This window comes from Phycisphaerae bacterium (assembly GCA_017999985.1).
In the GTDB taxonomy this organism is placed as follows: domain Bacteria; phylum Planctomycetota; class Phycisphaerae; order UBA1845; family Fen-1342; genus JAGNKU01.
Genome location: JAGNKU010000013.1, coordinates 1 through 57671, shown reverse-complemented (window position 1 = coordinate 57671; position 57671 = coordinate 1). Strand labels below are relative to the sequence as shown.

Genomic DNA, 57671 nt, shown 5'->3' with positions numbered 1-57671 from the left:
GCCGCTGGTGGCGGAAATGACCGACTACGTCGACGCCGTCGTGCCCGACCTGTGCCTGATGGGCATCGCGCTGGCGTACCGGGCGGCCGCGGGACAGCCGTGAATCCGGCGCCGGCGGCGCTGGCGGGGGAGTACCAGATACTGACCAGTGCGGGTCCGGCGGGGATCTCAGTGGTGCGCGTCCGCGGTACGCGCGCCGCGCGTTTCATCAAACGCCACGTGCGCGGCGGCGCCGCGCACACCGCCTGGCGCGCGGGGGATGTGTGGCGGGCGGCGCTCGTGGACGAAGCCGGCGCGCCGGTGGACGACATCCTCGTGTCGGCGCACGCGAACGCCCCGGCGTGGGACGTGCGTCTCCACTTGCATGGCAACCCGTGGCTGGTGCGCGCGTGCGCGGCGTGGCTGGTGGCGTGCGGGTTGACGGAGGCGGCCGAGCAACAGACGACGCTGTGGCCGGTTGACGATGCGCTGGAGGCGGAGGCTCTGGCCTTGCTGCCGCGCGTCCTGACACTGCGCGGCGCGCGCTGGGTTCTGTCGCAAGTCGAACGGCTCCGCGTCGTGGTCCAGGCCGTGATGGATGTGCAGGACGTGGACGAAGTCCGCCGCGTGTGTCGTGAAGTCGCGGATCGCAGCGGTGTCATCGACTGGTTTACCCGGCCGATTCGCGTCGTGCTGGCCGGACCGCCGAACGTCGGCAAGAGCACGCTCGCGAACGCGCTGGCCGATCGCGCCGTGAGCCTGGTTTCGCCGGTGCCGGGCACGACGCGGGACTGGGTCGAGGTGCCCGGCGAGGCGGACGGGTTTCCGGTTGTGTGGCTTGACACCGCTGGACTGCGTGCGGCCGACGATGCGTTGGAGGCGGCGGGGATCGCACACACGGGCCGCCTGATTACGCAGGCGGATGCGGTGGTGGTGGTGCTGGACGCCGGCAAGGTGTCGAGCGAGTTCGTGGAAACGTACGGCGGTCTGCGGCCGGCATGTGTAGTGCTCAACAAGGTGGACCTGGCGGGCGGCACGCAGGCGGCGCGGCAAGCCCTGCCATCCGCGTGGCAGCCGCGGGCTGTGCCGGCTTGCGCGCCGGATGGAAGGGGACTGGACGCGCTGGTCGCGACGTTGATGGACAGCCTGGGGCGTGGAGGCGATGTTTTGAATCTCCCGGCGCCCTTTACGCCACGCCAAGCCGATCTGCTGCGGGCTGTGGCCGCGAAGCGTGACCGTAACCGGATGCGCGATTGCCTGCAGCAGCTTGTCGGGCGAACGGGCTGAGCGGGTTGCCAGCCGGCCGGTCACCACGCTAGCATAGGCGCGAATCGGCCCCGGGGGCTGACGGCAGGTGCGCCCCGAGGGCGGTCGACCGGTAGCGAGGCGACGCGTTGACAATTGTCGTGGGGCTGGTCCTGCTCGGACTGACCCTGTACATATCCACCCTCGCGTATGCGCTTCCTGTTCATTCGCGCGCGCGGCTGTCGGAACTGCTCCCGGACAAAAGCTCTGATGCCTGGCTCAATTGGATCGATCGCTGCGAGTGGCAGCTCCACACGCTGTCGAGCCTGCTGCGCCTGGCGCTGAGTATCGGTGTCTTTGTCGTCGTCTGGTTCTGGCATGTCAACGATCTCGGCCGGCCGCCCGACATCGTGGCCGGCGTGGCGGCGGCGCTCATTAGCCTGATTCTGCTGTCGGTGTTCGCGATCGCGATCCCGCACGCGCTGGCGGTACATGCGGGCGAGACGATCCTGGCGCGCAGCCTCGGCGTGCTGGTCGTGCTGCGGCTGGGTTTCTGGCCGATCGTGCGGTGCTTCGACGCCATCGAGTTCGTTGTACGCCGCCTGCTCGGCAAGGACGAGGTCACGGAGGAGGCGGAGACCGAGCGCGCGGAGCAGGAGATTCTCGACGCCGTCTCCGAAGGCGAAGCCTACGGCGCCGTGGACGAAGAGAAGAAGGAGATGATCGAGTCCGTCTTCGAGCTGGACGAGACGGCGGTCAACGCGATCATGACGCCGCGGACGGACATCAACGCCGTGCCGGCGGATGCGACCTACCATGATGTCCGGCAGACGATCCTGAGTACCGGGCATTCGCGCATCCCGGTGTACGACGGGTCGATCGACCACATCATCGGCGTCGTGTACGCGAAGGACCTGCTGCGGCTGAACCCGGATGAGCCCTTCGACGCCCGGCGGATCATGCGTGCTGCGCCCTACGTGCCGGAGACGAAGACGCTCGACGAGCTGCTCAACGAGTTCCGCGCGACGAAGGTGCAGATCGCGATCGTGCTCGACGAGTACGGCGGGACGGCGGGGCTCGCGACGCTCGAGGACATTCTCGAAGAGCTGGTCGGTGAGATCGACGATGAGTACGACCAGCGGCCGCCGCCGGCAATGAACCGCGTGGATGAGGACACGCTCGAGGTTGACGCGCGCGTGCACATCAGCGAGATCAACGCGGAGCTGGAGATCGAGCTGCCGGAGGAGGAGGATTACGAGACGATCGGGGGGTTTGTGTTCGCGACGCTGGGGAAGATTCCAGCGGCCGGGGAGGAGTTCCAGCACGAGAACATCCGCGTGCAGATCGTGGACGCGGAAGCCCGACGGATCAAGCGGCTGCGGATTCACGTGCTGCGCGAGAAGCCGGCGCCGGCGTGACGACGTGACCAGGTAACAGCGCGAGCCACTGGGGGGGGTGATCAGGTGATAAAGTGAGCAGGGGCAGCGCGCTGCGCTCCGCGACCTGGCGGGCGAGCTACACCGCGCCCGCCAGCTCGATCGCGGATCGGACGAGCGCGGTGCAGACCGTGTGGTGCGTGTCGCGGGCCTTGGCTTGCTGGACGCCCTCCGGCGTGCCGAGGTCGCAGCCGAGCAGGTCGCGGCAGATGATGCTGCCGTGGCGGGCCTTGAAGCGGGCGACGAAATCACGAACGCGTTCGTACAGGGCGGTCTTGGTCTCTGGATCGCGCGCGGCGGCGGCGCCATAGCGCAGGCCGATGGCCATGATAGCCCCGGTCACAGCGCCGCACGTCTCGCCCAGGCGGCCGATCCCGCCGCCGAACGGGGCGGCGATGCGCAGGCAGTCGTGTTCGGTAAGACCCTCAGCCGGGCCAAGCGCGGCGAGCACGGCCTGCGCGCAGTTGAACTGGCGGCTGAACAAGTCGAGAGCGCGTTCGGTGTCGGTCATGGGGCCTCCAGCCGCTGCTGGCGTAATCGTACACCGTGCGGCCCGAGAAGACACGGTCGCCGGCAACGTCTGCGCGCGGCTCAACGGGCGTGGACTGATGGCGCCGCGTGGCCGGGCAAGCTGGTTTGTGGCGGCCGTGCCACGCAGGACGTGCCATGTCAGGCGCTTATTGCTTCTTCTCGATCTTCGCCCAGGTGTCTTTCAGCGTCACGGTGCGGTTGAAAACGAGCTTCCGCTGGCCAGCCGCGCTGTCGGGGTCGACGCAGAAATAACCGTGGCGCTCGAACTGGTACCGCGCGCCCGGCGCGGCGTCGCGCACGCTCGGTTCCACGTACGCCGGCGCGATGATCTCGAGCGAATGCGGGTTGAGGTTGCTCTTCCAGTCGCCGGTTGCCTGGGCCTCGGCGGGCGCGGCAGCATCACCGGCGGCGCGGAGCGCATCGTCGCTCACGTCGTCCGGGTCCGGTTTCGTGAACAGGTGGTCATACAGCCGCACCTCGATCGGCAACGCCTGCTCCGCCGCCACCCAGTGCAGCGTGCTTTTCACCTTGCGGCCGTCGGGCGCGTCGCCGCCGCGCGTCGCCGGATCGTACGTCGCGTGGACTTCGACGACGTTGCCGGCGGCATCCTTCACGCAGCCGGTGCATTTGACGAAGTATGCGTAGCGCAGCCGGACCTCGTTGCCGGGGTACAGCCGCCAATACTTCGGCGGCGGCGTCTCGCGGAAATCGTCCTGCTCGATGTACAGCACCTTGCCGAACGGCACTTGGCGCGTGCCGGCGGACGGATCCTCCGGGTTGTTGATCGCCTCCATCGGCTCGACCTGGCCGGCCGGGTAGTTGTCGATCACGAGCTTCAGCGGTCGCAGCACGCCCATGACGCGCGGCGCGACCTTGTTCAGGAACTCGCGGACGCAGTGTTCCAGCAGCGCGATGTCCACGACGCTCTCCGTCTTGGACACGCCGATCCGCCGGCAAAACTCGCGGATGGCCTCGGCCGGCACGCCACGGCGGCGCAGGCCGGCGATGGTGGGCATGCGCGGGTCGTCCCAGCCGCGGACGGCGCCGGTCTTCACGAGCTCGAGCAGGCGGCGCTTGCTCATCACGGTGTAGGTGAGGTTCAGGCGCGCGAACTCGATCTGCTGGGGGTGATAGACCTTGACCTGGTCGAGGAACCAGTCATACAGCGGGCGGTGGTTCTCGAATTCGAGCGTGCAGATGGAATGGGTGATGCCCTCGATGGAGTCCTCGAACCCGTGCGCCCAGTCGTACATCGGGTAGATGCACCACTGGTTGCCCTGGCGGTGATGCTCGGCATGCAGGATGCGGTACATGACCGGATCGCGCATGTTCAGGTTCGGGTGGGCCATGTCGATCTTGGCCCGCAGCGTCTTCGTGCCGTCGGGGAATTCGCCCTGGCGCATGCGCTCGAACAGGTCGAGGTTCTCTTCGACCGAGCGATTACGGAACGGGCTGTCTTGTCCGGGGCTCGTCAGCGTCCCGCGCATCCGGCTCACCTGGTCGGGGGGCAGGTCGCAGACATAGGCCTTGCCGGCCTTGATCAGCTCGACCGCCCACGCGTGCATCTGGCCGAAATAGTCCGAGCCGTAAAGCAGGCGGTCTTCCCAGTCGGCGCCGAGCCAGCGGACATCGGCGATGATGGAATCGACGTACTCCTGCTCCTCCTTCTCCGGGTTGGTGTCGTCGAAGCGCAGGTTGAACTTGCCGCCATACTCGACCGCCAGCCCGTAGTTCAGGCAGATCGACTTCGCGTGGCCGATGTGCAGATAGCCGTTCGGCTCGGGTGGGAAGCGCGTGTGGACGCGCCCGCCGAACCGGCCGCTGCGGTTGTCGGCATCGATGATCTCGCGAATGAAGTCGCGCGGCCCCGTGGGCTCGGGTCCCTTGGCCGGTTGCTCACGAGATGTGGCCATAGCATCGCACCTCGGACCAATGAGGTCGTTCCTGCGTCTGATCGGCGGGAACCGCCGGAAAAGGCGAATCCTACTCGCGTGCCGGAACGTCGTCGAGAGTGGGATCGCGGGCGGTCATTCCAGGCGGGCACGGTACGCGTCGGCCTGGGCGGTCCGGCCCCAGGCTTCATACAGCGCGACGAGGCACTGGAGCGTCTTGCGCGTGTGCTGGTGGCGGGCACCCAGCCGGCGGACGAGGGCTTCGTAACTGGGGATGAGCAGCGTTTCAGCCTCGTCGTAGCGGCCCAGCGCGGTCAGGCATTCGCCATGGTTGCGTGCGAAGATGTGCAGCGTGAAATGGTCCGGCGGCAGCGCCCGCTGCGCGCTGGCGCGCAACTCGACGTACAGCGGCTCCGCTTCCGCCGCCCGGTCCAGGCGCACCAGCAGCGACGCGAGGTTGTTCATGGAGATCAGCGTGCTCTCACTCTCCGCGCCGGCGGTTGCGCGCATGCCGGCCACGGCCTCGCGGGCCAGCGGCTCGGCCTCGGCCAGGCGGCCCTGGTCGTCGAGGGCCCGCGCGAGATTGCTGATCGCCGTGTAGAGCGCGGGATGCTCGCCGAGCGTGCGGCGGCGGATGTTCACAATGCGTCGAAGCAGGGCCTCCGCCTCGGCGTGCTGCTCGAGCGCCTTGAGCGTCATCGCCAGGTTACTGAGCGCGGAGAGCGTCTGGGGGTGTTCCTCGCCATAGGCCACCACGTCGATCTCGAGGGCTTCGCGCAGCAGGGGCTCGGCGGCAGCGGGGCGGTTGAGTTGTTTGAGCAGTTGCCCGAGGTTGTTGAGCACGGTGGCGAGCTGCGGGTCTTTCGCCGGCAGCACGCGGCGCTGCGCAGCGAGCGTGTCGCGCCACAGTTGCTCGGCCTCGGCGACGCGGCCGCGGCGCTGGAACGCGTTGGCCAGGTTGCTCATGGCGTCGAGCGTCTGGGGATGCTCGGGGCCGAGCAGGCGCTGGCGGGTCTCCAGGACCTGGCGCAGGTGGGCCTCGCCCTCGGCCAGATCGCCGGTCTCCAGCAGCACGACGCCCAGGTTGGTCAGCGCGGCCAGCGTGTCGGCATGCTCCAGGCCGAGAACTGCCGCGCGGGTGGCGAGGGCGGCGCGCAACTGCGGCTCGGCGTCGCGGGCCTCGCCAAGCCCGAAGTACGTCACGCCGATGGTGTTGCGCAGCGCGGCCTCGATCTCAGGCTGGTCACCGAGCTTCGCCTCGAGCTCGTCCACCGCCCGCTTCAGCACGTCCACCACGCGCACCTCGCGGCCCACGCGCCCCGGATCCGCCGAGGCAAGCATCGAATTGATGAACTCGTTGATCGTCTGCACCTTCAGCGCGGCGGTCTCGGCGGCCGCGCGGCGCTGTTCGGCGAGCCGTTCCGCCTCGACGGCCCGGTTGCGCTCCGTCTCGGCCGCGGCCCGCTGGGCGTTGGCGCGGACCAGCCCGTACGACGTGCCGGCGATGCCGCCGCACAGCGCCAGCACCGCTGCCGCCACGCCGCCGACCAGGGCGCGGTTGCGGCGGGCGAACTTGCGGAACTGGTAGAGCGCGGTGGGGGGGCGGGCCGTGATCGGCTGGTCCGCGAGATAGCGACGGAGGTCGCTGGCGAGGTCCGACGCCGACTGGTAGCGGCGTGTCTTGTCCTTCTCGAGCGCCTTGGCGATGATCGTCTCGAGGTCGCCGCGCAGCGCGCGGTTGAGCGCCCGCAGCGGGGGTGGTTCCTGCTCGGTGATGGCGCGCGCGACGTCGGGCAGGCTCTTCCCGGCGACGTCGATGGGGGTTTGGCCGGTGAGCAGTTCGTAGGCCACGACGCCGAGCGCGTACACGTCGGAGCGCGTATCGACCTCGCGCGGGTCGCCGGCCACCTGTTCCGGGCTCATGTAGGCGATCGTGCCGATCAGACGCCCGAGATCGGTGCGCACCGTCGTCAGGCGCAGGTCGGCGTCGGTGGCACGCGCGACCCCGAAATCGACGATCTTGGGCTGGCCGGTGTCGTCCACGAGAATGTTGCCCGGCTTGAGGTCGCGGTGGATCACGCCCTTCTGGTGCGCGTGGTGCACGGCATCACACAGCCGGGCGAGCAGCTCCAGCCGCTGTCGGATGCCGGGGCGGGCCCGCTCGGCGTAGTCGCTGAGCGAGCGGCCCTGGATGTACTCCATCGCGAAGAACGGCCGGGTGCCCGTGTCGATGTCCACGGTCCCGGTCTCAAAGACCTGCGCGATGCCCGGGTGCTGCAGCCACGCCAGGACCTGTCCCTCGTGCTCGAACCGCCGGAGCGTTTCGCGTGACTCGACCCCCGGACGGATGACCTTGAGTGCGACGATGCGGCGCGGATGCTCCTGCTCGGCGCGGTAAACGACGCCCATCCCGCCTTCGCCCAGAACCCCGAGCACGCGGTACGGACCGATGCGCTCCGGGCAGGGCGCGGGGCCGCGCGCGTCCGGCGGACAGGCGGCTGCCAGTTCCTCCGGCGTGCCGAGGGCGAAGCCCGTCCCGAGCACCGGCGTCTTCAGGAATGTGTCGGCGCGGGCGTCATTGGCCAGCAGCGATTCGACCTCGGCGCGCGCCGCCGCGTCCGCACATGCAGCGCGCAGGAACGCGGTTCGCCGGGCCGGCTCTTGTGCGCGGGCGGCGAGGAACAACTCGCGCACACGTTCGTACTGCTCGGGAGTCATGCGATCATCACTGTCCGCGCGGGTTTGGCGGCGGTCACGCTGGTTCTCCGTCATTCACGTCGCCGGGGCCATGCGGCTTCACTCCGTCGGCTGGCTGGTCGGCAGCTTTGCGCGCCATTGATTTGCCAGGTCGGCGCGGCCGGCAGCTTCGTGCACGCCGATCAGCAACTCCAGGGCCTTCCGCGTGTCGTCGTGCTCGGGGCCGCGGGCGGTCGTCACGCGCTCGTAGTGCTCGACTGCCAACGGCACGGCCTCGTCGTACCGGCGCATCAGCACATACAACTCGGCCAGGTTGCGCAGCGAACTCACGATCAACGGGTGATCATCGCCCAAGACACGCCGGCGTGCCGCCAACGTCTGCACGAAATAGGGCTCCGCTTCGGCGTGACGGCCGGCGGTGGCATACAGTGCGCCCAGGTTGTTCAGCGACACCAGCGTGGCTGGATTGTCCGGACCCAGCACGCGGCGCTTGATTTCCAGCGTTTCCAGGTACAACGCCTCCGCCGCGTCGAACCGCCCCTGCCGCTTGTACACCACGGCCAGGGCATTCATGGACGCGAGCGTCTTCGGGTGCTCGTCGCCGAGCGCGCGACGACGACCCTCCAGGGTGGCCAGGCACAGGGGCTCGGCCTCGGCCAGGCGGCCCTGGTCGGAGTATAACGTGGACAGACTGCCCATGCAGTTGAGCGTCGCCGGATGTGCGTCGCCCCGCACGCGCCGCGCGACTTCCAGCGCGCGCACCAGCAAAGGCTCGGCTTCCGCGTAGCGCTGCTGCCGCCTGTACAGATCCCCCAGGTTCACCAGCGCCGTCTGCAGCGTCTCGTCCTCCGGTTTCAGGTGCGCCTCGGCCAGCGACAGGGTTTTCTGCAACAACGCCTCCTCGTCCGCCGGGCGGCCCTGACGCTCGTACAGCAAGGCCAGGTGGTTCATCGCCGCGAGTGTCGCGCCGTCGCTTTCGCCGTATAGGCGGCGGCGCCCTTCGACGCCGCGCAGGAGCAGGTCCTCCGCCTCGACGTAACGTCCCAGCACGGCGTAGGTCAGCCCCAGCCAGTTCATCGCGTGCAGCGTGCGGAGATGGTCTTCGCCCAACTGCGCGCGGTACAACGCGACGGCGCGTTCGAGCAACTCGACGCCCGCTGCATCCGCCCCCAGGCGGTGATAGGTCTCGCCCAGCGTGGCGCGTACCGCGGCCTCGACCAGGGGCTCATCGGCGAAGCGCCCCTCGATGGCTTGTGCGGCGCGGTCGAGTACGGCCCGCACGGTGACGTCGCGGCCCTGCTGTTCCGGGTCGGCCGCCGCCAGGAGATCGTCATTAAGAAACTCGTTCACGGCCTGGGCGATAGCGGCCTGGCGCTGGGCCTCGGCGCGCTGCATCTCGGCTTCCGCCAGGCGCTGCTCCGCGAGCAGCTCGGCCGCGCGGGCGCGATCGCGCGCCCGCGTGGCACGCACTGCTTGTGCCGTGGTGCCCGCGATGCCGATCACCAGCGCGGCCAACGCTACGCACACGCCTGCAACCACCGGCTTGTTGCGCGCGGCGAACTTGCGCAACTGGTAGAACGTCGTCGCCGGCCGTGCCAGGATCGGCTGGTTGGCCAGGTAACGCCGCAGGTCTTCAGCGAACTCCGACGCGGACTGGTAGCGCCGGTTCTTGTCCTTCTCCAGGGCCTTGGCGATGATCGTGGCCAGGTCGCCGCGGAACGCCCGGTTAATGGTGCCGAGCGCCGGAGGCTCCTCTTCGACGATCGCGCGGGCGGCCTGCGGGATTGTCTTGGTTGAGACATCAAACGGTACGTGGCCGGTCAGCAGCTCGTAGCCGATGATGCCCAGCGCGTAGACGTCCGAGCGCGTGTCAAGCTCCCGCGGATCGCCCGAGATCTGCTCCGGGCTCATGTAGGCCAGGGTGCCGATGAGCTGGCCCGGCAGCGTTTCGGGTGTTGTCGCGCGGAGATCCGCATCGGTGGCGCGGGCCACGCCGAAATCAAGGATCTTCGGTTGCCCACTCTGGTCCACCAGGATGTTGGCGGGCTTCAGGTCCCGGTGGATCACGCCTTTCTGGTGGGCGTGCTGGACGGCGTCGCAGATCTTCGCGAGCAGTTCCAGCCGCGCGCGCACGTCGAGCCGGTGGGTCTCCGCGAACTCCTTGAGCGGAGCACCGAAGATGAGTTCCATTGCGAAGAACGGCTGCGGCCCGCAACCCGCGTCCGCCATCCCGGCCTCGAAGACTTGCGCGATGCCCGGGTGCTGGAGCAGGCCCAACACCTGTCCTTCATGCGCGAACCGCTTCAGCAGGTCGCGGGATTGCAGGCCGGGGCGGATGACCTTCAGCGCGACGGTCCGGCGCGGGTTCAACTGCTCGGCGCGATAGACCACGCCCATGCCGCCCTGGCCGATGACGTCCAGCACGCGATACTGGCCGAGCTGGGCCGGATGTTGTGCGGGTGGAGCGCCGGTGGCCCGCGCGGCCGTCGTGCCGTCGGCGCCCGTGGCGACGAGCGACTCCGGTCCACGGGCGGCGAACGCGCTGCCTAGCGCCGGCGTCTGCAGAAAGGTGTCGGCCAGCGTGTCGTTGGCCAGCAGGGACGCGACCTCCGCCTGCAAAGCGCCATCGCCCCCCGACGCCTGTTGCAGGAACGTGTCCCGCTGCTCCCGTGGCAGCACGCGGGCCGCGAGGAACAGCTCCCGCACACGCTCGTAGCGTGCGGGCGTCATGGCGCCGCATCTTCCCGCAGCTCGCGCCGCAGCCACGCGCGCGCCATCGCCCAGTCGCCGTCCACGGTGCGCGGCGACACGTGCAGATACTCCGCCACTTCCGTCAGACTCAGTCCGCCAAAGAAGCGCAGCTCCACGATCTGAGCCTGCCGCGGCTGCAATCGGGCCAGCTTCTCGAGCGCTTCGTCCAGCGCGACCAGATCGAGATCACGCTCCGCCGCCACGGCCACGCCCTCATCGAGCCGGACACGCTCGCGTCCGCCGCCACGTTTTTCGCGGGCGTGATGGCGGGCGTGATCGACCAGGATGCGGCGAATGGCCTGCGCCGCCAGCGCGAGGAAGTGCGCCCGGCCTTGCCACTGCACGCGTTCCTGCTGGATCAGGCGGAAGTATGCCTCATGCACCAGGGCGGTGGCCTGGAGCGTGAGATCGGGTCGCTCATGGCGAAGGTAGCTTTGGGCGAGGGCGCGCAACTCGTCATACACCATAGGAATAAGGCGATTGACGGCGCTGGTGTCGCCGGCACTCGCCTGGTTGAGGAGGGTCGTTATGTCGGTGCGCTTGCCCATGCTGATTTCTCGTCGCGCGCGCCGCGTCATTACACAAATATTGCGAGGATCCGCACTCATTGTCGCGATTGGTGATAGCGGGCACAAGGTACCCGTAAAAGCGCAATCCAGGCGTGCCCCTGCCTGGCGGAAAAGCAGATGTGGGAGAAACACAATGTCCGGTAACTCACCTCGCAACCTGCTCCTGGCGCTGGCGGCGCTGCTGGTCGTCGCCGTCGCGGCCGCACAAAGCCCCGTCGGAACGGCCTTCACCTACCAGGGTCAGTTGAAATCCAACGGCACGGCGGTCGACGCACCGAACGCGCGTGTTGTGTTTCGTCTGTGGGATGCCGCGACGGGTGGCACACAAGTCGCGTCCGAATACGTCGCTTACCCGGTGCCCGTGACCGGTGGCCTGCTGAACGTGCCGGTGGACTTCGGCGCGGCGCCCTTCAACGGGCAGGCCCGCTGGATCGAGATCGGCGTCGATACGACCGGCGGGACGAGCTACACCTGGCTCGCGCCGCGCCAGCTGTTGACCCCCACGCCGCAGGCGCAGTTCGCCCTCAACGCCGCGGACCTCGCGTGGCCGTTCGAGGCGGTCTATGCCGGCGGTTCCGGCGTCAACAACATGTTGAAGCTGGACTACGCGGGTGATGGGATTGCGCTGGAGGTGAACGCGACGGGGCCGGATACGAACGCGATCCGCGGCACGACCACGGAGTTCGACACGACCGCGGTCGTCGGCCAGGCGGCTGGCCAGGTCTCCGCGGGTGTGGGTGGCTACGCCACGGCGACGGGCGCGGACGCGGCCAACGTGGGTGGGGCGTTCGTGGCGAATGGCGACAAGGGCATGGGTGTTTACGGCAACGCCCAAGCATCGGCGGGGAAGAACTACGGCGTCTACGGTCGCACGAACTCCACGCACGGGTACGCCGGCTACTTCTACGGCCGGGGCTATTTCAGCGGCAACGTTGGCATCGGTATCGAGGAACCGACGCAGAAGCTTGACGTGGCGGGCACGGTCAAGGCAACCGGCTTGCAGCTCGCGACGTCGCCGGTGGCCGGTTACGTGCTCACCAGCGACGCGGCCGGCGTGGGCACCTGGCAGCCGGCCGGCGTGGCGAGCTGCCTCTGGCAAGCGAGCGGCAGTGACATCTACTACACCGCGGGTCACGTCGCGATCGGCGCGACGGATGACAATGGCTTCGCGCTGCGCGTCGTCAACAACAGTGGGACTGCGATTGCCGGCGAGTGCCCTGGGGAGGGCAACTACGGCTACCTGGGTGACGAGTACGCGGGTGTGCGCGGTCAGGGCTACATCGGTGTCCAGGGCACGACCAACAACGCTGTCGGTTACGGTGTCAAGGGCGAGAACAGCGCGACGACGGGCGCGGCCTGCGGAGTGTACGGCAAGTCCACGAGCACATCCGGACGCGCCATTTATGGCGAAGCGACCGCGACGACCGGGGGTACGTACGCGGTGTACGGCCGCGCGACGAGCCCGTCGGGCCGCGGCGTCTTCGGCGAAGCCATCGCCAGCACGGGGACGCCGATCGGTGTCGATGCCTACGCGGGTTGTCCCAACGGCTACGCCGTGTCCGCCTTCAACGAAGGTGAATCGGGCAACGCCGTCGCGGTGCGCGCCAGCTCGGCCAGCCCCGACGGAATTGCCGTCTGGGCCAGTGCTGACTCTGACAGCCCAACCGGATCTTCCGTCGGTGTGCGCGGCGAGACCTACGGCGCCGGCGCGGGTGTCTACGGCAAGGCCCGGCACGCCTCCGCGGTAAGCTACGGCGTAAAGGGCGAGGCTGGTTCTGCCAACGGATATGCCGGGTATTTCGTCGGTCGCGGCTACTTCTCCAGCCCGGTTGGCATCGGTGTTACCAACCCGGCTCAGATGCTCGACGTGGCCGGGACAATCCAGGCGAGCGGCTTCAAGCTCACGGCCTCGCCGACCGCCGGTTATGTACTCACCTGCGATGCGAATGGCGTGGGCTCCTGGCAGCCCGCCGCGGGGGAGTCCCTCTGGCAGCTCGGGGTCGGCGGCAACATCTATTACAACGCCGGCAACATCGGCGTCGGCACCGCCTACCCCGCCACGAAGCTCGACGTCCTCGGCACCGTCAAGATGAGCGGTCTCAAACTCGTGACGAACCCGACGGCCGGGTATGTGCTCACTGCCGACGCCAGCGGCAACGCCACGTGGCAGGCGCCTGCTGGCGGTGGGGAATCGCTCTGGCAGTCTGGTACGGGCGGCGTGATTTACTACAGCGGCGGCGACGTGGGCATTGGCACCAACGCGCCGGATGCTGACCTGCACGTGGCGACCAGCAGCGCGGTGCGCGGCATCCACGTCACCGGGGCCGTCAACGGCGTCGTCGCCGAAGGCTCACAGACCGGCGTCCGCGGCGAAGGTGGCAACTACGGTGTGTACGGTGTAGGCACGAGCTATGGCGTGCGCGGCTACTGCGCGGGCGCTGGTCGTGGCGTCGAGGCCGAGAGTGTCAGCGGGGTGGGCGCCCGCGTCACGGGTGGCGGCCCAGGAACTGCCTTTCCGGCACTCCATGTGCTCGCCAACAACGCCGCCGGCATCGGCATTTTTTCCGTCTCAACGAGCACGGACGCCAACGCAGTCTTCGTGAACAAAGGTACCGGCGACATCATCAAGGGGTTCAGCGGCGCGACCGGCGGCGACCTCGTGTTCCGCGTAGAGAATGATGGCAAGACCTCCGTCAGCGTGCTGCAGATCACCGGCGGCAGCGACTTGTCGGAGCAGTTCGACGTCGGCGCGACGGGGACCGACACGCAGCCGGGCATGGTGGTCTGCATCGATCCGGAGAATCCGGGCAAGCTCATCGTCAGCACGAAGGCCTATGACCGCACGGTCGCCGGCATCATCAGCGGCGCCGGCGGCGTCAAGCCGGGCATGCTGATGGGCCAGCGGGACACGGTGGCGGATGGCCAGCAGCCCGTGGCGCTGACCGGTCGCGTGTACGCGTGGGCGGATGCGTCGAACGGCACCATTCAGCCGGGCGATCTGCTGACCACGGCGGACGTGGCGGGCCACTTGATGAGGGTCACGGACGCCAGCCGGGCGCAGGGCGCCGTGATCGGCAAAGCCATGTCGCGCCTGGAGAGCGGTCGCGGCCTCGTGTTGGTCTTGGTCTCGCTGCAATAGAGGCTGGACTCGTCGCACGCGAGGAGCGTGAGCATGCGATGCGTGTTGAACATGTTGATGGTCGCCGCGGTCTGCGGGCTGGCGCGTGAAGCGGTCGCGCAACTGACGCCGGCCGACATTGAGGCCCTGCGCGAGCGCGGTCAGCGTGAAGGCTGGACCTTCACGGTGGGTGAGACGGAAGCGTCGCAGTACCCGGACCACCAAGCTTTCGGACTGAAGGTGCCGGCCGATTGGCGCCGCGGGGCCCGCTTCGACCCGTGCACGCCGTCGCGCGACCTGCCGGCCGCGTTCGATTGGCGCGACGCCGGCGGCTGCACGCCGGTCAAGAACCAGCTCGGTTGCGGGGCGTGCTGGGCGTTCGGGCTCAACGGGGCGTTCGAGTCGCAGATTTTGCTGCAGGATGGTGTCACGGCGAGCCTCTCGGAGCAATGGCTCATCAGTTGCTGCGGGCTGGGGGGCTGCGGCGGCGAATGGCCGGGCACGGCGGCGAATTTCTACCTGGTGTACGGCACGTCGTTCGACCAGTGCGGTCACCACGGCACGGTGCCGACGGCCGAGTTCCCATACGTGGCGTGGGACGCACCCTGCGGCTGTCCTTACACGCACGAGTATTTCCTCGAGGACTGGGTGTTTGTCGGACCGGAATGGGGCGTCCCCACGGTCGGGCAACTGAAGCAGGCCATCTACGATCACGGTCCGATCGTCGTGTGCGTCTATGCCAACGACGCGATGAAAGCGTACACCGGCGGCATCTTCAATGACTGCGAAGACGTGGCCATCAACCATACGGTCGTGCTGGTCGGCTGGGATGACAACCAGGGCACCGACGGCGTCTGGCTGATGCGGAACTCGTGGGGTGCCGGCTGGGGCGAAGATGGCGGCTACTGCCGGATCGAGTACGGCTGCTCCCGGATCGGCTACAACGCGCTGTACGTCGTGTACGCGGGGCTCGGCAATGTGATCTGGGTCGATTTTGCCTACACCGGCACCGAGAGCGGCACGTTTGTCCAGCCGTATAACACACTGATGGAAGGGGTGAATGCCATCGATGCGGGTGGCACCCTGCGCATCAAGGCCGGCTCATCGGCGGCAACAGCGACGATCGCCAAGGCCATGCGGATCGAGGCCTATGGCGGGAGTGTGACGGTTGGCCAGTGAATACGGGCAAGGCTGAATCATGAGACCTCATACGATGAATACATGTTGCGGGGTTGCCCTGGCGGTGGTGGCGGTGTTGGGAGCCGTCTGGGCGTTCGCCGACGATCCGCAGATGCAGGGACTCGCCGCCGGACAGGATGTGGCGCTGGCGGGCAGGCTGGATTTCGTCTGGGGTGACCCGCTACCGCTCGGCAGTGGCGCGCCGCGGGTCCGCTACGTGCTCACGGACGACGGCGGTGCGACGTGGCTGCTGAACGTGGACCCGGAACGCGTCGACGCCGCCGGCGGAGCGCGGGTGTTCAATCGGCAGCGCGTTGTCGTACAAGGCAAGGTGCTGCGCGACGCGGAACTCGAAGTCGAGTCACTCGCACTGGAACGCGAAACCGACCGCGACGATGGCACGCGCTTCCGCGCCACTGGCTCGCAGCCCTATGTCTGGATCCTGGTCCGGTTTGCCGACGACGCAAGCACGCCGGAGCAGCCGGCCTGGTTCGAGACGCAGGCGCTGGGGCCGCATCCGAGCCTCGACGATTTCTGGCGCGAAGTGTCGTTCGACAACATAAACCTGCTTGGCAGCCAGGTGGTCGGTTGGTACACATTGCCCCACGACCGCTCGTATTACGTCGAGGACATCGATCCGAACGACCCGGGCCTGGAGCTGCATTTCAATCTCGCACTCGACGACGCCGCGGCGCTCGCCGACCCCGAGGTGTACTTCCCGGATTTCGTCGGCATCAACCTGATTTTCAACGGCGAGCTTGACGGCTGGGCTTGGGGCGGCAGCCGGCAGCGCTCGTTCGACGGCGTCACCAAGGTGTACGGCGTCACCTGGATGCCGCCGGGCGGTTGGTATGACCACGGCATCCTGGCCCACGAGATGGGCCACGCGCTGGGTCTGCCCCATTCCTCGGGCCCGTATGACGCAGTCTACGACTCGCGGTGGGACGTGATGAGCGCGTCGCACGGGACCTGCGCCCAAGCGGATCCGGTCTATGGCTGTCTGGCTACGCACACGATCGCCTATCACAAAAACTGGCTGGACTGGATTCCCACCGCGCGTCGGCATGTAGTCGGCACTTCACCCGAGGTCACGACGGTCTACTTGTACGACCTCGCCGTGGCCCCGCCGGCCGGCTACTACCACTATGTGCGTATCCCCGCCGGGACGGACAAGTTCTATACGGTCGAGGCCCGGCGGCTGACGGGCTACGACCAGAACATCCCCGGACCGGCCGTTGTGCTGCACAAGGTGGATTACGCGGTGAATGACCATGCGTACGTCGTCGATCCGGACGGGGATGGGGACTGCAACGACGACGGGGCGCAATGGCAGCCCGGCGAGACGTTCTACGACGGCACGGCGGGGGTGCTGATGACGGTGGATCGGGCGGGCGCGAACTGGTCACAGGTGACGTTCACCAACGTGCCGCGCTCGCCGGTGTACGTCGATCTGGCCAACTCCGGCTACGAAGACGGGACGCTGGCGGACCCGTGGAACACCGTGCGCGAAGGCTATGGGGCGGTGCTCGTGCATGGGACCGTGTACATCAAGCCCGCCGTGTATCCCGAGTCGCTGGTACTCAGCAAGCCCGCGACGCTGCAGCGGCAGGGCACGACCGGAACAGTCACGATCGGGCAGTGAGGCTGCCGGTCGCGTGAGGTGCAGAGCGATGATCGCGTCACAATCAAAGTCGATTGGGTTTCGCCAAGGCCTCCTGCTGGTGCTGTGCGCCGTGTGCCTGGTTGCCAGCGCCGCCGCGGACCTGACCATGGACTGGTGGACCTGCGACAGCGGCGGGGGACTCTGGAGCGCCGCGGGCGGGCTCGAGCTGTCCGGCACCATCGGCCAGCCGGATGCCGGCGTGCTGAGCGGTGGCGGGCTGACGCTGGCGGGCGGGTTCTGGCCCGGTGTCGCGGCCGGCACGGCGCCGCCGGTGTGTCGCGGCGATCTGGACTGCAACGGGCAGGTCGATTTCCAGGACATCAATCCCTTCGTGCTGTACCTCTCGAATCACAGCGTCTGGCTGGCCACGTATTCCTGCAGTGCGGCGAATGGCGATATCAACGGCGACGGCACGTATGGTGCCAGCTCTTTTGGTGACATCAACGCGTTCGTCACGCTGCTGAGCACGAGCTCGCTGCCGATCGTCTGCGCCCCGCCGGCGTGCATCGGCGACCTGGACTGCAACGGGCAGATTGACTTTGCGGACATCAACCCGTTCGTGCTCTACCTCTCGAACCACAGCGTCTGGCAGGCGACCTACACCTGCAATGCCGCGAATGGAGACATCAATGGAGACGGCACGTACGGCGCCGGCTCCTTCGGCGACATCAATCCGTTTGTGACACTGCTCACGACGCATTCGCTGCCGATGTCTTGCCCCTGATTTTCCGCTGCCCGACAGAGGGGACAAGCCCACGGCACGCGCGCATTGGCCTGTCCCCCTTGTCTGCGCTTGGTAATACCCCCGCTCCCTGATACACTGGAACTGTGTATGTGCTGCGGTCAAGATGAGCCACGGCAGGAGGCGCAGTCCGTGTTCGCACGGCGGAAGACATGAGGCGGCCGACGCGCGACCCTGGTCCAGGGTCCGGTCACCACCGTTGCTGTCACTGCCCCCCGCATGTCGCGCGGCGGATAGCACTGCCGCGCGCGCCAAGCGCTTCGCAGTACACCCTCACTCCTGGCATTTCCCCCCGGCGGCTCGTTTACACAAGGAGGCTTTCGCTGTGAAGACCACCCCGGACTTTTTCGCCACTCGCACCGGCATCATCGTGGTCGGCCTGATCATCGGCGGCCTGGCTGCGTCGCTGCAATGGCGCGGTAACCCGCCCAACATGGGCGTCTGCGTCGCTTGTTTCACGCGCGACATCGCCGGCGCGCTGGGCCTGCACCGCGCGGCCCCGGTGCAGTACCTGCGGCCGGAAATCCCCGCTTTCTGCCTGGGTGCGTTCCTCGCGGCGTTGATGTCCCGCGAGTTCCGCCCGCGCACCGGCTCGTCTCCGCTTGTGCGTTTCATCCTTGGTATGTTTGCGATGATCGGCGCCCTCGTCTTTCTCGGCTGCCCCTGGCGGGCCATGTTGCGCTTGGCCGGCGGCGACTGGAACGCCATCCTCGGAATTGCCGGCCTGATTGTCGGCATCGCGGCCGGCGTGCAATTCCTGAAGTTCGGGTTCAACCTCGGTCGCCATTACCCGGCCCGTACGCTGGCCGGCCTCGCGATGCCCTTCATCATGCTCGTCCTGCTCGTCCTGGCGATCGTCTATCCGCACGTCGGCGAGAACGCCGGCCTGTTCCGCAGCGAGAAGGGCCCCGGTGCCGCCGCCGCTCCGGTCGCGGTCTCGATCCTCGTCGGCCTCGTCATCGGCGTCCTGGCCCAGCGCACCCGCTTCTGCACCGTGGGCGGCTTCCGCGATCTGATCCTCATGCGTGATACGCACCTGCTCAGTGGCGTGCTGGCGTTTCTCGTCGCCGCGTTTGCCGTGAACCTGATCCTCCACCAGTTCCACCCGGGCTTCACGCTCGGCACGGGTGCCGACGGTAAGGCGCTCATGCAGCCGGCCGCGCACACGAACGGCTGGCTCAACTTCGGCGGCATGGTCCTCGCCGGCCTGTGCTTCACCCTCGCCGGCGGCTGCCCGGGACGGCAGGTATTCCTCTCCGGCGAAGGCGATGGCGACGCGGGCGTGTTCGTGCTCGGCATGCTGACCGGCGCCGCCGTGGCGCACAATTTCCTCATGACTGGCAACGCGGCCTTCGCGCCGCACATCGTCATCTTCGGCTTGGTTCTGGTCTGCATCATCGGCATCCTGGGCCGCGAGAAGCTGGCCCCTACGAGGTGAACCCATGGCGGAGAAAGTGGACGCACGCGGGCTGTCCTGCCCGCAACCCGTGATGCTCACGCGTCAGGCGCTGCAGAAGGCGGCCGGCGGCCCGGTGGTCGTGCTGCTCGACAGCATGACGCAAGTGCAGAATTGCACCCGCGCGGCGGAGTCGCTCGGCTGGCAGGTGAACTGTGAGCAGAAGGGCCGTGAGTTTGAGCTGACGCTGCGCAAGTAATCGGCTGTGGCGGGACGTACTGTGATCTACCTCGATAACGCTGCCACATCCTGGCCCAAGCCTGATTGCGTGCCGGAGGCCATGCTGCGGTATCTGCGTGACGTCGGTGCCAGTCCGGGACGCAGCGGACACCGGCTGGCGCTCGCGGCAGAACGCATCCGCTTGGATGCGCGGCTCGCGCTGGCCGAGCTGTTCGGCGTGTCCGACCCGCTGCGCATCGTCTTCATGCACAACGCGACGACCGCCCTCAACGTTGTCCTGCACGGCCTGCTCCCGCCCGGGTCGCACGTCATCACGACCGGCATGGAGCACAACGCCGTCATGCGGCCGCTGCAAGCGCTGGCCCAGCGCGGCGTCACGGTCACCGTGGTTGCGTGTCATGCCGACGGCACGCTCGCCCCGACCGTGCTCGACGCGTGCATCCAACCTGCGACGCGCCTGATCGTGGCGACCCACGCGTCCAACGTGTGCGGCACCGTGCTGCCCATTCGCGAGATGAGTGCGATCGCCAAACAGCGCGGTATCCCGCTGCTGGTAGACGCGGCGCAGACCGCCGGCGGCTGGCCGATCGACCTCCGCCGCGACGGCATTGATCTGCTGGCCTTCAGCGGCCACAAGGGGCTGCTTGGTCCGAGCGGGACCGGTGGACTCGCGATCAACGATGCCTTCGACGTCAAGTGCCTGCCGCCGCTGCTGCAAGGCGGCACGGGCAGCCGCTCGGAGCACGAGGAGCATCCCGCGGACTTGCCCGACAGGTACGAGCCCGGCACGCCGAACATGCCCGGCATTGCCGGCCTGGCCGCGGCGGCGCGCTACGTACTGGAGACCGGCGTGGCGCGGATTCGCACGCACGAGCGCATGCTCACACAACGTCTGATCGACGGCCTGCGCGGCATCGTCGGCGTCCGCGTGCACGGCACGCAGGACGCCGGGCAGCAGACGGCGGTCGTCGCGTTCACGCTTGTCGGTCAATCCGTGTCCGACGTGGCGCAGGCGCTGGACGAGCGGTTCGGCGTGCTCTGCCGGCCGGGGCTGCATTGTGCGCCGCGGGCGCATCGCACCTTGGGCACGTTTCCGCACGGTACGCTACGGTTTGCTCCGGGCCTCTTCACGACGCTGCAGGAGGCGGACACGGCGCTGGCGGCGGTCGCGGAGTTGGCAGAGACAACGTCCCGTGGCTGATTACGCGGTGATCCTGGTGCATACGACCAGTCACGCGGTCTTCGCCGAGCGCGTGCTTGCCCAAGCGGGGCTGGCGGTGAAGCTCATCCCGACGCCGCGGCACCTGAGCAGCGATTGCGGGACGGCAGTGCGCATCTTGGCCCCCGATATGGCCGTTGCTGCGGAGAAGCTCGCGGCGTCAGGCGTGCCGGTGGACCGCATCGAGTCCTGGGCGACGTAGGGCTCAACGTGACCTTTGCCCTCCCGAGGAAAACCACTAAGGTGCAAAGTCACCAATATGGTCGCGGGAAGGGACAGGTACCACCATTCAGCAGAAGGTACGCCCCGCCTTAGCCGTTCCCACGTGTTCACGTTCCCCCGTTCCCACGCGCGCGGCTCAGGCGCTTCGTCCTCCCGTTCGACGCCGGGGGGGTTCTGAGCCTAGTTCGGGTGCGGTTATTGGCCGGGTTTGTAGTACCGCCCGCGGAATTGCTCGACGGGGTACTTGGTCGAGTTCTTGGCGAGCTTCGCGGTGACGGCGGCCGTCAGGTCGATTTGCAGGGCGTTGGCCAGGGCGAGCAGGTAGCAGGCCACATCGGCAACCTCGTCGGTGATCTTGTCGCGGGCGCTGGCGTTTTGCAGGAGGTTTGGCAGCTCCTCGTTGCGGACCCACTGGAAATGCTCCATCAGCTCGGCGGCCTCGATCGCGATCGACATGGAGAGGTTCTTCGCGTCGTGGTAGCACTGCCAGTCACGGGCCGCGACAAAGTCCGCCACGATCTTGCGTAATTCGGCCACCGGAGTGGATGCATCGCTCATCGGATTTCTCCTGCCACGCCGGGCAGCTTATGCCGGCGGCGACGGGGGTTCAAATGCGGGGGGCTGTCAGCTTTCAGCGGTCAGCGGTCAGCCGGAGCAGCCGCGCGGCGCGTGTGCCACTGCTCTTGAGCAGTGCGGATGCGTAGGGTGGGCATCGCTCCCGAGCGACTAAACGCTGATCGTGAGCTTGAACCGCGGGCGGTCTGGACGGCACAATGGTCGTCGTGGGACGACAACATGATACGTTGGCACTCTTCTTGGCGGTTTGCGCGCTACTCGCCCTGTTGGTGCCGACGCTGCTGTTGTTGAGCTCCTCGCCCGATGATGACACGCCCTCGCCCGCAGAGGTGGAGAACGCGCAAGCACTGATGGCGAGTTTGCCATGCTGGCTTGCCATCGCGGCGGCGCTATTGGTGATCCTGGCAGTTGTGCGCCTGAGGAAGCACAGAAGGGGCATCTGCGCACGATGCGGTTACGACCTGACCGGCAACGTCAGCGGTCGCTGTCCCGAATGCGGAACCCCGCTACGGCGCGTGGTGGACCAGTGGCCGCGCTAGCCGGTGGGTGGCAACGGGATTGAAGGGCAGCGATCGAGCCGAGGCACTGCTCGAGAGCAGTGGTACGCGGGCCGTGTCATGCGGCGCGTCCTGGGTTGGCGGCGGATGGCCACGGACGAACACGGATTGAGCTGGTGGGCGCCGCCCAGCCTACGCGCTGCTTTGCGGTCGGCGATGCCCACCCTACACGTCTTCGCACTGCTCAAGAGCAATGGCACACGCGCCGCGCGGCTGCTATAACGGCGCGAGGACCAGGGCCGTGCGGGCTGGGATGTAGACCTGGATGCTCTGCGGGCGATCGTCCCACGCGACCCGCTGGTGCGGGTAGACCTGCCCGGAAACGACTTCGCCGTGGCCGCCGAACCACATGTCGTCGGTGTTCAGCACGAGCTTGTAGTCGGTCGCATCCGGTACCCCGACGCGGTAATCCGTGTATGACTTGTGCGGGTGGAAATTGAACGCGATCACCAGCGGTCCACGCCGGCAGAAGAGCAACTTATTGTCTTCATGCACTTGCAGCCGCTCGGTCGGCGTCTGCGCCAGCAGGTTGTAGTCCACGTCGAGCTGGACCATCGCGCGGTCAAACGCCCCCAGTGCGTGGTAGCGCAGCAGCGGATCATCGACGAGCGACCACTGCCGGCGGGCGTATTTGTACGAGAAGCCGTTGCCTTCGCGCGGGAAGTCGATCCACTCGGGGTGCCCGAACTCGTTGCCCATGAAGTTCAAGTACGCCTCGCCGCCGAGCGCGAACGTGATCAGCCGGATCATCTTGTGCAGCGCCACGCCGCGGTCGATGACCAGGTTCTGGCTGCCCTTCACCATGTGGTAGTAGATGTCCGCGTCCATCAGCCACATGGCAATGGTCTTGTCGCCGACCAGCGCCTGATCGTGCGACTCGGCGTACGCGACGTGCCGTTCGCCCGGGCGGCGATTCATCAGCATGCCGCACAGCGCGCCGAGGTTCCAGTCCTCGTCCTTTTGGTGGCGGAGCAGCTTGATCCAGTAGTCGGGCACGCCCATGGCGAGGCGGTAGTCGAACCCGAGCCCACCCTCGGGCAGCGGCCGTGCCAGGCCGATCATGCCGGAGACGTCTTCGGCGATCGTGAGCGCATCGGGTCGCAGCGTGTGCGTCAGCTCGTTGGCGAGCTGGAGATAGACGATGGCGTCTTCATCGACATGCGGCGGGAGGTAATCGGGATAGCTCAGGAACGGGTGTCCGAGCCCGTGGTCGAGGTACATCATGCTCGTGACGCCGTCGAACCGGAACCCGTCGAAGTGGTACTCCTCGAGCCAGAAACGGACGTTGCTGAGCAGGAAGCGGAGCACTTCCCACTTCGCGTAATCGAAGCAGAGCGAGTCCCAGGCGGGGTGCTGGCCGCGCCCGCCGGCGTGGAAGTACTGGTAGTCGGTGCCGTCGAAGAGGTTGAGGCCCTCATTGAGGTTCTTGACGGCGTGGCTGTGGACGAGGTCGAGCAGGACGCGCAGGCCGAAACCGTGGGCGGTGTCGATGAGCTCCTTCAGCTCCTCCGGCGTGCCGAAACGGGACGAGGCGGCGTAGAAGCTGCTGACCTGGTAGCCGAACGAGCCGTAGTAGGGGTGCTCCTGGATGGCCATGAGCTGGACGGCGTTGTAGCCCGCCTTCGCGATGCGGGGGAGCACTTGTGTTGTGAACTCGCGATAGGTGCCGATGCGCTGCTCCTCGGTGGCCATGCCGACGTGGGCTTCGTAGATGCGCAGATTGCCGCGCGGCGTGGGTGTGGGGTGGCGCCAGGCGTAGGGCTGCGGCGGGTTCCAGTACTGGCCGCTGAAGTCGAGCGTCTTGGGGTCGCAGACGGCGCGGCGGATGTACGCCGGCATGCGGTCGCGCGGGCCGATCGCGCTGTGCACATGGACCTTGAGCCGGCTGCCGTGCGTGAGGCGGTCGGCGAACTCGGCGTCGGGGAAGAAGCGGCTCCAGACGCCGAACTGGTCCTTGTGAAGCGGAGTGGAGTAACGGTTCCAGCCGTTGAAATCGCCGACGAGCGACAGAGCGATGGCGCCCGGAGCCCACTCGCGATACCAGACGCCGGGCTGGCCGTCCCTCTCGCCGCGGTTGAGGCCGAAGTACAGGTGTCCGTGGCTGAACTGGGCGAGCGAGCCCTCGGCGTCGAGGATGCGCTGGCGCATGGCTTGGTAGCGTTGGAAGCGGTGGCGCAGGGCGTCGGCGTGGGGTTCGAGCCAGGGGTCGATGGCGATGAGGCCGGTGCCGTCCGTGCGGGAGGGGGGTGGCGTCGAGTCTGCCATGCGGGCTTTCCGTGTTAAGCCGAGAGCGGGCGGCGGCGCGGCGCAACGTGCGTTTACGGGTCGCCGGAGCACTGCACGATAGCGAAGCAGGGGTGGGGGTCAAGCGCGGGTGACTTTCGCTCGTGGTCGCGAGCGGCAATACTGGGCACACTCGGAGTCCCTCATTTGGAGGGTGTGCGATGAGAATCGACAATCTGCCGACGAGCGTGCCGCGGTGCGGGTGGCGCGTGTGGGCGCTGGCCCTGTGCCTGCTGACGGGTTTGGCGCAGGCCCAGCAGCCGCCGGCGTCGCAGCCCGTGCCAGAGGGCGAGACCCCGACGACCACCCAGGCGACCTCGCGGCCGGGCGGGGCGACGGAAACGCCCGTCACGGGGATCAACGTCGAGAACATCCAGGAGCGCATGGCGCGGGTGGAGGCGGCGACCGACCTGTCCGACTCGGCCAAGGCGGAGTTGCTCGCGCTCGGCCGGCAGGCGATCGAGCAGCTGAACCTGGCGGCCGCTTGGGAGCTCAAAATCGCGGACTACGAGACTACCCGGGAGCAGACGCCGCAGTTGCTCGAAGCGGCGCGGCGGGAGTTGGCCGAAGCGACATCGCGGCCGGCGAGCGCGTCGGCGGCGGACGTTCCGGCGGACGCGACGCTAGATCAGCTGGCGCAGCTCCTGGCGGATGCCGAGGCGCGGTTGAAGCTGTGCCAGGAGCAGAGCGCGACCCTGGACGCGATCGCGAAGACGCGCAGCGAGCGGTTGGCGGAGTTGCCCGACCTGTTGACCGACGCCAACGCGCGGCTGCAGAAGATCACGGCTGAAGTTGGCGTGCCGCCGGCGCCGGGGGTCAATCCGGCGGTGGTGACGGCCCGGCGTGTGCTGTTGGTGGCCCAGCGGCGGGCGGTCGAGCAGGAAATCAAGGCTTACGAAGAGGAGCTGCGGTTCTTCCACGCGCGGAGCGAGCTGCTGGCCACCCGTCGGGATAAGGCGCGACTCGAGCTCGCGGCGGCGCAGGCGCGGGTTACGGCGCTGCAGCGGATCGTGCGGGACCGGCGGCAGGCGGAAGTTGAGCGGCAGATGCTGGAGGCCGAGCAGGAGTTGGCGCGCGCTCCGCAGGCGGTCAAGGATGTAGCCGAGATTAACAAGCGCCTGGTAAACGAGCGGGCCGAACTCGCGGCGCGGATCGATGCGGGCAAGGACGAGGTGCGGACCGTGGCGGAACTGGGGGAGCGGTTGAGCCGGGAGTTCGCGTATATGCGCGCGAACGCCGACCGCAAAGAGCTCGTGGACGTGATCGGGCCGCTGGTGCTGGAGCGCCAGGATGAGCTGAATGGGCTGGCACGGTACGAGCGCGCGCTGGCCGAGGTCAAGAAGGAGTTCACGCGGGTAGGGCTGCGGATCGCGGAGCTCGATGATATCCGCCAGTCCCTGACGGGCCAGGAGGAAGAGGTTGCGGGGGTGCAGCGGGCGATCGAGGAGGCGCTCGGGGCGGAGGTGGCGCAGCGGATGGAGCCGCGGGTGCGCAAGCTGCTGGCAGCGCGGCGCGAGACGCTGGAGGGTTTGCAGCGGGACTACGAAGCCTACTCGACCGACCTGATCCAGCGGGTGACGGCGCTGACCGGGTTGCTCGCGCGGCGGGACGAGTTTGCGCAATTCATCAGCCAGCGCATCTTCTGGCTGCGGAGCGCCGCGCCGCTGCTGTCGACGCGTGTGCCGCGCGACTGGCAGGAGCCGGCGCGGAAGTACGGCACGTTGCTGCGCGCGCTGGGCGCGGAGGTGCGTGCTGATCCGCTACCGTACGCGCTGGCCGGGCTGGCCGTAGGGGCGCTGCTGGCGGTCCGCCCGCGGCTGCGGGCTCTGCTGGGGGCGATGCGGGAGCGCGTGGCGCGACCGTACACGGACTCGTTTGCGCTGACGTGGCGCGCGCTGTGGTGCACCGTCCTGCTGAGCGTGCCGTGGCCCGCGGCGCTGTGGTTTCTGGCGTCGCGCATCGGGGCGGTCAGCAACGAGGCCGACCCGGAAGCGTACGGCGCCGCCCAGGCGCTGGTCGCGGGGCTGCGGGCGGTCACGGTGACCTGGCTCATTCTGGAGTTGATGCGCCAGATCTGCCGTCCCGACGGTCTGGGCGAAGTTCATTTTCGCTGGCACACCGAAGCGCTGCGCGTGTTGCGCTGGAACCTGAGCTGGCTCATGCTGGTGTCCCTGCCGCTGGTGCTGATCATCACGGCGGCGGAGCGCTACCCGCAGCGGGTCTGGGGAGATTCCGTCGGGCGGATGGCGTTCGTGCTCGGTTGCGTGGCGCTGTCGGTGTTTGCGGCGCGCGTGCTGCACCCGACGAAGGGGGCCGTCGCGAACTGGCTGCAGAAGGGCGCAGCGGGGTGGCTGTACCGGCTGCGCTACGTGTGGTATGTGGCCGCGGTGCTCGTGCCGCTGGCGTACGCGGCCACGTCCATCAGCGGGTATCACTACACGGCGCTGCAGTTCTTCGCGCGTCTGAACCGCACGGTGTGGCGGCTGGGGCTGGGACTGCTGGTGCTGCACGCGCTGCTGCTGCGGGCCGTGCTGGTGGCGCAACGCAAACTGGCGGTCGAGAAGGCCCGGCAGCGGCGGGCCGCACTGCAGGAGGCCAAGGAGACGGAGGCGGCGGGCGGCGAGGCGCCGCTTATCGAGGAGCCGGAGCTCAACCTGATCACCATTGGCACCCAGACGCGGAAGCTGCTGCGGGCGGTGATCGCGTTCGCGCTGGTACTGGGCATCTGGCTGACGTGGGCGGACATGCTGCCGGCGCTGGGCTTCATGAAGAAGGTCCACCTCTGGTCGTACACGGTGGAGTCGGTTGCGCCGAGCGGCGAAGGCGCGGTCGCGGCGGTCAAGCGCGTGGAGTACATCACGCTGGCACACCTGGCGCTGGCGCTGGTGATCGCGGGGGTGGCGTTCGTGCTGACCCGCAACATTCCGGGACTGCTGGAGATCACGATTCTCCCACGGCTGCCGCTGGACGCGGGCGCCCGCTTCGCGGTCACGACCATCGCCCGCTACGTCATCACGATCGTCGGCATCGTGACTGTGTTCAACGTCATCGGCGTGGGCTGGTCAAACGTGCAGTGGCTCGTGGCGGCGGTGTCCGTCGGGCTGGGGTTCGGGCTGCAGGAGATCTTCGCGAACTTCGTGTCCGGCCTGATGCTGCTGTTTGAGCGGCCGATCCGGATCGGCGACACTGTCACGATCGGGAACATCACGGGCACGGTGACGCGCATCCAGATCAGGGCGACGACGATCACCGACTGGGACCGCAAGGAGCTGGTGATCCCGAACAAGGAGTTCATCACCGGACAGGTTGTGAACTGGACGCTGTCGGACCCGATGCAGCGGATCGTAACCACGGTGGGCGTGGCCTACGGATCGGATACGGACCTCGTGGAAAAGCTCCTGTATCAGGTCGCCCGCGAGGAGCCGAACGTGCTGGCGGAGCCCGAGCCGCGGGTCTACTTTCGCGGATTCGGGGAAAGCACGCTGGATTTCGAGCTACGCGTGTTCATCAGCCACATTGACCTGCTGGTGCGCACCAAGCACCAGTTGCACAAGGCGATCGACCAGGCCTTCCGTGCCGCCGGCATCGAAATCGCCTTTCCCCAGCGCGATCTGCACGTGCGCAGCCTGCCGCCGGGGCTGGCGCGCCCCGAGCCGCGGCCGACCGCAGACGACCCCTTGACCGAGCCGGACAAGCGGTAGGGCGGCCGAAGCGTCATTCGTGGTTGCGAACCCACGCGACCCGGTTAAGGTACGCGTCTTGCGGCTTGGCCGCGCGCTCCGGATTGGGCCGGCGCGGGTCACCAACGGACGCAGCGCCTCATGACGCGAGTCGAAAAAGTCGCCATCATCGGGCTGGACTGCGGGGACCCCACGCTCGTGTTTGAGCGCTGGCTGGGGGACCTGCCCAATCTGCGTCGGCTGGTGGAGAGCGGGCTGCATGGTACGCTTGAAAGCTGCATCCCGCCAATCACCGTGCCGGCATGGAGCTGCATGGCGTCGGGACGCGATCCGGGTTCACTGGGCGTGTACGGCTTTCGCTGCCGGCGCGACTGGACGTATGAGAACCTCGGCCTGGCAACGAACCTGGAAATTCGCCAGCCGCGGCTGTGGGACATGGTGGGGCGCGTCGGGCAGTCGTCGATCATTGTGGGCGTGCCGCAGACCTTTCCGATCCTGCGCCCGCCGCGCGGCTGCCAGATCACCTGCTTCCTGACGCCGAGCACGAAGAGCGCCTACACGCATCCCCCGGAGCTGGCACAGGAGATCGCCGGCCTGGTCGGGGAGTACCTGCTGGACGTGGCGCATCTGCAGGCGGATGACAAGGAAGCGGTGCTCACGCAGATTCACCGGATGGCGGAGCAGCGTTTCACGGTCTGCAAGCACCTGCTGAAGACGCGGCCGTGGAGCCTGTTCTGGATGGTGGAGATGGGCGTCGATCGCATCCACCACGGATTCTGGCAATACATGGATCCGCGGCACCGGCGGTATCGGGCCGGCAACCCGCTGGAGAATGCGATCCACGACTACTACGTGTTCATCGATGGGCAGATCGGCCAGTTGCTGGAGCTGCTCGACTTGCCGCGGACGGCGGTCTGGGTCGTGTCGGACCACGGCGCGAAGTGCCTGGACGGCAGCTTCTGCATCAACGACTGGCTCATCCGCGAGGGGCTGCTCACGATGAAGACGCCGCTGACCGGGCGGCGGCGGTTCGAGCTGGCGGACGTGGATTGGACGCGGACGAAGGTGTGGGGCGACGGCGGCTACACGGGGCAGTGTTTCATCAATCGAATCGGGCGCGAGCCACAGGGGATTGTGCCGCCGGAGGAAGTCGAGCCGCTGCGGGACGAATTGAGCGCGAAACTGACGGCGCTGGCCGGCCCGGACGGGCAGCCGCTGGGCAATCGGGTGTACAAGCCGGAGCAGGTTTATCAGGACCTAACCGGCTTTCCGCCGGACTTGATCGTGCTGTTTGGTGATCTGCACTGGCGGGGGGTGGGCTCCGTGGGGCATCCGGAGCTGTGGACGTTTGAGAGCGAGAGTGGGCCGGATGATGCGAACCACGCAATGGGGGGGATGTATATCCTGTCGCACCCGGCGCTGCGCCCGGGAAAGCAGGACGCGAGCCTGTACGATGTGGCGCCGACGACGCTGGCGCTCTTGGGGCTGAAGGCCCCACGGGGCCTGCGCGGGAAGGTGCTCGTGCCGGGGTAGTCTTGCCCAGGTCAGCGAGGCTGTGGCGTAGGAGGGAATCTCTGGCTAGACCCTGGATGAAGCCGGTCAAGTGGATCACTTTGATCGCGTGCCTGCTATCCGTGCTGGCTTGGTACGCGATCGGGTGGGTGCGACCTCACGGCGGCAGGATCAGTCGCTGGCACTGGGACCTCACTTACCCTGTCTGCTCAATCCCCGTAATCGTGGTCTTGGCGGGCGCGACCGTCGTGCTCTGGTGCCTGGATCGTCCCGGCCCGGGGCCAGGGCATTGTGCCAACTGCGGTTATGACCTCACTGGCAACGTCTCCGGCCGCTGTCCCGAGTGTGGCACACCCGTCGGCAAGACAAGGAGTTAGGTTCGACTTTCGGGCACGCCGCGTCACTCACTGCGCGGGTCCACACGCAAAATTCGCGCGCGGGGGCCGGTTCTGGAGGGGGGCGGCGTTATAATCGTGCGATTCCCCGGGGCGGACTATGGTACGGCGGCGTGGCAGCGGCCCCTGCACGGGCCCGGGTACATCGTGCGCGACAGAGGAGAGAAGCACATGACGAAGTCGGCCTGGCTCCGCACCTTGGGGAGCCTCGCGATGGGTCTGGCCATTTTCTCTGCTGCGGCCGCGCAGGCCCAGCTCCGCGTCGCCGCGTGGAACATTTCGAACTACAGCGGCGGGCGGACGGCCGACATCCAGGCCGCGGTCTACGGCGTCTACCAGGACCGCGCGCTACTGCCCGACGCAATCCTGTGCCAGGAGTTCCTGTCAGCGTCGGCGGTCACGGCGTTCGTCAGCGCGCTGAACACGGCCCCCAACAGCCCGGGTGACTGGGCCGGGGCAACGTTCGTCGACGGGCCCGACACCGACAGCGCATTCGTCTATCGCACGAGCAAACTGACGCTGCTCGGCGTCACGGTCGTCGCGACCGGCGGAGTGTCGCCGAACCACCCGCGGAACATCATGCGCTACGACGTGCGGTTGCAGGGCTATGCCGGCCCGGGCGCGACGCTCGCCTGCTACAGCACGCACATGAAAGCGGGCACAACCTCGGAGGACCAGGCCCGCCGGCTGTTGGAGGCCCAGCGGATCCGCGACGACGCCGAGGCGCTCGATCCGGCGTGGAGCTTCGTCGTGGGCGGTGATTTCAACATTCAGTCGTCCACGCAGGCAGCGTATCAGGAATTGGTCGGGCTCCAGGCGAACAACGCGGGCCGGTTCTTCGACCCGATCGCGACGCCGGGGAGCTGGAACAACAACGCCGCGTTTCGGTTCGTGCACACGCAGGATCCGATCGGCGCGGGTGGCATGGATGACCGGCACGATCAACTGTTGCTTGGCGGCGACCTCGTTGATGGCGACGGCTTTGACTATCTTGGCGATGCGACCGTGCCGTACAGCACCACGACCTGGGATGATCCGAACCACTCGTATCGCGCGTGGGGCAACGACGGCACCACCTTCAATACAACGCTCGCGGTGGCCAGCAACCAGATGGTCGGCCCCGCCATCGCCCAGGCGCTGATCAACATCGCGGCCTCGGCTGGGCACCTGCCGGTGTTCCTCGATCTACGCGTGCCGGCGCAGGTGGGTGCGGACTCGATCGTCGACTTCGGGCAGGTGCCGCAGGGCGCGGTTGCCGAGCAGCCGCTCGCGGTGTGGAATGCCGGCGACGTGGCGCTGTGGACCGCGGCGGGGATTGCAGACCTGTGTTATTCGCTGTCGGCGTCGAGCGGCTTCGCGGCGCCCGCGGGCCAGTTCTGTGCCTTGGCGGACGCTGTTGGAAACGTACACACGCTCACGATGGACACGACCACGGCCGGGGCGAAGCTGGGTACGGTGACCGTTGCCTCAAACGCCGCGGATGAGCCGGTGCGCGTGGTGACGCTGGTGGGGGAAGTGGTCGCCGACGGCAGCTTGTCGGGCGACTTGAACTGTGACGGTGAGGTGAGTTTCCGGGACATCAATCCGTTTATCATGGCGTTGACGGATCCGCCGGGCTGGCAGGTGGCGTACCCGGGTTGCCCGCCGGCGAATGGCGACGCCAATGGTGACGGCAGCGTGGACTTCCGTGACATCAACCCGTTTATCCTGCTGCTGGCGGGATCGTAGCGCGGCCGTCGCGGCGGAACGGCACTGGGTTCAGACCGATACGGATGCTCGCGGGCATGGGCTTTGCAGACAGGTTGTTGGCGGGTTGAGGATGGGTGTGATGATGCGCAGGCGCGTGCTGGTGCTGGGCACCGGGCTCTGGCTGGGGGTGATGGCGGTATCGGCGTGGGCGCAGTGGAACCCTTCGGCGGGTGAGTGGGGCAAGTCGGCCCCGACGGACGTCCGCGTGATGACGTACAACGTGCAGGACGGCATCTGCCGGAACGCTGTCAAGACCGAGGCGCTCAACGCGTGGCACGCCTTGGCGCGGATCGTGGCAAGCATGCAGCCCGACGTGCTGATCATCCAGGAGGCGGGCGACAACGACGGCAACGGAACGCCGGGCGGCGTTGACACGGCGGTCCAGCTCGAGACGACGCTAGGCCTGTTCCTGTACGGCGGCGCCGATCCGTTCCTGGGTGGGACGGTGGCGGCGTACGTGCAGAAGTACGCGCCGGGCTACGATTTGCCGTACGTCTGGGCGAGCACGGTCACCGACGGCTACAACCGCAACGCGATCCTTAGCCGCTATCCCTTCGCGGACCTGAATGGCGATACGGTCAGCAAGCGGGCGGACTTGCCGCTGATCCTGGCCGACGCCTACGTGGAGCAGGCCGGCACGGGTGGCATCCGCGGTTTCATGTTCGGCGAGCTGGACCTGCCGGACGAGACCTACGCGGGCGATCTCGTGATCGGCAATGCGCACCTCAAGGCGTACACGGACGGGCACACCGAGCGCGTCCAGGTGGCGCAGCGCGTGGCTTACTACATCGACTACCTGCTCAACGGGGCGGGGACCGGCGTGCCCGATCCGAACAACAAGATCATCGATTCGCCGGCCGCCACGCGGATACTCGCGGATGCGACTCCGGTCGTGATCGGCGGGGACTGGAACGAGGACGAGCTGAACAACGGGATGAAGGGGCCGGCGGAGTGGATGACGGTCGCGGCCACGATCGGGGGCGTCGACGGCACGGACCGCGACCGCTCGGACATGACCTACGACGACGCGCGCAACCCGTATAACAACCAGCGCGGCACGAATGGTTCGAGCAAGCTGGATTATCTCGCCTGGCAGGACAGCATCGCGACGCTGCGCCGGGCGTTCATCTTCAATTCGAGCCTGCCATCAGCGTGGTATCCGCCGGAGCTGATCGGGTTTCCGAGCCCGTCCGCGGCGAGCGGGGTGGCGTCGGATCACCGGCCGGTGGTCGCGGACCTGGTGTTGCCGGCGCCGCCGCAGTGGCCAACGGGCGATATGAACTGTGATGGCGGGGTGGATTTTCGTGACATCAATCCGTTTGTGCTGGCGCTGACCAATCCGGCCACGTATGCCGCGACGTATCCGGACTGTCCGCTGCTGAATGGGGACGTGAATGGCGATGGCGCGCTGGGGTTCACGGACATCAACCCGTTTGTGCTGCTGCTGACCAGCGCGCCGTAACGGGCTGGGTCCTGGGATTCACGGCGCATACCGCGTATGGGAACCCCCCCACGGTCCGCTTGGGAGCGCGCTGGACGCGCACAAAACGGTTGCAGCGCCGGCGGCGGCGGCCCTATAATGGACCCGGAGGTATGGAAGTGAAGTGCAGCGTCCCGGGGGCTGTTGGGGCCTGTTGTCAGAGGAGCGAGGCGCGGTGCGTCGTGCCCGTTCGTTCCAATTCCATTTCTGCAGAGGAGCGTGCCGTGAGCGGAAAGCGGATCTACTGGTGCCTGCGTGTGATGTGCGTGACAGGATTGACGATCGGCGGGGCGTCCTTCGCGCTCGCGTCGAACGAAGGGCAGGCCGCGGCCGAGCAGGTCAGTGTGGCGAGCTACCAGGGCTTTATGAACAACTGGCTCTATACGCACAGCGGCCAGAGCCGTGGGCCGAACGGTGCGCAACACGATCCCGCGCGCGACAACATCCTGAGCCTCTTCCAGAGCTACGGCCTGTCCGCCGCGCTGGAGCCGTTCACCTACGGCGGCCAGTCGGGCGAGAACGTCGTCGCGACCCAGACGGGCACGGTCTATCCCGAACGCATCTACATCATCGGCGGGCACTATGACTCGGTGAACAACCCCGGGGCCGATGACAATGCCAGCGGCGTCGCGCTGGTGCTCGAGGCGGCGCGGATCCTCAGCCAGTACCCGACGGACTGCACCATTCGCTACATCGCGTTCGACCTCGAGGAGCTGGGACTCTATGGCAGCCACGCCTACGTCAACGCCCACTCGGGCGAGGACATCCGCGGCATGATCTCGCTCGACATGGTGTGCTATGACCCCAACACGGATCACTGCCTGCTGTATGGCCGCACCACATCGAACCCGATCAAGAACGCGCTGGCGGCGGCGGTGACCGAGTACAGCGGTGGGCTGACGTACACGATCAACGGGCAGCTCGACCAGAGCGACCACGCGCCGTTCGAGGCGGCGGGGTTCCAGGCGTGCCTGCTGATCGAGGGCGAAGTGTGGAACAACCCCTACTACCACACGCAGAATGACAAGTACGAGAGCCTGGGCTACCTCAATTTCAACTACGCCGTGAAGATGACCCGCAGCGTGGTGGGGTGGCTCGTCGATGCGGCGGGCGTCGATATCCCGGTGTACAAGCTGGCGTTCAGCTACCCGGAGGGCCTGCCGGACTACGCGGCCCCGTCGGGCGGCACGGTGGTGCGCGTCGCCGTGAGCGGCGTCGGCGGGGCGGAGCCCGCGACCGGCACCGGGCAACTGCACTACAACGTCGGCAGCGGCTGGCAGGCCGTGGTGATGACGGAGGTCACGCCGAACGTGTACGACGCCGTCCTGCCGGCGGCGGCGTGCGGGACCGAAGTCCAGTATTACTTCAGCGCGCAGGCGACGAGTGGCGAAGGCTATGTCGATCCGTACCTCGCGCCGACGAACTACTACGCGGCCACCGCGGCTTATGGCATCACCGTCGCGTACGAGAACACTTTCGACAGCAATCCGGGCTGGACGACCACGGGGCAGTGGGCGTTTGGCACGCCGACCGGCGGTGGCTCGAACAACCACGACCCGACCAGCGGGCACACCGGCAGCTATGTCTACGGCTACAACCTGGCCGGCGACTACGCGAACAACCTGCCGGTGCGCTACTTGACCACGCCGGCGTTCGACTGCACCGGCCAGACGCACGTGCAGCTCGAGTTCTGGCGCTGGCTGGGCGTGGAGTCCAACAGCAACTATGACCAGGCCACCGTCGAGGCAAGCAACAACGGGACGAGTTGGAGCGTGATCTGGAGCGCGACTTCCACCGGAGCGGCAGTGGCCGACACGGCGTGGAAACTGCAGGTCTTCGACCTCGCCACCATCGCGGACAATCAGCCAACCGTGTACATCCGCTGGGGCATGGGGCCGACGGATTCGTACGTGACGTATCCGGGCTGGAACGTGGACGACGTGCGGCTGACCGGCCTGCTGTGCGAACCGCCGTACCCGGTGGGCGATTTGAACTGCGACGGCTTGGTGGATTTCCGGGACATCAACCCGTTCATCCTGATTCTGACGAATCCCGAGGCGTGGGCAGCCGCCTATCCGGATTGCCCGTCGGCCAACGGCGACATCAACGGCGATGGCAGTATCACCTTTGGCGACATCAACCCGTTCATCGCGCTGCTGACGGGCACGCCGTAGGGCAGGCCCTGCGTGGCAAAAGCACGCGGCCGCGCCGGACGCTCGTGTCCGGCGCGGCCGCGATCAATGGTCGCCACCACCCTCCCCCGGCCATCCTTGAAAGGGCGGGGGCTGCGCTGTGCGCTCACGCGATCGTGATTTCCTTCGACAGGTAAACGTCCTGGATCGCGTTCAGGAGCTTGACACCCTCGGGCATCGGGCGCTGGAACGCCTTGCGGCCGGAGATCAGGCCCATGCCGCCGGCGCGCTTGTTGACCACCGCCGTGATGACCGCGTCCTGCAGGTCGCTCTCGCCCTTGCTCTCGCCGCCGGAGTTGATCAGGCCGACCCGGCCCATGTAGCAGCCGGCGACCTGGTAGCGGCACAGGTCGATCGGGTTGTCGCTGCTCAGCTTCTCGTAGACCGCCTTGTGGGTCTTGCTGAACTTGACGGCGTTGAACCCGCCGTTGTTGGTCGCGAGCTTCTGCTTGATGATGTCGGACTCGATCGTCACGCCGAGGTGGTTGGCCTGGCTGGTGAGATCGGCGGCGGTGCTGTAGTCGACGCCGTCCTTCTTGAACGCGTCGTTGCGCAGGTAGCACCAGAGCACGGTGAACATGCCGAGCTCGTGGGCCTGCTGGAAGGCGTCGGCGACCTCTTCGATCTGGCGCGAGGATTCCTCGGAGCCGAAATAGACGGTCGCGCCGACTCCGACGGCGCCCATGTCCCAGGCCTGCTGCACGAGGCCGAACATGCGCTGGTCATAGCGCGTCGGGTAGACGAGCAGGTCGTTGTGGTTGATCTTGACGATGAACGGGATCTTGTGGGCGTACTTGCGCGAGACCATCGCCAGGACGCCGAAGGTGCTCGCGACGGCGTTGCAGCCGCCCTCGATGCCCAGCTTGACGATGTTCTCGGGGTCGAAATACGCCGGGTTGGGGCCGAACGACGCGCCGGCGCTGTGTTCGATGCCCTGGTCGACCGGGAGGATCGACAGGTAGCCGGAGCCCGACAGGCGGCCGTGCTTGAACAGCCACGCCAGCCGGTTGATGACGCGGTTGTTGCGGTCGGTGCTCAGGAAGACGCGGTCCAGGTAGTCCGGGCCGGGCAGGTGCAGGTTCTCGCGCGGGATCGTCGTGCACTTGTGGCTTAGCAGCGACTTGGCATGGTCCCCCAGGTACTGCAGCACATTGTCCGCCATGACGTATTCTCCTAACTCTTTGTGCGGTGCGTAGGTCGCCAGCGAGCCGCGCGCGACCCGGTCGCATTCCATAGCATCCCCGTCGCCGCCACGCGAGCGTCCGGGGGGCGCGTATTCTACCCGCAATTGGACGCCGTGCCATCACGTTCGGGAGTGGGTTCGGCTACGCGGCGTCGATCAGGGCGAGCTTCTGGCCGAACATGCGTTTTAGGGCCGGCAGCAGGAGTTGATGGTCCGGGTTTTCGAGCGTGGGGTCCTGCCCGATGAGTTCGAAGGCGTCCTGGCGGGCCTGCTCCAAAAGGGCGAAATCCTCGACGATGTTCGCGACGTGCAGCTCGGGCAGGCCGTGCTGCCGCGTGCCAAATAGCTGCCCGGGGCCGCGCTGCCGCAGGTCGGCCTCGGCGATCTCGAAGCCGTCGGTCGTGCGTGCCATGACCTCGAGTCGCTCGGCCGCCTTGGACAATGGTCCGCCCGCCCACCCCTCCGTGCCTGCGTGTCTGCGTGCCTGCGTGCCTTCCGCCGGCCCGCCGCTTCCGCTCCGGGTTCTGATGTCTGGCCCTCGGGCAATCAGGACACACAGGCTGTCCTGGCTCCCCCGGCCGACGCGCCCGCGGAGCTGGTGCAATTGCGACAGGCCGTAGCGGTCGGCGTGCTCGACCACCATGATCGTCGCGTTGGCGACGTCGACGCCGACTTCGACCACAGTCGTTGAGACGACGGCATGTAGCCGGCCGGCGACGAAGTTGGCGACGATGGCCTGCTTCTCCGCGGACGGCAGGGCCCCGTGTAGCAAGCCAATGTTTAATCCGCGCCAAGGCCCACCGGTGAGCCGCTCGTAGGTCTCGGTGACGGAAATGAGGTCGCGCTTGGCAGACCGCCCCTCGCGTGCAACGTCGAACTCCGCACCGTCGGGGTCCCAGCCCTCCGTGGCTCCGTGGCGGCGTGGCTGCGTGGCTTCTCCAATCTGCGGACACACCACATACGCCTGCTCGCCCTTCTCCAGCCGGCCGCGCACATAACCCATCACCGTGTCCCATTGCTTGCGCGTGACGACCTTCGTGATGATGCGGCCGCGGCCGGGCGGCGGCTGCCGGATGATCGAGACATCGAGGTCGCCGAAGACGGTCATCGCGAGGGTGCGCGGGATCGGCGTCGCGGTCATCACGAGATAGTGCGGCATCGGGCCCTTCGTGCGGAACTCGTGCCGCTGCAGCACGCCGAACTTGTGTTGCTCGTCCACGACGACCAGCGCGAGCTGGTTGAACGCGACGTCTTCCTGGATCAGTGCCTGCGTGCCGACCACGAGATCGAGTTCGCCGCGTTCGATGGCCGCGAGAGCGGCGGCGCGCTGCGCTTTACCCAGCCGGCCGCGGAGCAGCACAGGCCGCACGCGGCTGCCCTTCAGGTACCGCGCGATGTTGTCGTAGTGCTGCTGGGCGAGGATCTCGGTGGGGGCCATGAGGGCGGCCTGCTTGCCGTTCGCGATCGCAACCAGGCAAGCGTGCAGTGCGACGACCGTCTTGCCGCTGCCGACGTCGCCCTGCAGCAGCCGGGTCATCGGCCGGCCGCTCTGCAGATCATGCGCAATCTCTGCAATCGCCTGGTCCTGTGACGGCGTCAGCGTGAACGGAAACCGCGCGCGGATGCGAGCCTCGATCTCCGGCGTATGGTGCAGACGCTGGCCGCTCTGCAGCGCGAGGCGCTTGCGCCGCCGGAGGGCCATCGCCAGCTCCATCAGGAACAGCTCCTCGTAGGCCAGGCGCGTCCGGGCTTGCTGCAGCTCGGCCTCATTGTCGGGGCAGTGCATCTGGCGGACGGCGCGCTCGCGATCCGGAAACTGGTGTTTCGCGAGCAGCGCGGCGGGCAACGTCTCATCCACGGGCAGCCGGCTCTGCCCGAGCACGTTGAGGACCGCCCGACGAATGAGCGGCGACTTGAGCGTATCGTTGCCGCGGTAGACGCCGACCGTCCGCGCCTCCGTATTGGCAGCCAGGAGGACGGCGTCCGGCTCGAACACCTGCACCCGCGGCTGGACCATCTCCAGGCGGTCGCTGTAGAGCTGGACCTTGCCGCTGGCGATGACCGTCGCGCCGCGGAACAGGCGCTGGCCGCCGTAGCGTTGATTGAACCACCGCAGCCCGCACCGGCCGGTGCCGTCGTCGAGCACACAGAGCAGGGCGGGGCGGCGGCCGCCAAGTTGCACGACCTCGCCGCGGATCGTGGCATTCATGCCCGGGGCGAGGTCCTCGATGGCGAGCTCGCCTTGTTCGGGCTCATGGCGAAACGGGAAATACTCCAGCAGGTCGCCGACGGTGTGCAGGCCCAGCGCAGCAAACCACTCCGCGCGGCGCGGCCCGATACCCTTGATGTACTGGACCGGGCTGTCGCTGCGGAGCATCGGCATGTCAGCAGCGGAGACGCGCTGTGCAGTTTATGGAATGATCAGTTGCGTGCCGACCGCGAGCCGGTCCCGGTTGGGGACCCGATCGCGATTCGCTTCCCAGATGCGCTTCCACTTGCTCTGGTCGTTGTAGTACCGCCGCGCGAGCGAGTAGAGCGTGTCGCCCTTCTGGACCGTGTGCGTGCGCCCGCCCCGGGTCTCTCCGCCGGCGGCGATGAGCTTGGTCTCGCGGCCGCCGAATTCGGTCATGCGACTGTCCTGCGCCCGGGGCGCGGTGTCGCGCGCATAAGGATCGGTCGCGTATGGATCGGGTGTCGCCGCTGGCGGTGCGTCCATCTCCGTCAGGGCCGTGTCGGGCGTCTCTTCGTGTGCGGTCACCACCGCCGGTTCCTGCTTCGCGCAGGCGGTAACGAACAATGCGAAACTGATGATGCCCACGTGCCAGAACTTCATTTGCGTGCCTCCTTGCAATTGGTCGCTGGCTATCTGCCGGTACTCATCAAAGCCGAATTCCGGCTGTTTGTAAAGCGGGGGCGCAAACAACGACCGGTTGGACCGGCGTGCATCCGCGGGCTCACGGCCGGGCGAATGCCGTCTCCACGTGCAACTCGCCGCCGGCCGTGACGCGAGCCGCAATGGCCCCGGACGGACCGGTCATGAGCACCCGCACGCCGGGGCCGAGCAACTCTTGCGCGAGGGCCGTGAGCTTGGGGCGGGGCGTGCGCGCGGAGACGATCACGGTCTGGGGCGCGACGGCGGCCAGGAAGTCGTCGGTCGCCCCCGGGATGATCTGCCCGTGGTGTGGGGCGATCAGCACGTCGGCCCGCAGGCTCAGCCGGCCGGCGCGCTCCGCGGCGAGCAATGCGCTGAGGGCGGCGTCTTCGCAATCGCCAGTGAGAAGGAACGTCCGTCCGGCGACCGTCACACGCAGCACCAGCGAGCGGTTGTTCTCCTCCCAGGTGGCATCCAGGTCAGCGGGCGGCCAGAGGACATCCACGCCAGCGTCGCCTACCGCGAAGGACTGCCATGCGCGGAGTCGCTCCGGCGGTGGTATGTCGCCGGGAATGTGCGCGGCGAAGTACGGGCTGGTCGCCCAGCGGTCGATGGTGGCGCGGCGCAGCAACGTGGGCAGGCCGCTGTAGTGGTCGAAGTTGCCGTGCGAGACCGTGAGGATGTTGACCCGCCGGACGCCGAGCGCCACCAGGGCGCGGGCCGCGATCGCGCCCGCGTCGGAGTTGGCGTCGGTGCCGACGTCGAACACGGCCGCGGCACCGGTGGGGGTCGTCAGAATCATGCTGCTGCCGTTGCCCACCGACAGAACATGCAGGCTGTGGCCGGTGTCGCGGCTGGCGGGCAGGATGATCCAGCCGAGCCACGATACGACGAGCACGGCGGAAAGGCAGATGGTCGCCAGGGACCGCGGGCGGACGAGCGGTCGATGCATACGCGCATGCAGTCGCGGCACAACCTGGGGCCGGTCGATCCACGCACGCAGCAGTCGCAGGCTTGACGACAAACCCGGCCAGGCGATCCAGAGCACCGGGACGGTGTAGCTCAGCCCCACCAGCCAGAGCGGCGGCCGCAGGCAATCGATGGCCGCGTACGGAAGCTGCTCGAACAATCCGACGCTCCACAGCAGGAAACGTGTCACGCCGTACAGCAGGGCGCCCAGCACGGCGCCGAGCGGCGGCAGCAGCGCATTCGCCGCGAGCGTCAACATGCTCAGGACGGTGATGATCGTGACGAGCGGGGCCAGCACGATCGTGCCGAGCCAGCCCCACGGCGCGAAGTGGCCAAAGTGGTAGAGCACGAGCGGCTGGGCGATCAGATACGCACAGACGCAGACAATGATGAGCCCGACCGTGCTGTGCACTGCCCACAGCCGCATAAGCGCCGACAGCGTAGCCGCTTCGGGCGGTGGTCCATCCTCGGGACGCCGGGCGAACATCCCGCGGTAAATCCGGGGCACGAGCGTGATCAAGGCCAGTACCTGGACGAACGAAAGCTGGAACCCGGCGTTGAAGAGTTGCTGCGGATCGAAGAGCACGATGCACGCGGCGGAAAGGGCGAGCCAGTTCAGGGCGCAGAATGGCCGATCGGTCAGGCTCGCGCACCCCGCCAGCAGCACACAGAGCGTGGCGCGCAGAATGGGGGCGTTGGGTTCCGTGACGGCGGCGAATGCCAGCGTGACGATCATCGTCACAACGGCGGTGACGCGTCGGCTGCGGCGGAGGAAGCGCCGGACAACCAACCAGACGAAGCCGGCCAGCAGGGCGACGTTGAAGCCGCTGACGGCCAGGAAATGCAGGCCGCCGGCGCGCAGAAAGGCCTCGTTGAGTTGCTGATCGGCCCGGCTGCGCTGACCGAGGACCATGACATCGAGCAAGCGGGTGGACTCGTCGGTTTCCCCGTCGGCGTAGGGTTCGAAGAGCAGGCGCTGCGCGGTGGTGCGCAGGGCGGTGACCAGGCGGTGCCAGCGGCCGGGCGGGTCGGGCAGCACGGCAACGTGCGCAGCGCTCTCCACGGAGAAGCCGCCGGCGAGATTCTGCCGGCGATACCATGTGGCCCAGTCCAGTTCGCCGGGGTTACGCGGGCCGGCGGCGCGAAACAGCTTGCCGGTGAGCTGCACGCGCTGACCGAGCCGCAGCTCGAGCGACGCGGCCTCGATGCTCACGCGCAGGTGGCCCGTGGTTGCCACCGGCGGGTCGGTGCTGCGCAGCTCGTCGACGGAGATGATGAACTGCGTGCGCGGCGACGGGTCGAACGACAGGAATGGGTTGAGCCGCAGCGCCGGCCGCTCGAGGGGAGTGGTGACGATGCGCCCGGCGAGGCGTGAAAGTTGGGGCTCGTCGGTCAGCGCATTGGCGATGTGGTGCGGCGGAAGTGTGCTGAGCCCCTGGTGTCGGGCGAAGCCGACCAGCAGGGCAATGAGCGCGGCGCCTGCCGCCACGGCGGTTGGCCGGAGGCGCTGGCGCAGCATGAGCAGGAGAACGAGGAGCGTCGCCGGTGCGAGCCATATGCCGGTGTGGAGCGCGGCGGGGAGCGGGTCGACGGCGTCGGACAGCCCGACACCGGACAGCAGCGCGAGCGTCGGCCAGAGCAGGGGCGCGGGGACGCGGTGGGCGACATCCTCGCGGTCGAGCGCACGCTGCACTGGTTTTGGACTGCTCCCCGGCAACACCATGTGCGGAACTGTAGCACGGATGGGCGAAAATGCGACCGGGCGTGCTGGGTTGCAGTGCGGCTACGGGAGCTTGGTTGCCAGGATCTGCGCGGCGCGTTTCTGGCGGGCGGCCTGCAGCTTCGTACGCAGCTCCGGGCGCTCGTTGGCGAGAATGCTGATGGCGAGCAGGGCGGCGTTGACGGCGCCGGCCTTGCCGATTGCGAGCGTGCCGACCGGCATGCCCGGTGGCATCTGCACGGTGGCGAGCAGCGCGTCGAGACCCTGCAGCTCGGAGGCGGCCAGCGGCACGCCCAGCACCGGGCGGGTGGTCTGGGCGGCCACGGCCCCGGCCAGATGCGCGGCCATCCCCGCGGCGGCGATGAAAACTCTCGTGCCGGCAGCGTCGGCGCCGCGGACGTACTCGGCGGTTTCGGCTGGGGTGCGATGGGCAGATAATACGCGGGCTTCGTGCGAGACGCCGTACTCCTGGAGGGTGGCGACCGCCGCCTGCATCACGGTCCAGTCGCTTTCGCTGCCCATCAGCACGGCTACGTCGATCGGATTCGTCATGCGCGCCTCGAGAAAGCAGTGCATTCGTCGCCTAGAGCCACTATACTATACCCGGATTCCGGTGCGACAAGCCGGTGCGGCACTGTACCGCGCGTGGCTGTGCACCGCGGCGAGGTGACAACCAGCGCATGGCGATTTCGGCCGAGCGTCCGGAGGTTTCCGTGGTGGTGCCGGTCTTCCAGGAGGAGGCCAGCATCCCCACCGTCTTTCCGCACTTTCTTGACGTGCTGAGCCGCCAGCGCCGGCGGTTCGAGCTGATCGCCGTCAACGATGGCAGTCGCGACCGGACGGGGGAGTTGCTGGACCAGGTGGCCGCGCGCGACGCGCGCCTGCGCGTGATTCATTTCGCGCGCAACTACGGGCAGACCGCGGCGCTGATGGCCGGTTTCTGGGCGTCGCGCGCGCCGATCATCGTCCCGCTCGACGGCGACGGGCAGAACCCGCCGGAAGAGATCGAGCGGCTGTGCGACGAGCTGGAGCGCGGCAACTACGACGTGGTCAGCGGTTGGCGCAAGGACCGCAAGGACAGTTGGCTGCGCACGCAGGTCTCGCACGCGGCGAACTGGCTGATCGGGCACATCACGGGCGTGCGGCTGCACGACTATGGGTGCACGCTGAAGGCCTACCGCGCCAGCGTGATCCGCGACGCGCGCCTCTATGGCGAGATGCACCGCTTCATTCCGGTGTACACGTCGATGCACGGGGCGCGCATCCAGGAAGTCGTCGTCCAGCACAACCCGCGCCAGGCCGGGCAGAGCAAGTACGGCTACGGGCGCATCTTCAAGGTCGCGGTCGATCTGATCCTGGTGCGCATGCTGCAGAAATACCGCACGAAGCCGATGCACTTCTTCGGCAGAATCACGCAGTGGTCGTGGCTGGCGACGCTGCTGTGCTTTGCCTTCGCGATGGTGCAGGCGATCTACTCGCAGGACGCCTGGGCGGCGTTCTGGGGCAAGGCGCCCCTCGTCGGCGTGATGTTCTTCTTGCTGGGCTGTTTCGCGATCATGCTGGGGTTGGTCGCCGAACTGGCGATGCGGGCGGCGTTCGAACACAACGCCGGCCGTTACTGGGAGGAGGGGCGGCGCGTGAACTTCGGACCGGCGGGCGGGGAATGGGAACCCCGCAGTCTGCCCGCCGAAAGCCTGCGCACGCCGTCCCTGGAAGAAGCGCTGAAGCCGTAGAGTCATCCGGTCCGCTGGGTGGGCCCCATGGCGTTTGCGGCACTGCCAATGAGTGCGTGTCCGACACGCGGCCGGCACATCCTTGGGCACGGTGGTCGGACCGGGCCGGCGAAGACCGGCGGAGAAGGAGGTATCGCCATGTCGTTCCGTTCGAAACATCTGGGGCGCGGCACGCGCTGGGTGGCGCGCGTGTTGTCCGTCGGACTTGCCATCGGTCTGACCCCGGCGCTCCTGGGCGTCGACATTCAGCCAACGTACGACGCGAATGTCACCGACGCGCAGAAAGCGGTTATCGAGGCCAAGATAGCCTTGTGGGAATCCCGACTGCCGCACCAGTCGCCGGAGCACGTCGTCACGGTCAGCTTCCGCAACGCCGACCTCGGCTCGAGCTTCCGCCCGCCGGAGCCCGGGGTCGAGCCGGCGCTCACGCAGCCGGGCCTGGCACTGGGTGAGGACCGGGCGACGCTGGGCCGGACGGACAATTTCGCCAGCAACTCCGACGGTCGGCCCACGGGGGCGCGGATCACGATCAACAGCAACGCCGCGATTCCGTGGTACGAAGGCCTTGACCCCAACGTGCCGGCCGACAAGTACGATTTGTACAGCATCGTCAATCACGAGCTCGCGCATGCCCTGGGCTTCACGGTGCTGAACTCGCGCTTCGCCCGCAACGTGACCAGCGATCCCAACAACCCCACCGGTCCGCGCACGTACACCGGCGGCGGGCCGGGCGGGACGCCACGTGCCACCTTGACGCCCTCCTCGGCCGGCACACATACGGACCCGGGCGCGCACCCGGGCGACCTGATGAACCCGGCCTTTCCGAAGGGCGTGCGCCGCGTGCCGAGCCAGCTTGATATCGATATTCTGAAGGATGACGTCTGGCGCTACCCCACTATCCAGGGTTCGCTCAGCAACTTCGACGTCTGGAACCGCTCGGGACTGATCGCGAACGACTTCAAGGTCACGCTGGGCGGCGTGGTCATCGGCAGCATTTCGGACTTGTACAACGGCGTGTTGAACCCGTTCTCGCCGGGCGTCGTGACGCAGGACGGCGACAACGCAGTGATCAAGTGGGGCCCCGGGCCCGGGCAGGTGAACCCTGGCGGCAAGGCGCACTTCGGGTTCAAGCTCGCCGGCGGCCTCACGCCGCTCTCGTTCAAGTTCGAGTGGACGCAGAACAACACGGTGATTGCCACGATACCGGTCAGCGGCACGACCTGGCGGCAACTGGCCACCGGCAACGTGCAGAATCGCGTGACCAACAACTCTGAGCAGGCGGTCTGGGTGGTTCGGCGGTTCAACTTCACGCCGGCGCCGATCATGCTGGATGAGCTGCTGATCGGCATGCCGCTGGAGCAGACCGCGATGATGATCGACGTGTCCCCCCTGCGGCTGTTGCCGGGCGAGTCGATGACGTTCGAGTATCCGCAACTGCCGGGCATGTGGGGCGTCGTCATGATCGCGGATTTCCTGGCGGACGAAGACGGCCTGCCGGGCTGGCCGCTGGGCACCTGGCTCGATGCGGCCGAGCTGCCGCAGATCGTGCTGCTCACCGGCGACGTGAACTGCGACGGGCTGGTCAGCTTCGGCGACATCAATCCGTTCGTGCTGCTGCTGTCGAACCCGGTGCTGTGGCAGGAGACGTATCCGGGCTGCCCGTTTGAGAACGGCGACATCAACGGCGACGGCCTCGTCGGCTTCGGCGATATCAATCCGTTTGTGATGCTGCTGAGCGGCACGTAGGCTGCGCCGGCCGGACCGCCGCCTCGCAGCGTCACCGGCACCGGCCGCGCCTCTTCAACCGGCCCGCCGTTCGTGCTAGACTAAGCAGGCTACCGCCACGCGGGCGGACATCTCGTATCGATTGGCCGAGTCGACTTGGGAAGGAGCACGCCATGAAAAGTACACTGCTGCAGACACTGCTTGTTTCCGGCCTGGTCGTCGCCGTGGGCACCCTGGGCCGGCCCCCGGCCGCGCATGGACAGTCGGCCGAGCGCGCCATTTTCGTGACGAACAACGGCAACCTGGAAGGCAGCGTATCGGCGTTCACGGTGCGCGCAGACGATACGCTGTCATTCGTGAACCGGGTCATCACGGGCGTGCGCCCGAACCTGAACGAGCCCTGCCCCGGCTGTAATCCCTACAAGATTTCCATTTCGCCCAACGGGCTGTACCTGGTCACCGGACATGCGTCGACCAATGATCCGTACGAGCAGCTCACGTTCTTCGAGGTCGGTGCGGACGCGAGCATCACGCAGATCGCGGCGTTCAGTGTGGTCGGCACGCCGATGGACGTGGCCTGGATTACGAACGACATGCTGGTCACCACGCGCACGGATGCCTCGCCGCAACAGGTGGTCGTCCTGCAGTTCGACCCGGAGACGCTGACGTTGACGGAGCTCGATACGGCCCCGGTGGGCACCTTCAGCACGTACCTGGCGCTCGACCCGAGCCACAAGTTCCTGTACGTGAACGACTCCGGCTCCGCGCGCACGATCCGCACGTTCACCATCGCGCCCGACGGCACGCTAACCCAGGTTGATATCGACTCGACCGGCTCGTACTACGCGCTCGAGCTGGGCGTGTCGCATGACGGGACCAAGCTCTACGCCGCGGGCGGGATCACCCACGTGGTGCTGGGCTACAATATCGCCTTCGACGGCACTCTGACGCCGATGGCGGGCTGGCCGTTCCCGGAGTTCGGCAGCTCGCCGTCGAACGTGGCGTTTAGCACGGATGACGCGTACCTGCTCGTCGGCCACGGCACGGACGCGACGGTGCGCTCAGCGGCGATCAATGCGGCCACGGGGAATCTCACCTATACGGGCCACTTTTTTGATGTCGGTTTGCAGGGGACGCTGGGCGACGTGCAGACCCTGGATGACCTGTTCTTCGTCACGGACAACTCGACAGCCATCGACGGCATCATGGGCGTCTATTCGTTCCGGCTGAATGCCAACGGCTCGTTCACGCAGAATGGCCCGATCGCAGACACGGGCGGCATCGCGCCGCGGTCGATCGCCGTGTGGGAGCCGCTGATCATGCGCGGGGACGTGAACTGCGACGGCCAGGTGGACTTCCGGGACATCAACCCGTTCGTGCTGCTGCTGACCAACCCGGACGCCTGGCACGCGACATTCCCGGGCTGCCCGACGATCAATGGCGACATCAACGGGGACGGCGTCGTGGACTTCCGCGACATCAATCCGTTTGTGCTGCTGTTGAGCGGGGGCGCGTCGGCCTGAGCCGGCCGGTCTTGCCGCAGCGCTGGCGTTGGGAATGGGTCGGGTGGATGCCCTGCGCGCGACGAGTCGCCCCCGTGCGCGGGAGCTGGCGGCGGCGTGGTGGCTGGAGAGCATCCGCATGTGTGAGCTGGGTCGATTTACGGGGGGGCTGAGTTGGCGACGAGTTGTGGGGCTGCTGGGGCGGCTGCTGGTTGTGCTGCCGGCCGCGGCCGCGACAGCCCGCGACTTCGAGTGCCTGGTGTTTGTCGGGACCTACACGGGCAAGGGCAGCGAGGGTATTTACGCCTGCGGATTCGACCCGGCCAGCGGTGAATCAGGTCCGCTCGCGCTCGTGGCCGCGACTGAGAACCCGTCGTTCCTCGCCGTTGATCCACAGGGGAGGTTCCTGTACGCGGTGAACGAGGTGAACACGTTCCAGGGCGAGCCCAGCGGCGCGGTGAGCGTGTTCGCCATTCAACGACCGAGCGGCCAATTGCAGTTGTTGCAGCAAGTCGCTTCGCTCGGTCGCGGTCCGGCACACCTGTCACTGGACCGCTCGGCCCGCTATCTGCTGGTGGCGAACTACGGTGGCGGCAGTTGCGCCGTGTTTCCGATCGGCGAAGACGGTCGGCTCGGCCCGCACTCCGCGTTCGTGCAGAACGCTGGCTCCAGCGTGGACCCGCGGCGCCAGGCGGGGCCGCACGCGCATGCCATCCAGGTGACGACGGATAACCGCGTCGCGCTCGTGGCCGACCTCGGGCTCGACAAGCTACTCGTGTTCCGGTTTGACGACCGCACCGGCAGCCTGACGCCCAACCAGCCGGCGTACGCCAGCGCCAGCCCGGGTGCCGGGCCGCGCCATGTCGCCTGCGCGCCATCAGGGAAGTTCGTGTACCTGCTCAATGAAATGGCGTCCACAATCGCGGTCTTCGCGTACGCAGCGGACGCGGCCGCGCTGCAGGAGCGCCAGACGATCTCGGTGCTTCCCAAGGACTTCAGCGGCAAGAGCTTCGCCGCGGAGATCCGGGTGGACGCCCGGGGCAAGTACCTGTACGCCTCCAACCGCGGTGATGACAGCATCGCGGTGTTGAGCATCCATCCGGACGACGGGACGCTGACGCCGGTCGAGTGGGTCCCGAGCGGCGGCAAAACGCCGCGCAGCTTCGCGCTGGACCCGACAGGGAAGTGGCTGTTGGCGGCGAACCAGAACTCGAACGAGATCGTGCTGCTGCGGGTCGATCCGGCGAGCGGGCGGCTCTCCTCCGCAGCCCGGTCCTGGAAGCTCGTCTCTCCCGTTTGCGTTTGCCTCTGCTCAAGCCGGTAGGCTGGTCGCCCAAGTGCCGGCTGCTTCGGCGGTATCCGCGTGGGCTCTGCGGTTATCCGACGGCCGCGGCGGTTGGCCGCATGGTGCGGGTGGGCGGCCACGACGCCCCATAATGGCACGGGTCTGGCGGCGGGCCGGCACCGCCCCTGTTTCGCGCCGGCCGGCGGCTCGCGCCTGTTAGAATTGAAGCTGAAACCGTGGGGGCGGCGCGCCGATGCGCCTGCTGGCGCGGTGGCGCGCCCGGCTGGTCCCTGTACACGTATCATGGAGGACGACCTCTCATGTTGGTGTCTATCTTGCCGCCGCGGCCGGGCCACGGCACGACCCGGGTGGCCGGCGTGCTGGCGGTGCTGATGCTGGTCGCGCCGGCCAGCGCGTCGAGCGTCATCCCCATGTCGCTGGCGACGCTGGCCGACCATGCCGGCCAGGTCATCGTCGGCGAGGTCGCGTCCGTGCGACCGCACTGGGCCGACGGTCCGCGGCGCATTCAGACCGAGGTCGTGTTTGAGCACGTCGAGTACTTGAAGGGGAAGCTGGCGGATTCCGGGGATACGTTCGTGCTGCTCGTGCCGGGCGGCACGGTGGGTGAATTGACGCTGCGCCTGGCGGACACGCCGGTGTTTGCGGTCGGCGACAAGTGGGTGTTGTTCCTGCTGCCAGAGTACAAGACGTACCCCGTCGTCGGGCTGGCACAGGGAGCGTTCCGCGTGCAGACCAGCCCGGATGGGGTCGCCCGCGTGTACGACGCCGTCGGCCAGCCGGTCGCGGGGTTCGACGCGGATGGGTTCATGCAGTTGGCCCCGGGGGCGCAGTCGGATGCAGCGGCGCGGCTGGCAGGGTTGGAGAAGTTGCGGGTGCGGGTACCCGCGGCGCAACCGCCGGCCCAGCCGCTGGCCTACGACGAATTTCTGGCGCTGTTGCGACCGGTATTGACGCAGAGCCGCCCGCATGCACTGGCCGGGCCGGCGGGAAAGCCCGCCCTCGTGCAGCAGCGGTCCGTGCCACTGCGATTGGCCGAGCAGCGCGCGGCGTCGAGCGGTGGGACAGGACGCGTGGAACAAGCGCGGCAGGCGGTGTCCGCCCGGCAGTCCACGCGCCAGCCCGGCGAGCTGCGGATGGACGCCGGCGGTCCGCCTGGTTCCGGGAGGGCCGACCCATGAGCACGCGCCGATGTTGGCTGGCTCTGCCGTTGGTTCTCGCGGGCCTGTTGATCGCGCCCGATCCGGTAGCGCGCGGCTTCTCCTTTTTCCAGCTCAACGGCTACGTCGTCACCTGGGCGAACAACTTGAGTCTCAGGTACCTGTCCGCCTCGACGTTTCCGCCGGGTAGCGACACGGATGTGCTGTATCGTGCGGCGATGGGGCTGTGGGTACTGGTGCCGTCGGGGGATTTCCACTACTACTACCAGAACCTCAGTTTCGATCCCGTGATTGACCCCTATGACGGCTACTGCGACACGACGGCGGTCGATGCGAACGAACTCGATCCGGGCGTGCTTGCCGTGACCTACATGGTCAACTACGGCGCCGAGTGGTACGACATGGACATGGTGTTTTCCGACTACCCGGCGGGCGCCGGCTGGTCGCTCGACACCAACCCGAGCTGCGAAGCCGTCGCCAATCCGACGTTGTACGGCTACTCCTTCTACCTCGTGGCGACGCATGAACTGGGGCACGCACTGGGCCTGGGACACGATCCCATCGGAACGGAGCCGGCGGGCACGGCGTGGTTCATCGGCACGATGAACCCGCGCTACCCGGCGGGCGGCTCGATCGGCGACCAGGGGATTGTTGAAGTCCACGCCGACGACCGCAACGGCACACGCTTTCTGTATCCGCATTCGGGACAGAGCCAGACGGTAGTCGACCTGGCGAACCCGGGCTTCGCCAGCAGCGCGATCGTCGGCAAGGCCATGCCCGCGACGTTCACGCCGACCAGCATCTACCCCGGGCAGGTGCTGACGCTGCGCTCGGTGATCGAGAACTACGGCAACGCCAACGTGTTCAACGTCCGGCAAGGTTTCTACCTCTCGACCGACGCGGTGATCGACACCGGCGACACGTCCCTTGGCGATCTGCGCTGGGACCTGGCGTATGGCGACGGGTTCGAAGTTGACGTGGACGCGGACATGCCGGCGGACATCGCCGCGGGCACGTACTACGTGGGCTCGATCTTCGACGACCTGGACGAGGTGGCCGAGGAATACGAGGACAACAACACGCACTGCTATTGCAGCCCGCTCACGATTGCCCGGCTGGCGCCCGTCATGAACGAGCTTGGGCAAGTCATCGCGCGCTGCGGCGAGCCATTCACCGGCCCGACGCCGACCGTCACGCACCCGCTCAATATGGCCCCCATCACCTGGAGCCTGGACAACCCGGAGCCGGGGATGATGATCAATCCGAATACGGGCGTGATCTCGTGGCTGAACCCGGTTCGCTCCGCCTTTCTCTACACGCTCATCGTCCGGGCCACGAACAGCTCGGGCACAACCACGAAATTCCTGTTCCTGGGCGTCGATCAGGGCGTACCGCGCATCCAGCCAATCGCGGACCAACTGACGCCGCACACGCTGCCCTATACCGGACCAACGCCGCAGCTCGTCGATGCACCCTGCATGAATCCGATCCTGAACTGGTCGCTGGACGCCGGGCCGGACGGGATGCAGGTTGATCATTCCACCGGCGTGGTCAGTTGGACGCGCCCGCGCTACGCGGCGACGCCGTACACGGTCAGCATCCGCGCGACGAACGCGATTGGCAACGGAATTGTGACCTGGCGGCTGCGCGTCACCGGGCTCGTCGGTGACCTGGATTGCAGCGGGGCGGTGGACTTCGCCGATATCAACGCGTTCGTGCTGGCCCTGGCGAACGAGGTCGCGTATACGCAGCAGTTCCCTGGCTGTGACCGGAATCTGGCGGATATCAACGGGGACGGGAGCGTCGGCTTTGGCGACATCAACCCGTTCGTGACGCTGCTGAGCGGCACGCCCTGAGGCGTCTGTCGGAATTGTGTTAGAATATGGGTGCCCATCGGCGGCCCATGCCCGGTGTGGTGCGGAACCAAAGATCGGAGAGGAGCGCAAACCATGTTTCGATCAACTGCCCTTGTGATGAGCGGTGCCCTGTTCCTGACCACGGCCTGGGCGGCGCCGTTCGACGTGCCGGTGAATCCGAGCCAGTCGGTACTGAATTTCGAGCTCTGCATCTCGGGATCGTGCACCACCGATTCGTCGCCGGTGAGCGGCACGGTGCGGATTGACCTCGACGCCATCGCGAGCCCCACGCAGATCACGCTGCACGACTTTGACCTGCAACTCGATGAAAGCATGCACTGGTACCTCAGTTGGGGCTTCCTCGGCAGCTTTACCGCCGACTCGTCCGGCCTGGCGGTGCACTACGCGCATCCGGAAACGCCGCTGGGCCCGGTGGCGGTAGTGGCGGGCGGTTTCGCGTTCGCCAATGTGCCGGCGGATTCCACGGGCACGGTGACCTACTCTGCCGCGGGGATCCCGTGCATCGCGTTGCAGGGCGCGGGTCTTCCGTGCAGCGCCACGCTGGACCTGGCCAACGGCGGCACGCAAACCATGGACCAGTTCGACGGGCAGGTGACCAGCCAAGACCGCGTCGTGACGCTGATGACGCAACTGGACATGACGTCGCCGCTCGACCCGAACAACCCCACGTTGGCTACGCTGCATGTCTACGGCACGGTCCAGGGGCAGGTGTACGTGCCGGTGCCCGTGCTCGTGGGCGATCTGAACTGCGACGGTGTGGTGGGTTTTGGCGACATCAATCCGTTCGTGTTGGCGCTGAGCAATCCGCCGCTCTACGCCGAGCTGTACCCGGACTGCCCGCTCGCGAACCGTGATATTGACGGCGACGGGGATTTCGGTTTTGGCGATATCAACCCGTTCGTGACACTGCTGACCAGCGGGCCGTCGTGATGGAGCTCGGGACGCCGGACCGGGGCCGATTCGCGTTATCGGAACGCCGGGAGGGTTTTGACTGCGGGGAGCTTGGGGGTCCCGTGGCCAGGGTGCTACTATTGATCAGGTCGGCGACGTGGGCGGTGGCCAAGTCGATGCCCCGGCGGGCGACAGTTTCGCCCCGCCCGCCCAGGTTGCTCTATGCGCCTGCCGAGGAGGCTGTCTGATGTTGTTTGCCCGTGTGGTCCGTTCGACTCTGCTGAGCCTGGTGGTGCTGGCGGCGTTCGCCCCGGCGGCCCGCGCCGATGTCGTGCTGGGGAAGGTTTTGCCGCTGCGCCAACCGGACGGCACCACGCTCCAGGTGCGCATCTGGGGCGATGAGTTCTACACCGTCGTCGAGTCGCTGGACGGCTACACGCTCGTGCGCGATCCGGACACCCAGTACATCTGCTACGCCATCCTCGCGGACGACGCCAGTTCGCTCGTTTCGACCGGCGTAGTCGTGGGGACGGTCTCGCCGGCGGCGCTGGGGCTGGTGCCGCACGTCCGTATCACGGCGGAGGCGGTCGCAGCGCAGGCCCGGGCGGCGCGCGAGGCCTTCGAGCGCCTGCAGGCCGAGGGGCCATGGGCGCCCCCGGCGCAGCGGGCGGACATGCGCGGCCCAACGACCGGCAGCGTGCAGGGGATTTGCCTGATTATTGACTTCTCGGATGACGTGGGCACGATCCCGCCCGCGACGGTCAACAACTTTTGCAACCAGGTTGGCTACAACCTGAACGGCAACAACGGCTCGGTCCGCGACTATTTCTACGATGTGTCCAACGGGCTGCTGACATACACGAACTTCGTGCCGGCGGCGTATTACCGCGCGCTCCATCCCAAGACGTATTACAACGACCCCAACGTCCAGTACGGCCAGCGGGCGCGCGAGCTGATCGTCGAGGCGCTCAACGCGCTGGAGAACTCCGGCTTCGACTTCAGCGCCTACGACGCCGACGGCAACGGCGTCGTGGACGCGCTGAACTGCTTCTACGCCGGCTACAGCAACAGCGCCTGGGCCAAGGGCCTCTGGCCGCACGCGGGCTGGCTGAGCTACTGCGCCGATGGCGTCTGCACCCAGCGCTACCAGATGACCGACATGCAAAGCGCCTTGCGGTTGGCGACGTTCTGCCACGAGAACGGGCACATGCTGATGGGCTGGCCGGACCTGTACGACTACGACTACGACTCGTCGGGCGTCGGCCAGTTCTGCCTGATGTGCTACGGCACGACCGATACGAACCCGTGTGAGCCCTGCGCGTACATGAAGATGATCGCGGGCTGGACGGACACGGTGCTGCTAAGCACGCCGGTGACGGGTTTGCCGGCCGAGTACGGCAGCAGCACGATTTATAAGTACCCGCACCCGACGCTGAGCAACGAGTACTACCTGATCGAGAACCGGCAGCGCCTGGGCCGCGACGCCGGTCTGCCCGACGCCGGTCTGGCTATCTGGCACGTCGATACGCAGGGCAGCAACAATAACCAGCAGCAGACGCCGACGCTGCACTACAAGGTCACACTGGTACAGGCGGACGGCGCGTGGGACCTTGAGCGCTACCGCAACTACGGCGACAGCACCGACCTGTGGGCGGCGCCGACGTACACGCAGTGCACGCCCGACACGAACCCGAACACCAACTGGTGGAGCGGGGAGTCGTCGGGGCTGTACATCTCGTCGATCAGCGAATCGGCGGCGACGATGTACTTCGACTTCCTGGACGACCCGGACTGCAATGCGAACGGCGTGGCCGACTACCAGGACATCGCCAACTGCGACGGCAGCGCGTGGTGCAGCGACTGCAACGCCGATGGGCGGCTGGACGAATGCGACATCTACGAAGGCTGGAGCGTGGACTGCAACGAGAACGGCGTGCCCGACGAGTGCGACGTGGCGGCCGGCACCAGCGGCGACTGCAACGCGAACGGCACCCCCGACGAATGCGAGATTCTCTACGGCTGGTATCCGGATGACAACGGCAACCTCGTCCCGGATCCCTGCGAATGGCACGCGGGCGACGTCAACTGCGACGGGCTGGTCAGTTTCGGCGACATCAACCCGTTTGTGCTGCTGATGAGCAACCCGGACGGCTACCTGGACGCGTTCCCGGACTGCATCCGGCTGAACGGGGACGTCAACGGCGACGGGGCCGCGAACTTCGCGGACATCAACGCCTTCGTCCTGCTGCTCAGCGGGGGCCGTTGAGCCCCGGTGACGGTCGGCCGCGCGGCACCGGGACCCGCCGGCCAGCGCCGCCCCCCCGCACATCGCGTTGATTCGCGACGGGCGGCTTGCTATCGTGGAAGCAGTGGTGCCTGGCGCCGGATGTTCGTCGTCGCCAGATGACTGCATCGTGCGCTGGGCTGGCTTGCCGCACTGGGCATCACCTCCTGCATGAGTGGGACCCGGTCCGCCGTAGCGCGGCGGGTTCTCGAAAGGCGTATGACATCGAAGAATTCCAGGAGACGGGACATGCGAGCGATTTTTCGGCGTGGCTTGGGTGTCGGGTTGCTGATGAGCTGGTTTCTGGCGGCGCCCGTCAGCCTCGCGGGCGCACCGGATGAGGCCCCGGGGGCGGCGCTGGAGATCCAGCGGGCTGCGCACAGAACGCTGCTGGCCCTGGCCGGTCAGCCGCCGTTTCACACCGCCGCCGGCGAAGCGCGCAATGCCCGCGTGATTCCCGTGCCGGGCAGCGCGGCGCTGCTCGTGCTGTGGGATGAAGTGTCGACCCGCGGCACGGTGCCCTGCTACGCGATCAGCCTGGACGGCCAGCGCGTCGAGCGCGTGACGGAAACGTCCTACGTGCTGAAGCTGCGCCACGGCGAGTTCGATCCGGCGTGGGGCGTGCCGGCGCCGCGCGGCGGCTTGGCCGCCGAGGCGGACAGCAACCTGTACCTCGTGCAGTTCGTGACCCAGCCGCTGGCCGAGTTCCGCGCGCAGATCGAGGCCCTGGGCGGCACGGTCCGCCAGTTCATGGCGAACCATGCCCATATCGTGCAGATGAGCCCGGCAGTGCGCGACGCGGTTGCGGCCCTGCCGTACGTGCGCTGGGTCGGCGCCTATCACCCGGCCTATCGGTTGGACGAGACGCTGTTCGAGCGCCCGGCGACCGAGAAAGACGGCGGTGTGCTGCGCTGCAACATCCAGGTGTTCGAGGGCGGCGCCGCGCAGAAACTCGCCGTGGCGGAGCGCATCCGCGCCCTGGGCGGCTACGTGGACTGCTCCGATTTCGGCAAGCGCCTGCTCGTCGCGACGCTGACGCCGGACCAGGTGTGTGAGGTCGCCCGCTGGGACGAAGTGCTGTTTATTGACCGGTGGAGCCCGCTCGAGAAGGACATGAATAACGCGCGGGCGCTCGGTGGGGCGAACTACATCGAGACTCTGGCCGGCTTCAACGGCCTCGGCGTGCGCGGCGAGGTGTTCGACGCGGGCTTCAATCTCGGTCACGTCGATTTCCAGTCGCGGCCGCTGATTCAGCACGGCCAGACCGGCTCGGACTCGCACGGCGCCTCCACGTCCGGGATCGTGTTTGGCGACGGCACGGGCAACGCGCTCGCGCGCGGCCTGCTCCCGGCCGGCCAGGGCATTGTCGGTGACTACAACTACGTCGGCATGACCGGCACCTCGCGCTACAATCACACCAGCGCACAGGTGCAGGCCCCGTACTTCTGCGTCTTCGAGACGTCGAGCGTTGGCAGCAGCCAGGTCACGACTTACACCACGATCTCCGCCGACACAGACGACATGCTGTTCGACTTCGACGTCGTGCACTGCCAGTCGCAGTCCAACCTCGGCACACAGTCGTCGCGCCCCGAGGCCTGGGCGAAGAACATCATCTCCGGCGGCGGCGTGAATCACTACGACGACCAGAACTGGACCAATGACTGCTGGTGCGGCGACGCCAGCATCGGGCCAGCTGCCGACGGCCGCATCAAGCCGGATCTGTGCGCTTTCTATGACGACATTCTCACGACGACCAGCGGCAGCTCGACCGCCTACACCACCAGCTTCGGTGGGACCAGCGGCGCCACCCCGATCATCGCCGGCCACGTCGGCCTGTTCTTCCAGATGTGGGCAAGCGGCCTGTTCAACAACGCGGTCGATCCGGAAGGCACGGTGTTCGACAACCGCTGCCACATGACGACGGCGAAGGCGATGATGATCAACAACGCCCGGTCGTACCCGTTCAGCGGGACCAGCCACGACCTGACGCGCACGCACCAGGGCTGGGGCTTCCCGAACCTGCAGCGGATGTACGATCAGCGCGCGAAGACCTTCGTCATCAACGAAACACAGTTGCTCACCAACCTGCAGACGATGGAGTACGCCCTGAACGTCGAACCGGGCGAGGCCGAGTTCCGGGCCACGCTGGTCTACGCCGATCCGGCCGGCGTGCCGTCCTCGTCGCAGGCGCGCATCAACGACCTGACCCTGCAGGTCGTCGCCCCGGGCGGCACGATCTACTGGGGTAACAATGGGCTGCTGGTCGGCAACTACTCAACCGCCGGCGGCGCGGCCAACCACGTCGATACCGTGGAAAACGTCTTTGTGCAGAACCCCGTTGGCGGGCTCTGGGTCGTCCGCGTGATTGCGGAGGAGATCAACCAGGACAGCCACGTGGAGACGCCCGCGCTTGACGCCGATTTCGCGCTCGTGGTCACCGGCGTGAGCCCCTGCTCGTCAGCCGGTTCGGTCCGGCTCAATCGCGGACTCTATGCCTGCACCAGCACGATTGAGGTGCACGTCCTGGACTGCGACCTGAACACCGACAGCGACGTCATCGAGACCGTCACCGTCGCCGTGCAATCCACGTCTGAGCCGGCGGGCGAGAGCGTGTTGCTCACCGAGACCGGCGTTGGCACGGCCTCGTTCGTTGGCACGATCGAGGGCAGCCCGACCGCGGGCGCCGGGGCGCTGCTCTTGGCCCACGGCGACACGATCACGGTGACCTATGTCGACGCGGACGACGGTCTGGGCGGCACGAACGTCGTGGTGACCGATACGGCCGACGTCGATTGCGTGCCGCCAGTCATCTTCAGTGTGCAGTCGCTCGACTTGCAGCCACGCTCCGCGAAGGTCACCCTGGAAGCCGACGAGCCGGTGCGCGCCACGGTGCGCTACGGTCTGAGCTGCAGCGCCCTGAACAACAGTGTGAGCGCGGCGATGTATGAACTGGCGCCCGTGATCAGCCTGACCGGCTTGACCGATGGCACAACGTACTACTTCAAGGTCGAGGCGCTGGATCAGGCCGGCAATCTCACGATCGATCCGACCTGCTACAGCTTCACCACGCCGGAGGTGCCCGACTTCTTCACCCAGCTCTTCAGCGGCGACAACGACCTCGACTACCAGAGCCTGGTCTTCACCCCCAA

38 protein-coding genes (1 of these 38 running past the window's edge) are annotated in these 57671 nt (G+C 67.4%); 26 read left to right on the top strand and 12 right to left on the bottom strand.

What is annotated here, in order from left to right; genetic code table 11:
- The 3 genes from KA383_16060 to KA383_16050 all read left to right on the top strand — a co-directional run.
- Positions 1-103, top strand: the final stretch of a protein-coding gene (locus KA383_16060) for a type III pantothenate kinase (GenBank protein MBP7747632.1). The gene continues 677 nt to the left of window position 1, outside the view; the window shows 103 of its 780 coding nt (coding positions 678-780); its start codon lies off the left edge, out of view; its stop codon occupies positions 101-103.
- Positions 100-1266 carry a 50S ribosome-binding GTPase gene (locus tag KA383_16055; protein MBP7747631.1) on the top strand — a complete coding sequence of 389 codons (1167 nt, stop codon included), beginning with the start codon at positions 100-102 and terminating at the stop codon, positions 1264-1266. Before KA383_16060 ends, KA383_16055 begins: the two co-directional genes overlap by 4 nt.
- A gap of 107 nt (positions 1267-1373) precedes the next feature.
- Positions 1374-2642, top strand: coding sequence for an HlyC/CorC family transporter (locus KA383_16050; GenBank protein MBP7747630.1), 1269 nt, complete (start codon positions 1374-1376; stop codon positions 2640-2642).
- A gap of 97 nt (positions 2643-2739) precedes the next feature.
- Here the strand turns inward: KA383_16050 and KA383_16045 are convergent, their stop codons facing one another.
- The 5 genes from KA383_16045 to KA383_16025 form a co-directional block, all read right to left on the bottom strand.
- A complete protein-coding gene (locus tag KA383_16045) occupies positions 2740-3171 on the bottom strand; it encodes a C_GCAxxG_C_C family protein (GenBank protein ID MBP7747629.1) in 432 nt (143 codons plus the stop codon).
- Between the two features lie 166 nt (positions 3172-3337).
- Positions 3338-5104 carry a glutamine--tRNA ligase/YqeY domain fusion protein gene (locus tag KA383_16040; GenBank protein MBP7747628.1) on the bottom strand — a complete coding sequence of 589 codons (1767 nt, stop codon included), beginning with the start codon at positions 5102-5104 and terminating at the stop codon, positions 3338-3340.
- 114 nt (positions 5105-5218) lie between these two features.
- Positions 5219-7801: a serine/threonine protein kinase gene (locus tag KA383_16035; protein ID MBP7747627.1), complete on the bottom strand. Its 2583-nt coding sequence runs from the start codon at positions 7799-7801 to the stop codon at positions 5219-5221.
- Positions 7802-7879: 78 nt separating this feature from the next.
- On the bottom strand, positions 7880-10510 hold the full coding sequence (locus KA383_16030) for a serine/threonine protein kinase (GenBank protein MBP7747626.1): 2631 nt from the start codon (positions 10508-10510) through the stop codon (positions 7880-7882).
- Positions 10507-11079 carry a sigma-70 family RNA polymerase sigma factor gene (locus KA383_16025; protein MBP7747625.1) on the bottom strand — a complete coding sequence of 191 codons (573 nt, stop codon included), beginning with the start codon at positions 11077-11079 and terminating at the stop codon, positions 10507-10509. Before KA383_16025 ends, KA383_16030 begins: the two co-directional genes overlap by 4 nt.
- A 154-nt stretch (positions 11080-11233) precedes the next feature.
- On the opposite strand from KA383_16025, the gene KA383_16020 reads away from it, so the two are divergent.
- From KA383_16020 to KA383_15985, 8 genes are all read left to right on the top strand, one after another.
- Positions 11234-14239 carry a hypothetical protein gene (locus KA383_16020; GenBank protein MBP7747624.1) on the top strand — a complete coding sequence of 1002 codons (3006 nt, stop codon included), beginning with the start codon at positions 11234-11236 and terminating at the stop codon, positions 14237-14239.
- Between the two features lie 33 nt (positions 14240-14272).
- Positions 14273-15397, top strand: coding sequence for a hypothetical protein (locus KA383_16015; protein MBP7747623.1), 1125 nt, complete (start codon positions 14273-14275; stop codon positions 15395-15397).
- Between the two features lie 34 nt (positions 15398-15431).
- Positions 15432-17039, top strand: a complete 1608-nt coding sequence (locus tag KA383_16010; GenBank protein ID MBP7747622.1) for a hypothetical protein — start codon at positions 15432-15434, stop codon at positions 17037-17039.
- 28 nt (positions 17040-17067) lie between these two features.
- Positions 17068-17784, top strand: coding sequence for a hypothetical protein (locus KA383_16005; protein ID MBP7747621.1), 717 nt, complete (start codon positions 17068-17070; stop codon positions 17782-17784).
- Positions 17785-17908: 124 nt separating this feature from the next.
- Entirely contained in the window at positions 17909-19240 is a 1332-nt protein-coding gene (locus KA383_16000; GenBank protein MBP7747620.1) for a YedE-related selenium metabolism membrane protein, read from the top strand.
- A gap of 4 nt (positions 19241-19244) precedes the next feature.
- Positions 19245-19457 (top strand): sulfurtransferase TusA family protein, encoded by a 213-nt coding sequence (locus tag KA383_15995; GenBank protein MBP7747619.1) that lies wholly within the window; start codon positions 19245-19247, stop codon positions 19455-19457.
- Between the two features lie 21 nt (positions 19458-19478).
- The gene (locus tag KA383_15990) at positions 19479-20639 is read left to right on the top strand and encodes an aminotransferase class V-fold PLP-dependent enzyme (GenBank protein MBP7747618.1); all 1161 of its coding nucleotides are present in this window, start codon (positions 19479-19481) and stop codon (positions 20637-20639) included.
- Positions 20632-20859: a DUF3343 domain-containing protein gene (locus KA383_15985; protein MBP7747617.1), complete on the top strand. Its 228-nt coding sequence runs from the start codon at positions 20632-20634 to the stop codon at positions 20857-20859. Before KA383_15990 ends, KA383_15985 begins: the two co-directional genes overlap by 8 nt.
- A 215-nt stretch (positions 20860-21074) precedes the next feature.
- On the opposite strand, the gene KA383_15980 is transcribed toward KA383_15985, so the two are convergent.
- Entirely contained in the window at positions 21075-21437 is a 363-nt protein-coding gene (locus tag KA383_15980) for a nucleotide pyrophosphohydrolase (protein ID MBP7747616.1), read from the bottom strand.
- Positions 21438-21652: 215 nt separating this feature from the next.
- Between KA383_15980 and KA383_15975 the strand changes: the two genes are divergently transcribed.
- Positions 21653-21994, top strand: a complete 342-nt coding sequence (locus KA383_15975) for a hypothetical protein (protein ID MBP7747615.1) — start codon at positions 21653-21655, stop codon at positions 21992-21994.
- Positions 21995-22228: 234 nt separating this feature from the next.
- Here the strand turns inward: KA383_15975 and KA383_15970 are convergent, their stop codons facing one another.
- Positions 22229-24277 carry an alpha amylase C-terminal domain-containing protein gene (locus KA383_15970; protein ID MBP7747614.1) on the bottom strand — a complete coding sequence of 683 codons (2049 nt, stop codon included), beginning with the start codon at positions 24275-24277 and terminating at the stop codon, positions 22229-22231.
- Between the two features lie 179 nt (positions 24278-24456).
- On the opposite strand from KA383_15970, the gene KA383_15965 reads away from it, so the two are divergent.
- The 5 genes from KA383_15965 to KA383_15945 all read left to right on the top strand — a co-directional run bounded on the left by KA383_15965 (position 24457) and on the right by KA383_15945 (position 35285).
- A complete protein-coding gene (locus KA383_15965) occupies positions 24457-27996 on the top strand; it encodes a mechanosensitive ion channel (protein MBP7747613.1) in 3540 nt (1179 codons plus the stop codon).
- 120 nt (positions 27997-28116) lie between these two features.
- Positions 28117-29508 (top strand): alkaline phosphatase family protein, encoded by a 1392-nt coding sequence (locus tag KA383_15960; GenBank protein MBP7747612.1) that lies wholly within the window; start codon positions 28117-28119, stop codon positions 29506-29508.
- Positions 29509-30053: 545 nt separating this feature from the next.
- On the top strand, positions 30054-31610 hold the full coding sequence (locus KA383_15955; GenBank protein MBP7747611.1) for a hypothetical protein: 1557 nt from the start codon (positions 30054-30056) through the stop codon (positions 31608-31610).
- A 100-nt stretch (positions 31611-31710) separates the two neighbouring features.
- Entirely contained in the window at positions 31711-33093 is a 1383-nt protein-coding gene (locus tag KA383_15950; GenBank protein MBP7747610.1) for an endonuclease/exonuclease/phosphatase family protein, read from the top strand.
- A 242-nt stretch (positions 33094-33335) separates the two neighbouring features.
- Complete coding sequence (locus KA383_15945) at positions 33336-35285, top strand: M28 family peptidase (protein MBP7747609.1); 1950 nt, start codon at positions 33336-33338, stop codon at positions 35283-35285.
- Between the two features lie 124 nt (positions 35286-35409).
- Here KA383_15945 and KA383_15940 read toward each other — a convergent pair whose 3' ends face one another.
- From KA383_15940 to purE, 5 genes are all read right to left on the bottom strand, one after another.
- Complete coding sequence (locus KA383_15940) at positions 35410-36465, bottom strand: class I fructose-bisphosphate aldolase (protein MBP7747608.1); 1056 nt, start codon at positions 36463-36465, stop codon at positions 35410-35412.
- A gap of 163 nt (positions 36466-36628) precedes the next feature.
- Positions 36629-38869 carry an ATP-dependent DNA helicase RecG gene (locus tag KA383_15935; GenBank protein ID MBP7747607.1) on the bottom strand — a complete coding sequence of 747 codons (2241 nt, stop codon included), beginning with the start codon at positions 38867-38869 and terminating at the stop codon, positions 36629-36631.
- 27 nt (positions 38870-38896) lie between these two features.
- The gene (locus tag KA383_15930) at positions 38897-39319 is read right to left on the bottom strand and encodes a LysM peptidoglycan-binding domain-containing protein (protein MBP7747606.1); all 423 of its coding nucleotides are present in this window, start codon (positions 39317-39319) and stop codon (positions 38897-38899) included.
- A gap of 121 nt (positions 39320-39440) precedes the next feature.
- On the bottom strand, positions 39441-42020 hold the full coding sequence (locus KA383_15925) for a ComEC/Rec2 family competence protein (protein ID MBP7747605.1): 2580 nt from the start codon (positions 42018-42020) through the stop codon (positions 39441-39443).
- 90 nt (positions 42021-42110) lie between these two features.
- Positions 42111-42599, bottom strand: a complete 489-nt coding sequence (gene purE, locus KA383_15920; GenBank protein MBP7747604.1) for a 5-(carboxyamino)imidazole ribonucleotide mutase — start codon at positions 42597-42599, stop codon at positions 42111-42113.
- Positions 42600-42727: 128 nt separating this feature from the next.
- Here purE and KA383_15915 point away from each other — a divergent pair, with 128 nt between their 5' ends.
- The 9 genes from KA383_15915 to KA383_15875 all read left to right on the top strand — a co-directional run.
- Positions 42728-43780, top strand: a complete 1053-nt coding sequence (locus tag KA383_15915; protein ID MBP7747603.1) for a glycosyltransferase — start codon at positions 42728-42730, stop codon at positions 43778-43780.
- A 138-nt stretch (positions 43781-43918) separates the two neighbouring features.
- Entirely contained in the window at positions 43919-45526 is a 1608-nt protein-coding gene (locus KA383_15910) for a hypothetical protein (protein MBP7747602.1), read from the top strand.
- 152 nt (positions 45527-45678) lie between these two features.
- Positions 45679-47028 (top strand): beta-propeller fold lactonase family protein, encoded by a 1350-nt coding sequence (locus KA383_15905; GenBank protein MBP7747601.1) that lies wholly within the window; start codon positions 45679-45681, stop codon positions 47026-47028.
- Positions 47029-47071: 43 nt separating this feature from the next.
- Positions 47072-48331, top strand: coding sequence for a lactonase family protein (locus KA383_15900; GenBank protein ID MBP7747600.1), 1260 nt, complete (start codon positions 47072-47074; stop codon positions 48329-48331).
- Positions 48332-48612: 281 nt separating this feature from the next.
- Positions 48613-49491 (top strand): hypothetical protein, encoded by an 879-nt coding sequence (locus tag KA383_15895; protein ID MBP7747599.1) that lies wholly within the window; start codon positions 48613-48615, stop codon positions 49489-49491.
- Entirely contained in the window at positions 49488-51326 is a 1839-nt protein-coding gene (locus tag KA383_15890; GenBank protein MBP7747598.1) for a hypothetical protein, read from the top strand. Before KA383_15895 ends, KA383_15890 begins: the two co-directional genes overlap by 4 nt.
- 93 nt (positions 51327-51419) lie before the next feature.
- Positions 51420-52277 carry a hypothetical protein gene (locus KA383_15885; GenBank protein ID MBP7747597.1) on the top strand — a complete coding sequence of 286 codons (858 nt, stop codon included), beginning with the start codon at positions 51420-51422 and terminating at the stop codon, positions 52275-52277.
- A gap of 208 nt (positions 52278-52485) precedes the next feature.
- Positions 52486-54504, top strand: coding sequence for a M6 family metalloprotease domain-containing protein (locus KA383_15880; GenBank protein MBP7747596.1), 2019 nt, complete (start codon positions 52486-52488; stop codon positions 54502-54504).
- Positions 54505-54771: 267 nt separating this feature from the next.
- A partial coding sequence (locus KA383_15875) for a S8 family serine peptidase (protein MBP7747595.1) occupies positions 54772-57671 on the top strand: 2900 nt, incomplete at its 3' end.

Excerpts from the sequence above, each read along its gene's own strand:
- KA383_16045 (MBP7747629.1), bottom strand. The coding sequence starts at position 3,171 with ATGACCGACACCGAACGCGCTCTCGACTTGTTCAGCCGCCAGTTCAAC.
- KA383_16040 (MBP7747628.1), bottom strand. The coding sequence starts at position 5,104 with ATGGCCACATCTCGTGAGCAACCGGCCAAGGGACCCGAGCCCACGGGG.
- KA383_16035 (MBP7747627.1), bottom strand. The coding sequence starts at position 7,801 with ATGACTCCCGAGCAGTACGAACGTGTGCGCGAGTTGTTCCTCGCCGCC.
- KA383_16030 (MBP7747626.1), bottom strand. The coding sequence starts at position 10,510 with ATGACGCCCGCACGCTACGAGCGTGTGCGGGAGCTGTTCCTCGCGGCC.
- KA383_16025 (MBP7747625.1), bottom strand. The coding sequence starts at position 11,079 with ATGGGCAAGCGCACCGACATAACGACCCTCCTCAACCAGGCGAGTGCC.
- KA383_16020 (MBP7747624.1), top strand. The coding sequence starts at position 11,234 with ATGTCCGGTAACTCACCTCGCAACCTGCTCCTGGCGCTGGCGGCGCTG.
- KA383_16015 (MBP7747623.1), top strand. The coding sequence starts at position 14,273 with ATGCGATGCGTGTTGAACATGTTGATGGTCGCCGCGGTCTGCGGGCTG.
- KA383_16010 (MBP7747622.1), top strand. The coding sequence starts at position 15,432 with ATGAATACATGTTGCGGGGTTGCCCTGGCGGTGGTGGCGGTGTTGGGA.
- KA383_16005 (MBP7747621.1), top strand. The coding sequence starts at position 17,068 with ATGATCGCGTCACAATCAAAGTCGATTGGGTTTCGCCAAGGCCTCCTG.
- KA383_16000 (MBP7747620.1), top strand. The coding sequence starts at position 17,909 with ATGAGCCACGGCAGGAGGCGCAGTCCGTGTTCGCACGGCGGAAGACAT.
- KA383_15995 (MBP7747619.1), top strand. The coding sequence starts at position 19,245 with ATGGCGGAGAAAGTGGACGCACGCGGGCTGTCCTGCCCGCAACCCGTG.
- KA383_15980 (MBP7747616.1), bottom strand. The coding sequence starts at position 21,437 with ATGAGCGATGCATCCACTCCGGTGGCCGAATTACGCAAGATCGTGGCG.
- KA383_15975 (MBP7747615.1), top strand. The coding sequence starts at position 21,653 with ATGGTCGTCGTGGGACGACAACATGATACGTTGGCACTCTTCTTGGCG.
- KA383_15970 (MBP7747614.1), bottom strand. The coding sequence starts at position 24,277 with ATGGCAGACTCGACGCCACCCCCCTCCCGCACGGACGGCACCGGCCTC.
- KA383_15965 (MBP7747613.1), top strand. The coding sequence starts at position 24,457 with ATGAGAATCGACAATCTGCCGACGAGCGTGCCGCGGTGCGGGTGGCGC.
- KA383_15960 (MBP7747612.1), top strand. The coding sequence starts at position 28,117 with ATGACGCGAGTCGAAAAAGTCGCCATCATCGGGCTGGACTGCGGGGAC.
- KA383_15955 (MBP7747611.1), top strand. The coding sequence starts at position 30,054 with ATGACGAAGTCGGCCTGGCTCCGCACCTTGGGGAGCCTCGCGATGGGT.
- KA383_15950 (MBP7747610.1), top strand. The coding sequence starts at position 31,711 with ATGATGCGCAGGCGCGTGCTGGTGCTGGGCACCGGGCTCTGGCTGGGG.
- KA383_15940 (MBP7747608.1), bottom strand. The coding sequence starts at position 36,465 with ATGGCGGACAATGTGCTGCAGTACCTGGGGGACCATGCCAAGTCGCTG.
- KA383_15935 (MBP7747607.1), bottom strand. The coding sequence starts at position 38,869 with ATGCCGATGCTCCGCAGCGACAGCCCGGTCCAGTACATCAAGGGTATC.
- KA383_15930 (MBP7747606.1), bottom strand. The coding sequence starts at position 39,319 with ATGAAGTTCTGGCACGTGGGCATCATCAGTTTCGCATTGTTCGTTACC.
- purE (MBP7747604.1), bottom strand. The coding sequence starts at position 42,599 with ATGACGAATCCGATCGACGTAGCCGTGCTGATGGGCAGCGAAAGCGAC.
- KA383_15915 (MBP7747603.1), top strand. The coding sequence starts at position 42,728 with ATGGCGATTTCGGCCGAGCGTCCGGAGGTTTCCGTGGTGGTGCCGGTC.
- KA383_15910 (MBP7747602.1), top strand. The coding sequence starts at position 43,919 with ATGTCGTTCCGTTCGAAACATCTGGGGCGCGGCACGCGCTGGGTGGCG.
- KA383_15905 (MBP7747601.1), top strand. The coding sequence starts at position 45,679 with ATGAAAAGTACACTGCTGCAGACACTGCTTGTTTCCGGCCTGGTCGTC.
- KA383_15895 (MBP7747599.1), top strand. The coding sequence starts at position 48,613 with ATGTTGGTGTCTATCTTGCCGCCGCGGCCGGGCCACGGCACGACCCGG.
- KA383_15890 (MBP7747598.1), top strand. The coding sequence starts at position 49,488 with ATGAGCACGCGCCGATGTTGGCTGGCTCTGCCGTTGGTTCTCGCGGGC.
- KA383_15885 (MBP7747597.1), top strand. The coding sequence starts at position 51,420 with ATGTTTCGATCAACTGCCCTTGTGATGAGCGGTGCCCTGTTCCTGACC.
- KA383_15880 (MBP7747596.1), top strand. The coding sequence starts at position 52,486 with ATGTTGTTTGCCCGTGTGGTCCGTTCGACTCTGCTGAGCCTGGTGGTG.